The sequence below is a fragment of the Bacillus sp. FSL L8-0099 genome, from assembly GCF_038006385.1.
GTDB classification, from domain to species: domain Bacteria; phylum Bacillota; class Bacilli; order Bacillales; family Bacillaceae_G; genus Bacillus_A; species Bacillus_A toyonensis.
This window is the reverse complement of record NZ_JBBOVC010000001.1, coordinates 3,966,631-4,022,797: the sequence shown is the minus strand read 5'-3', so window position 1 is coordinate 4,022,797 and position 56,167 is coordinate 3,966,631. Positions and strand designations below refer to the sequence as shown.

The 56,167-nt window shown below is 34.6% G+C and carries 63 protein-coding genes, 2 pseudogenes and 1 riboswitch (2 of these 66 running past the window's edge); of the genes and pseudogenes, 42 read left to right on the top strand and 23 right to left on the bottom strand.

What is annotated here, in order from left to right; all coding sequences use genetic code 11:
* Both malD and malR read left to right on the top strand, forming a co-directional pair.
* Positions 1 to 257, top strand: partial view of a maltosaccharide ABC transporter permease MalD gene (gene malD / locus MHH42_RS20250; protein ID WP_001022595.1) — the end only. The gene continues 586 nt to the left of window position 1, outside the view; the window shows 257 of its 843 coding nt (coding positions 587-843); its start codon lies beyond the left edge, outside the window; the stop codon is at positions 255 to 257.
* Positions 258 to 546: 289 nt separating this feature from the next.
* The gene (gene malR / locus MHH42_RS20245; RefSeq protein ID WP_000219032.1) at positions 547 to 1,569 is read left to right on the top strand and encodes a maltose operon transcriptional repressor MalR; all 1,023 of its coding nucleotides are present in this window, start codon (positions 547 to 549) and stop codon (positions 1,567 to 1,569) included.
* Positions 1,570 to 1,583: 14 nt separating this feature from the next.
* Here the strand turns inward: malR and MHH42_RS20240 are convergent, their stop codons facing one another.
* A complete protein-coding gene (locus MHH42_RS20240; protein WP_000434560.1) occupies positions 1,584 to 2,747 on the bottom strand; it encodes an aminotransferase A in 1,164 nt (387 codons plus the stop codon).
* A gap of 118 nt (positions 2,748 to 2,865) precedes the next feature.
* Positions 2,866 to 3,066, bottom strand: coding sequence for a hypothetical protein (locus MHH42_RS20235; RefSeq protein ID WP_340893971.1), 201 nt, complete (start codon positions 3,064 to 3,066; stop codon positions 2,866 to 2,868).
* 311 nt (positions 3,067 to 3,377) lie between these two features.
* Here MHH42_RS20235 and MHH42_RS20230 point away from each other — a divergent pair, with 311 nt between their 5' ends.
* Positions 3,378 to 4,652, top strand: a complete 1,275-nt coding sequence (locus MHH42_RS20230) for a sensor histidine kinase (RefSeq protein WP_000420365.1) — start codon at positions 3,378 to 3,380, stop codon at positions 4,650 to 4,652.
* 38 nt (positions 4,653 to 4,690) lie between these two features.
* Here the strand turns inward: MHH42_RS20230 and MHH42_RS20225 are convergent, their stop codons facing one another.
* A complete protein-coding gene (locus MHH42_RS20225; protein WP_000387496.1) occupies positions 4,691 to 5,440 on the bottom strand; it encodes a DUF3967 domain-containing protein in 750 nt (249 codons plus the stop codon).
* Positions 5,441 to 5,678: 238 nt separating this feature from the next.
* On the opposite strand from MHH42_RS20225, the gene nucA reads away from it, so the two are divergent.
* Both nucA and MHH42_RS20215 read left to right on the top strand, forming a co-directional pair.
* Positions 5,679 to 6,113 (top strand): DNA-entry nuclease, encoded by a 435-nt coding sequence (gene nucA, locus MHH42_RS20220; RefSeq protein ID WP_000811503.1) that lies wholly within the window; start codon positions 5,679 to 5,681, stop codon positions 6,111 to 6,113.
* 35 nt (positions 6,114 to 6,148) lie between these two features.
* On the top strand, positions 6,149 to 6,538 hold the full coding sequence (locus tag MHH42_RS20215; RefSeq protein WP_000424018.1) for a competence protein ComJ: 390 nt from the start codon (positions 6,149 to 6,151) through the stop codon (positions 6,536 to 6,538).
* A 37-nt stretch (positions 6,539 to 6,575) separates the two neighbouring features.
* On the opposite strand, the gene metE is transcribed toward MHH42_RS20215, so the two are convergent.
* From metE to MHH42_RS20200, 3 genes are all read right to left on the bottom strand, one after another.
* A complete protein-coding gene (gene metE / locus MHH42_RS20210) occupies positions 6,576 to 8,864 on the bottom strand; it encodes a 5-methyltetrahydropteroyltriglutamate--homocysteine S-methyltransferase (protein WP_001007623.1) in 2,289 nt (762 codons plus the stop codon).
* 128 nt (positions 8,865 to 8,992) lie between these two features.
* Positions 8,993 to 9,181: riboswitch (cobalamin riboswitch) on the bottom strand.
* Between the two features lie 206 nt (positions 9,182 to 9,387).
* Complete coding sequence (locus MHH42_RS20205) at positions 9,388 to 9,945, bottom strand: PadR family transcriptional regulator (protein WP_000062055.1); 558 nt, start codon at positions 9,943 to 9,945, stop codon at positions 9,388 to 9,390.
* Positions 9,946 to 10,061: 116 nt separating this feature from the next.
* The gene (locus tag MHH42_RS20200; RefSeq protein ID WP_000449889.1) at positions 10,062 to 11,603 is read right to left on the bottom strand and encodes an MDR family MFS transporter; all 1,542 of its coding nucleotides are present in this window, start codon (positions 11,601 to 11,603) and stop codon (positions 10,062 to 10,064) included.
* Between the two features lie 434 nt (positions 11,604 to 12,037).
* Here MHH42_RS20200 and MHH42_RS20195 point away from each other — a divergent pair, with 434 nt between their 5' ends.
* Positions 12,038 to 12,538: a hypothetical protein gene (locus MHH42_RS20195; protein WP_000708174.1), complete on the top strand. Its 501-nt coding sequence runs from the start codon at positions 12,038 to 12,040 to the stop codon at positions 12,536 to 12,538.
* Between the two features lie 31 nt (positions 12,539 to 12,569).
* Here the strand turns inward: MHH42_RS20195 and MHH42_RS20190 are convergent, their stop codons facing one another.
* Positions 12,570 to 12,803, bottom strand: coding sequence for an SPP1 phage holin family protein (locus tag MHH42_RS20190; RefSeq protein ID WP_000939445.1), 234 nt, complete (start codon positions 12,801 to 12,803; stop codon positions 12,570 to 12,572).
* A 164-nt stretch (positions 12,804 to 12,967) separates the two neighbouring features.
* Between MHH42_RS20190 and MHH42_RS20185 the strand changes: the two genes are divergently transcribed.
* Together MHH42_RS20185 and MHH42_RS20180 are read left to right on the top strand one after the other, a co-directional pair.
* Positions 12,968 to 13,621, top strand: a complete 654-nt coding sequence (locus MHH42_RS20185; RefSeq protein WP_000680808.1) for a diguanylate cyclase domain-containing protein — start codon at positions 12,968 to 12,970, stop codon at positions 13,619 to 13,621.
* 645 nt (positions 13,622 to 14,266) lie between these two features.
* Entirely contained in the window at positions 14,267 to 14,929 is a 663-nt protein-coding gene (locus tag MHH42_RS20180) for a YkyA family protein (protein WP_340893966.1), read from the top strand.
* Between the two features lie 31 nt (positions 14,930 to 14,960).
* Here MHH42_RS20180 and MHH42_RS20175 read toward each other — a convergent pair whose 3' ends face one another.
* The gene (locus MHH42_RS20175; protein ID WP_000804859.1) at positions 14,961 to 15,419 is read right to left on the bottom strand and encodes a YkyB family protein; all 459 of its coding nucleotides are present in this window, start codon (positions 15,417 to 15,419) and stop codon (positions 14,961 to 14,963) included.
* A 176-nt stretch (positions 15,420 to 15,595) separates the two neighbouring features.
* On the opposite strand from MHH42_RS20175, the gene MHH42_RS20170 reads away from it, so the two are divergent.
* On the top strand, positions 15,596 to 17,125 hold the full coding sequence (locus MHH42_RS20170; protein WP_340893963.1) for a Ppx/GppA family phosphatase: 1,530 nt from the start codon (positions 15,596 to 15,598) through the stop codon (positions 17,123 to 17,125).
* A gap of 117 nt (positions 17,126 to 17,242) precedes the next feature.
* Positions 17,243 to 19,351, top strand: a complete 2,109-nt coding sequence (locus MHH42_RS20165; protein ID WP_016109045.1) for a polyphosphate kinase — start codon at positions 17,243 to 17,245, stop codon at positions 19,349 to 19,351.
* 168 nt (positions 19,352 to 19,519) lie between these two features.
* Here the strand turns inward: MHH42_RS20165 and MHH42_RS20160 are convergent, their stop codons facing one another.
* Both MHH42_RS20160 and MHH42_RS20155 read right to left on the bottom strand, forming a co-directional pair.
* Positions 19,520 to 19,756, bottom strand: a complete 237-nt coding sequence (locus MHH42_RS20160) for a hypothetical protein (protein WP_000283739.1) — start codon at positions 19,754 to 19,756, stop codon at positions 19,520 to 19,522.
* 97 nt (positions 19,757 to 19,853) lie between these two features.
* Positions 19,854 to 20,711: a metallophosphoesterase gene (locus tag MHH42_RS20155; protein ID WP_033668555.1), complete on the bottom strand. Its 858-nt coding sequence runs from the start codon at positions 20,709 to 20,711 to the stop codon at positions 19,854 to 19,856.
* 241 nt (positions 20,712 to 20,952) lie between these two features.
* Here MHH42_RS20155 and fadH point away from each other — a divergent pair, with 241 nt between their 5' ends.
* From fadH to MHH42_RS20135, 4 genes are all read left to right on the top strand, one after another.
* Positions 20,953 to 21,717 (top strand): 2,4-dienoyl-CoA reductase, encoded by a 765-nt coding sequence (fadH, locus tag MHH42_RS20150; RefSeq protein ID WP_000660910.1) that lies wholly within the window; start codon positions 20,953 to 20,955, stop codon positions 21,715 to 21,717.
* Positions 21,718 to 21,972: 255 nt separating this feature from the next.
* On the top strand, positions 21,973 to 23,190 hold the full coding sequence (locus tag MHH42_RS20145; protein WP_000564311.1) for an EAL domain-containing protein: 1,218 nt from the start codon (positions 21,973 to 21,975) through the stop codon (positions 23,188 to 23,190).
* Positions 23,190 to 23,318 (top strand): hypothetical protein, encoded by a 129-nt coding sequence (locus MHH42_RS20140; RefSeq protein ID WP_000544074.1) that lies wholly within the window; start codon positions 23,190 to 23,192, stop codon positions 23,316 to 23,318. Before MHH42_RS20145 ends, MHH42_RS20140 begins: the two co-directional genes overlap by 1 nt.
* Before the next feature lie 55 nt (positions 23,319 to 23,373).
* Entirely contained in the window at positions 23,374 to 23,862 is a 489-nt protein-coding gene (locus MHH42_RS20135) for a DUF3993 domain-containing protein (protein ID WP_001233803.1), read from the top strand.
* Positions 23,863 to 23,978: 116 nt separating this feature from the next.
* On the opposite strand, the gene MHH42_RS20130 is transcribed toward MHH42_RS20135, so the two are convergent.
* The gene (locus MHH42_RS20130) at positions 23,979 to 24,215 is read right to left on the bottom strand and encodes a glutaredoxin family protein (protein ID WP_000717871.1); all 237 of its coding nucleotides are present in this window, start codon (positions 24,213 to 24,215) and stop codon (positions 23,979 to 23,981) included.
* Positions 24,216 to 24,448: 233 nt separating this feature from the next.
* Between MHH42_RS20130 and MHH42_RS20125 the strand changes: the two genes are divergently transcribed.
* The 10 genes from MHH42_RS20125 to MHH42_RS20080 all read left to right on the top strand — a co-directional run bounded on the left by MHH42_RS20125 (position 24,449) and on the right by MHH42_RS20080 (position 31,481).
* On the top strand, positions 24,449 to 24,685 hold the full coding sequence (locus MHH42_RS20125; protein ID WP_000055152.1) for a YkuJ family protein: 237 nt from the start codon (positions 24,449 to 24,451) through the stop codon (positions 24,683 to 24,685).
* Positions 24,686 to 24,900: 215 nt separating this feature from the next.
* Complete coding sequence (locus MHH42_RS20120) at positions 24,901 to 25,050, top strand: hypothetical protein (protein ID WP_000440536.1); 150 nt, start codon at positions 24,901 to 24,903, stop codon at positions 25,048 to 25,050.
* A gap of 74 nt (positions 25,051 to 25,124) precedes the next feature.
* Positions 25,125 to 25,643 carry a ribonuclease H-like YkuK family protein gene (locus MHH42_RS20115; RefSeq protein WP_000348650.1) on the top strand — a complete coding sequence of 173 codons (519 nt, stop codon included), beginning with the start codon at positions 25,125 to 25,127 and terminating at the stop codon, positions 25,641 to 25,643.
* A gap of 117 nt (positions 25,644 to 25,760) precedes the next feature.
* The gene (gene abbA / locus MHH42_RS20110; RefSeq protein ID WP_001188532.1) at positions 25,761 to 25,952 is read left to right on the top strand and encodes an antirepressor AbbA; all 192 of its coding nucleotides are present in this window, start codon (positions 25,761 to 25,763) and stop codon (positions 25,950 to 25,952) included.
* A 169-nt stretch (positions 25,953 to 26,121) separates the two neighbouring features.
* The gene (cbpB, locus tag MHH42_RS20105) at positions 26,122 to 26,565 is read left to right on the top strand and encodes a cyclic-di-AMP-binding protein CbpB (protein ID WP_000623575.1); all 444 of its coding nucleotides are present in this window, start codon (positions 26,122 to 26,124) and stop codon (positions 26,563 to 26,565) included.
* A gap of 182 nt (positions 26,566 to 26,747) precedes the next feature.
* Positions 26,748 to 27,632, top strand: a complete 885-nt coding sequence (locus tag MHH42_RS20100) for a LysR family transcriptional regulator (protein ID WP_002039481.1) — start codon at positions 26,748 to 26,750, stop codon at positions 27,630 to 27,632.
* A gap of 71 nt (positions 27,633 to 27,703) precedes the next feature.
* Positions 27,704 to 28,426, top strand: a complete 723-nt coding sequence (gene dapD, locus MHH42_RS20095) for a 2,3,4,5-tetrahydropyridine-2,6-dicarboxylate N-acetyltransferase (protein ID WP_000783253.1) — start codon at positions 27,704 to 27,706, stop codon at positions 28,424 to 28,426.
* Between the two features lie 61 nt (positions 28,427 to 28,487).
* On the top strand, positions 28,488 to 29,618 hold the full coding sequence (locus MHH42_RS20090) for an N-acetyldiaminopimelate deacetylase (RefSeq protein WP_016109042.1): 1,131 nt from the start codon (positions 28,488 to 28,490) through the stop codon (positions 29,616 to 29,618).
* A 247-nt stretch (positions 29,619 to 29,865) separates the two neighbouring features.
* On the top strand, positions 29,866 to 30,732 hold the full coding sequence (locus tag MHH42_RS20085; RefSeq protein WP_001167326.1) for a hypothetical protein: 867 nt from the start codon (positions 29,866 to 29,868) through the stop codon (positions 30,730 to 30,732).
* Between the two features lie 83 nt (positions 30,733 to 30,815).
* A complete protein-coding gene (locus MHH42_RS20080) occupies positions 30,816 to 31,481 on the top strand; it encodes a potassium channel family protein (RefSeq protein WP_001290442.1) in 666 nt (221 codons plus the stop codon).
* Positions 31,482 to 31,519: 38 nt separating this feature from the next.
* On the opposite strand, the gene rnjA is transcribed toward MHH42_RS20080, so the two are convergent.
* Together rnjA and MHH42_RS20070 are read right to left on the bottom strand one after the other, a co-directional pair.
* Complete coding sequence (rnjA, locus tag MHH42_RS20075) at positions 31,520 to 33,187, bottom strand: ribonuclease J1 (RefSeq protein ID WP_000670378.1); 1,668 nt, start codon at positions 33,185 to 33,187, stop codon at positions 31,520 to 31,522.
* Positions 33,188 to 33,191: 4 nt separating this feature from the next.
* Positions 33,192 to 33,404 carry a DNA-dependent RNA polymerase subunit epsilon gene (locus tag MHH42_RS20070; RefSeq protein WP_000576438.1) on the bottom strand — a complete coding sequence of 71 codons (213 nt, stop codon included), beginning with the start codon at positions 33,402 to 33,404 and terminating at the stop codon, positions 33,192 to 33,194.
* 546 nt (positions 33,405 to 33,950) lie between these two features.
* On the opposite strand from MHH42_RS20070, the gene MHH42_RS20065 reads away from it, so the two are divergent.
* Positions 33,951 to 34,724, top strand: a complete 774-nt coding sequence (locus MHH42_RS20065; protein WP_016109041.1) for a Cof-type HAD-IIB family hydrolase — start codon at positions 33,951 to 33,953, stop codon at positions 34,722 to 34,724.
* Positions 34,725 to 34,786: 62 nt separating this feature from the next.
* On the opposite strand, the gene def is transcribed toward MHH42_RS20065, so the two are convergent.
* Positions 34,787 to 35,341 carry a peptide deformylase gene (gene def / locus MHH42_RS20060; protein WP_000957068.1) on the bottom strand — a complete coding sequence of 185 codons (555 nt, stop codon included), beginning with the start codon at positions 35,339 to 35,341 and terminating at the stop codon, positions 34,787 to 34,789.
* A 166-nt stretch (positions 35,342 to 35,507) separates the two neighbouring features.
* Positions 35,508 to 35,654, bottom strand: a complete 147-nt coding sequence (locus tag MHH42_RS20055) for a YjcZ family sporulation protein (RefSeq protein WP_000274562.1) — start codon at positions 35,652 to 35,654, stop codon at positions 35,508 to 35,510.
* A 514-nt stretch (positions 35,655 to 36,168) separates the two neighbouring features.
* On the opposite strand from MHH42_RS20055, the gene pdhA reads away from it, so the two are divergent.
* From pdhA to lpdA, 4 genes are all read left to right on the top strand, one after another.
* A complete protein-coding gene (gene pdhA, locus MHH42_RS20050; protein WP_016109040.1) occupies positions 36,169 to 37,284 on the top strand; it encodes a pyruvate dehydrogenase E1 component subunit alpha in 1,116 nt (371 codons plus the stop codon).
* A gap of 3 nt (positions 37,285 to 37,287) precedes the next feature.
* Positions 37,288 to 38,265 carry a pyruvate dehydrogenase complex E1 component subunit beta gene (gene pdhB / locus MHH42_RS20045; protein ID WP_000068166.1) on the top strand — a complete coding sequence of 326 codons (978 nt, stop codon included), beginning with the start codon at positions 37,288 to 37,290 and terminating at the stop codon, positions 38,263 to 38,265.
* A gap of 93 nt (positions 38,266 to 38,358) precedes the next feature.
* A complete protein-coding gene (pdhC, locus tag MHH42_RS20040; protein WP_000863414.1) occupies positions 38,359 to 39,648 on the top strand; it encodes a pyruvate dehydrogenase complex dihydrolipoyllysine-residue acetyltransferase in 1,290 nt (429 codons plus the stop codon).
* A gap of 5 nt (positions 39,649 to 39,653) precedes the next feature.
* Complete coding sequence (gene lpdA, locus MHH42_RS20035; protein WP_000260104.1) at positions 39,654 to 41,066, top strand: dihydrolipoyl dehydrogenase; 1,413 nt, start codon at positions 39,654 to 39,656, stop codon at positions 41,064 to 41,066.
* 98 nt (positions 41,067 to 41,164) lie between these two features.
* Here lpdA and MHH42_RS20030 read toward each other — a convergent pair.
* Together MHH42_RS20030 and MHH42_RS20025 are read right to left on the bottom strand one after the other, a co-directional pair.
* Positions 41,165 to 42,381 (bottom strand): annotated as a pseudogene (locus MHH42_RS20030) (DHHW family protein).
* Positions 42,382 to 42,394: 13 nt separating this feature from the next.
* Positions 42,395 to 43,788: pseudogene (locus MHH42_RS20025) on the bottom strand (MBOAT family O-acyltransferase).
* 268 nt (positions 43,789 to 44,056) lie between these two features.
* On the opposite strand from MHH42_RS20025, the gene MHH42_RS20020 reads away from it, so the two are divergent.
* A complete protein-coding gene (locus MHH42_RS20020; RefSeq protein WP_000705227.1) occupies positions 44,057 to 44,284 on the top strand; it encodes a hypothetical protein in 228 nt (75 codons plus the stop codon).
* 1 nt (position 44,285) lies between these two features.
* Here MHH42_RS20020 and MHH42_RS20015 read toward each other — a convergent pair whose 3' ends face one another.
* A complete protein-coding gene (locus MHH42_RS20015; RefSeq protein WP_001163290.1) occupies positions 44,286 to 44,678 on the bottom strand; it encodes a DUF1885 family protein in 393 nt (130 codons plus the stop codon).
* A 126-nt stretch (positions 44,679 to 44,804) separates the two neighbouring features.
* On the opposite strand from MHH42_RS20015, the gene MHH42_RS20010 reads away from it, so the two are divergent.
* From MHH42_RS20010 to MHH42_RS19995, 4 genes are all read left to right on the top strand, one after another.
* Positions 44,805 to 45,101, top strand: a complete 297-nt coding sequence (locus MHH42_RS20010) for a DUF3055 domain-containing protein (RefSeq protein WP_000462039.1) — start codon at positions 44,805 to 44,807, stop codon at positions 45,099 to 45,101.
* Positions 45,102 to 45,294: 193 nt separating this feature from the next.
* Positions 45,295 to 45,423, top strand: coding sequence for a GapA-binding peptide SR1P (locus MHH42_RS20005; protein WP_000536778.1), 129 nt, complete (start codon positions 45,295 to 45,297; stop codon positions 45,421 to 45,423).
* Between the two features lie 59 nt (positions 45,424 to 45,482).
* A complete protein-coding gene (locus MHH42_RS20000; RefSeq protein WP_000536788.1) occupies positions 45,483 to 45,611 on the top strand; it encodes a GapA-binding peptide SR1P in 129 nt (42 codons plus the stop codon).
* Positions 45,612 to 45,656: 45 nt separating this feature from the next.
* Positions 45,657 to 45,785, top strand: coding sequence for a GapA-binding peptide SR1P (locus tag MHH42_RS19995; protein WP_000536785.1), 129 nt, complete (start codon positions 45,657 to 45,659; stop codon positions 45,783 to 45,785).
* A gap of 36 nt (positions 45,786 to 45,821) precedes the next feature.
* On the opposite strand, the gene MHH42_RS19990 is transcribed toward MHH42_RS19995, so the two are convergent.
* On the bottom strand, positions 45,822 to 46,652 hold the full coding sequence (locus MHH42_RS19990) for a protein-glutamine gamma-glutamyltransferase (RefSeq protein WP_000635336.1): 831 nt from the start codon (positions 46,650 to 46,652) through the stop codon (positions 45,822 to 45,824).
* A 75-nt stretch (positions 46,653 to 46,727) separates the two neighbouring features.
* Positions 46,728 to 48,200: an arginine decarboxylase gene (speA, locus tag MHH42_RS19985; RefSeq protein ID WP_000084886.1), complete on the bottom strand. Its 1,473-nt coding sequence runs from the start codon at positions 48,198 to 48,200 to the stop codon at positions 46,728 to 46,730.
* Positions 48,201 to 48,578: 378 nt separating this feature from the next.
* Between speA and MHH42_RS19980 the strand changes: the two genes are divergently transcribed.
* Positions 48,579 to 48,848 (top strand): UPF0223 family protein, encoded by a 270-nt coding sequence (locus MHH42_RS19980; protein WP_070173719.1) that lies wholly within the window; start codon positions 48,579 to 48,581, stop codon positions 48,846 to 48,848.
* Between the two features lie 80 nt (positions 48,849 to 48,928).
* Here the strand turns inward: MHH42_RS19980 and MHH42_RS19975 are convergent, their stop codons facing one another.
* Positions 48,929 to 49,555 (bottom strand): YktB family protein, encoded by a 627-nt coding sequence (locus tag MHH42_RS19975; protein ID WP_000175079.1) that lies wholly within the window; start codon positions 49,553 to 49,555, stop codon positions 48,929 to 48,931.
* A gap of 206 nt (positions 49,556 to 49,761) precedes the next feature.
* Here MHH42_RS19975 and MHH42_RS19970 point away from each other — a divergent pair, with 206 nt between their 5' ends.
* Together MHH42_RS19970 and MHH42_RS19965 are read left to right on the top strand one after the other, a co-directional pair.
* Entirely contained in the window at positions 49,762 to 49,950 is a 189-nt protein-coding gene (locus MHH42_RS19970; protein WP_001250164.1) for a hypothetical protein, read from the top strand.
* Between the two features lie 88 nt (positions 49,951 to 50,038).
* Complete coding sequence (locus MHH42_RS19965) at positions 50,039 to 50,830, top strand: inositol monophosphatase family protein (protein ID WP_001158712.1); 792 nt, start codon at positions 50,039 to 50,041, stop codon at positions 50,828 to 50,830.
* A gap of 44 nt (positions 50,831 to 50,874) precedes the next feature.
* Here the strand turns inward: MHH42_RS19965 and MHH42_RS19960 are convergent, their stop codons facing one another.
* The gene (locus MHH42_RS19960) at positions 50,875 to 51,054 is read right to left on the bottom strand and encodes a DUF5325 family protein (RefSeq protein WP_000400129.1); all 180 of its coding nucleotides are present in this window, start codon (positions 51,052 to 51,054) and stop codon (positions 50,875 to 50,877) included.
* Between the two features lie 140 nt (positions 51,055 to 51,194).
* Between MHH42_RS19960 and typA the strand changes: the two genes are divergently transcribed.
* The 3 genes from typA (at position 51,195) to MHH42_RS19945 (ending at position 53,791) form a co-directional block, all read left to right on the top strand.
* Positions 51,195 to 53,039, top strand: a complete 1,845-nt coding sequence (gene typA, locus MHH42_RS19955) for a translational GTPase TypA (protein ID WP_000914753.1) — start codon at positions 51,195 to 51,197, stop codon at positions 53,037 to 53,039.
* A gap of 158 nt (positions 53,040 to 53,197) precedes the next feature.
* Positions 53,198 to 53,500 (top strand): YlaH-like family protein, encoded by a 303-nt coding sequence (locus MHH42_RS19950; RefSeq protein WP_000893661.1) that lies wholly within the window; start codon positions 53,198 to 53,200, stop codon positions 53,498 to 53,500.
* Between the two features lie 15 nt (positions 53,501 to 53,515).
* On the top strand, positions 53,516 to 53,791 hold the full coding sequence (locus tag MHH42_RS19945) for a hypothetical protein (protein WP_016109037.1): 276 nt from the start codon (positions 53,516 to 53,518) through the stop codon (positions 53,789 to 53,791).
* Between the two features lie 35 nt (positions 53,792 to 53,826).
* Here the strand turns inward: MHH42_RS19945 and MHH42_RS19940 are convergent, their stop codons facing one another.
* The gene (locus MHH42_RS19940) at positions 53,827 to 54,027 is read right to left on the bottom strand and encodes a YlaI family protein (protein WP_002093346.1); all 201 of its coding nucleotides are present in this window, start codon (positions 54,025 to 54,027) and stop codon (positions 53,827 to 53,829) included.
* 145 nt (positions 54,028 to 54,172) lie between these two features.
* On the opposite strand from MHH42_RS19940, the gene MHH42_RS19935 reads away from it, so the two are divergent.
* Positions 54,173 to 54,628 (top strand): pyridoxamine 5'-phosphate oxidase family protein, encoded by a 456-nt coding sequence (locus MHH42_RS19935; protein WP_000024575.1) that lies wholly within the window; start codon positions 54,173 to 54,175, stop codon positions 54,626 to 54,628.
* A gap of 246 nt (positions 54,629 to 54,874) precedes the next feature.
* A protein-coding gene (locus MHH42_RS19930; RefSeq protein ID WP_000358079.1) for a PhoH family protein crosses the window boundary here: on the top strand, positions 54,875 to 56,167 show its 5' portion. It continues 36 nt past the right edge of the window; only the first 1,293 of its 1,329 coding nucleotides appear in the window; its start codon is at positions 54,875 to 54,877; the stop codon falls past the right edge of the window.

The window sequence follows — 56,167 nt, the reverse complement described above, 5'->3', positions numbered from 1 at the left end:
CAATCGTAGCGGTTGTAGCGTTATTCACTTTCATCGGTCCATTTACAGATTTCATTTTAGCGAGTATCATTTTGCGCACACCAGAAAATTATACTTTAGCAGTTGGATTATATGAAATGGTAGCGAAGAAATTTGGTAATGAATTTACGACGTTTGCAGCGGGTTCAGTATTAATTGCAATCCCAATTTCAATTTTATTCCTATCACTACAAAAATACTTTATCTCTGGTTTAACAGCTGGAGGTACGAAAGGATGAAAAATGGGACATTACGTCCCATTTTTCTTTTCATCTCCCTATAAAAAGCTTTATAGGGAGATGAAAAGAGATTTGACATCACATGTGAAAATAAGTGAAATAAATAGTATATTATAGTATAGGAAAAAAGAGCTATATCCCTTACAATACATGGAGAGGGAGAATATGATAAGTTTTGCAAGATAAAATAAATAAATGAATGAAAGTTTATGACTTCTCTTATGACTTGCAACGAGTGCAAGATAAAATATATGAAAAATGGCAGAGAAGTGAGAGGAGGGGATTTTTTATGACAGTTACAATTAAAGATGTGGCGAAGAAGGCGAACGTAGCACCATCAACTGTTTCTCGTGTAATTGCTGATAATCCAAGTATAAGTGAAAAGACAAAGCGCCGTGTTCGAAAAGTAATGAGTGAATTAGGATATCATCCAAATTTAAATGCAAGAAACCTTGCGAACCAAACGACGAAGACACTTGGTCTTGTTATGCCAAGCTCTGCAAGTAAAGCTTTTCAAAATCCGTTTTTCCCGGAAGTTATAAGAGGAATTAGTTCATTTGCACATGTGGAAGGGTATGCACTTTATATGTCGACAGGTGAAACGGAAGATGAAATTTTTAATGGTGTTGTAAAAATGGTACAAGGGCGTCAAATTGGTGGTATTATTCTTTTATATTCAAGAGAGAACGATCGGATTATTCAATACTTGCATGACCAAAACTTCCCGTTTGTTTTAATTGGAAAACCATATGATCGAAAAGATGAAATCACATATGTAGATAATGACAATTATACAGCTGCAAGAGAAGTGGCAGAATATTTAATTTCACTAGGACATAAACAGGTCGCGTTCATTGGTGGTGGCTCAGATTTACTTGTAACAAGAGATCGTTTAGCAGGTATGAGTGATGCTTTAAAATTAGCAGACATTGTATTACCGAAAGAGTATATTTTACATTTTGATTTTTCAAGGGAAAGTGGTCAACAAGCTGTTGAAGAGTTAATGGGACTAAAACAACCACCGACAGCAATTATAGCTACGGATGATTTAATTGGACTTGGTGTGTTAAGTGCGCTTTCTAAAAAAGGATTCGTTGTACCGAAAGACGTTTCAATTGTAAGCTTTAATAATGCTTTATTATCAGAAATTGCGAGTCCGCCGCTTTCAACAGTTGATGTGAATATATATCAGTTAGGATACGAAGCAGCAAAAGCTTTAGTTGATAAAGTGGAGAATGCTGAATCTACTGCCAAGTGTATCATTATTCCGCATAAATTATTGAAGCGTCAAACATGTGATCATTATGCATAAAAAAAGCTAGGAGTTTAACTCTTAGCTTTTTTTTGTAGAAAGGCTTCTAAACGATCACAGCCTTCTTTTAAAGTTTCGATACTATATGCATAGGAAAGGCGAAGATAACCTTCACCATACTCAGAAAATGCTGTTCCAGGAACGATGGCTAGTCCAGCTTCTTTTACTAGATCAAGTGCAAAATCAAATGATGAAGATGTTAAATGGCCAACATATGGGAATAAGTAAAATGCACCTGTTGGTTTTTCAACTGTTAGCCCCATTTGAGTGAGTCTATTATATACGTAATCACGGCGTTTTTTGTATTGGTGGCGCATCATCTTCGGTGCGTCTTTAGCGGCAGTTAATGCTTCGATTGCGGCATATTGGGCGATTGAAGTAGCACATGTTACATTGTATTGATGAACTTTTAAAATATGTCCTGCTAAATAGTTTGGTGCGAATAAAAGTCCAACACGCCAGCCAGTCATAGAATGTGATTTAGATAAACCGTTAATGACGATCGTCTTTTCACGCATTTCTGGGAAATGGGCGATAGATGTGTGTTTTTCTTCGTATACAAGTTCGCTGTAAATTTCATCTGAAAGAACAAAAATATTTTTATCTTTTAAGACTGATACAATATCTTTTAATTCTTCTTTTGATAAAGTTACACCAGTTGGATTAGAAGGATATGGCAGTACGACGCATCTCGTTTTTTCTGTAATAGCATTTTCTAGTGCTGCAGCAGTTAAACGAAATCCAGTTTCACGAACATCTACAAAAATTGGCGTTGCGCCGCATAGTCGAATAATAGGCTCGTAACCTGGATAAATAGGAGCAGGCAAAATTACTTCTGTCCCGGGCTCTAAAATCGTTCGGAATGCAACGTCAATTGCTTCACTAGCACCGATTGTAACGATGGTTTCGTTTTCAGCTGAATAATGTAAATCGTAGTTATCTTTTACAAAGTTACAAGCGGCCTTTCGTAATTCTAGTAAACCAGCGTTATGTGTGTAGCTTGTATAATTTTCTGTAATGGCCCGTTTTGCCGCTTCTTTTACGAGAGAAGGTGTAGGGAAATCGGGTTGCCCAATTGTTAAAGAGATAAGATTATCATAGTTTTGAATCATATTAGAGAATTGGCGGATTCCAGAAATTTGGATGTCCTTTACTCTAGGATTAATGAATTGTTCCATTGTATCTCCCTTTCTTCCGTTTGAAAATTAAGTTCATTTTATCATACTTTCTATGATTGCGCTTTGTATATGAAATTTAGAAAGAGAGAACAGAAAAAAAGCCGCTATAAGCGACTTTTTAGTATCCGTATTCCCAATCTATTTCATCTTCATTCCAAAGTACAGAGGATACTTTGCCAAGGTGAACAACTGATTCGTTCACAGCACATGTGCAATCTGCTTCTCCTGCTTTATGCTGTAATTCCTCATACACTGATTTTTCAACATTTTCTAGAACTACCAAATTTTCTTCTTTTAAAACAAGCGTAGTACCTGCCATATTTATCTTCCTCCTACTAAAGTAATGATCACTTATTTGTAAACATAGATAGTATGGATTATATGCTGTATTTTACTATAGTTGTCCGTCTAGTGAAGTATTTTTTATATTTTCTTTGTAATCCGTATTCATTGTATACTGCATGAAGGAAATTTGGTACAGGGTTTACAATCATTTCGAAAATCTGTAACAATTAATATGTGTTGTTAACAAAGAATTAACAAATATGTTAAGAAAAATCAAAATTTTAAAACAAATACACTAATAAAATGATATAATCATATCAAAATACATATAGGGGATGAGAGGCTATGGAGCTTATCCGTGATTTATTGATCCAAATTGCCATCATTATTTTGCCATTATTTTTATATGAAGCGATTCGTTTAAATCGCTATCAAGAAATGCCTCCGAAGCCGAATCGTTACTTTATTATGTTTTTATCTAGCGTTACGCTCGTTCTCTCCATGACATATTCTATTTGTTTTGACAATGTTTGCGGGTATAACTTTCACCCAATCCCAATTGTCAGTGGTTTTTTATATGGTGGGATTGTCGGTTTAATCCCAGCAGTTATTTTTGTTACATATGAATGGGCACTAAAAGGAATGAGCATTCTTCCAGTTGTAGAAGTAATATTTCTATTGATAGTTCCATTGTTCTTATCAAAGAAATGGTCTCTTTTTTCAAGGGGTAAGAAGCTAATTTTAGCATTTATGATTTCGTCATTTTATGTGTTGGTTTTTCTAGTATTTGGTATAATTAATGTGCTGTTAGAAACAGGTTTTACACCGTATATTTCGCAAATATATAGCGGATTTATATTTGCCTCGCTTATTATGGTTATGACTATGGTATTTCAGGTGTATTTAACGGAATATTTAAATGAAAACGCATTACTACGTACTGAGATGCAAAAATCAGAAAAACTTAATATCGTAAGTGAATTAGCAGCAAGTGTTGCACATGAGGTTCGAAATCCGCTCACTGTTGTTCGTGGATTTATCCAATTGCTAGAAAGTACGGAAGAAATGAAGAATAAGGACTATATGCGTCTCGTATTAGCTGAATTAGATCGGGCGGAACAAATTATTTCAGATTATTTAAATTTAGCAAGACCGCAAATTGAGAAAAAAGAACACATTTGTTTATCCGCGCAACTTATAGAAATGACTACTTTAATGTCATCATTTGCAGCGATGCAAGGTGTATATTTGCAAGTTGAGATTTCTGAGAGCCTTTATACGATTGGTGATAAGACGAAATTGAAGCAAGCTATTATGAATGTTGTTAAAAATGGTATTGAAGCAATTCAAGGAAATAAAGGATATTTAAAAGTAACGGCTGTTCAAAAAGACGAAACAATCGTAATAAGAGTTAAAGATAGTGGCGTTGGTATGACAAAAGAACAGTTAGCAAGGCTTGGACAACCGTATTATTCTTTAAAAGAAAAAGGGACAGGATTAGGACTTATGGTGACATTTAGTATTTTACAAGCGCATAATGGTACACTGGAATATAAAAGCGAAAGCGGAAAAGGTACTGAAGCGATTATTATATTACCAGCTGTAAGAAATAAGGAATAAAAGTTACCGATGGAAGGTAACTTTTTATTGTATATTGTTTATTCGTTTGTTCTTTCTTGTTTTGTTCGGCTAAATAAACTTTTAAATGAATGGAAGAAACCTTGTTCTTTTGAGGCGGCGACCATTCTTTTTGTTTCTTGAATTTCGCGAATAACTTGCATAAGTTGTGTATCACGGTTACTGTCTTTATTATAAATTTGATTAACGAGTTTATTCATTTTTTCTTCTTGCTTGGATTCTCGTTTATACATATGATTCATTAATAAGTCCATCTTTTCTTTTTGCAAGGCATCTGTTTGAGCGGCGTGATCAACTAACTCTTGTAGCATTTTTTCTTGAGAGCCTTCTTTTACATAAACTTGTTGCATCAATTCATCTAATTTTTCATCTTTCAAACGATTTTGTGTAATTAGAGTAGAATTTTGATGAATAATTGCTTCATTTAATTGAGCGAGCATTTCGAGTTTTAACATGAACTCCTCAAAGTTACGCCCATCTTCTTTTTCTTTCGTTTGTATTTCTTGCTTATCTTGTATAGCGGGTACAGGCGGGGCCTCTTTTTCTTTTAAAATAATAGGTATCGTTTCTGAAATATCTTCTTGCAGTTTAGCAGCTCTTTCATGTATAGATTTCAATAGTTTTAAATCATCCAGTTTATAAATACGAGCATCAGCTGTTTTTGAAATGATATACCCATGTTCCTCTAACAGTTGACTATATTTACGGACTATATGTTTTGGGATGCCTGTTTTATTCGTGACATCTTTTGTTTTATAGATAGCTTCCATGTTATTTCCTCCCCAAAAAGTATCGTATATATCATTTCAATCTTTTTATGAGGACTTCCTTTGAAAAAGAATGTCGGAAGGTTATTAGTTTTCTACAGCATTAGTGAAAAGATGAAGAAAAATGAGAGATTTTTGGCGGAATGGCGAAGAAGAGCTAAAATAATGTCTGAAAACATATACAGGAGAAGTTTGTTATAATAACGGAGGAAAAGAAACTGGTAGAATCATGGAGGTATACATGAAGCAATTAAAAGGTATTATCATTTCAATTATTGCAATTCTTTCTATTGTAGTAGCGGTGTATGAAGTACTTGTTCCAGAGGAAACAAGTATCAAAAAAACGAATGCGTATGATCAAGTTCTAGAATTTCCGAAAGAGCGATATCCAGAGACAGGGAAACATATTACGGATGCTATAAAAGAAGGACATTCAGAAGTTTGTACAATTGATCGTGGTGGTGCTGGAGATAGAAGGAAATTATCGTTAGCTCCATATCCATCAAAAAAAGGCTATGATCGTGATGAATGGCCAATGGCGATGTGTAAAGAAGGCGGAAAAGGGGCGCATATTGAATATATAAGTCCAGCGGATAATCGCGGAGCAGGTTCTTGGGTAGGAAATAAGTTAGATAAATATCCAGATGGTACGCGTGTGAAATTTGAAGTGAAGTAGTGTTACATATTTTATAATGAAGGAGAAGGGGAACGATGGAGTTAACAATTTCTTATTCACAATTAATGTTGATGAACTATGACGGTGAACAGCCTTACGTAGACTGGACGGATGAAGATTTTGATAGAGGTTATGCTAAGGCGGATGGAACTGTTATTTTTGAAGCACTTTCTGATTATACTTGTGAAATAAAAGTGACTTGTGGAAAACATATTGAGAAAGAAGAAGTAATTAGAACAGTTACGGTTCCTTTTACAATTAAAAATGAATGTATCGTTGTAACGAGTATTCTTTCAAATAAATTTCAAATTCCTATTCCAAATGGTGAGTATACAGTTGTATTGCAGGTAATTCCTCTTGAAGAACCAACGGATGATGAGTTATATAAACTACAATACGAATTCTTTTTTGAAAGTAAAGAATAAAAAATGGGTTATCCTAAGGAAGGATAACCCATTTTTGTTATGCATTTGTTTTTAAAAGGGAACGAGCATCTTTTGCTGCTTGCACCATGTGTTCTAAAGCTGGAATAACTTCTTCCGTTTTTCTTGTTTTTAAACCACAGTCAGGATTAATCCAGAAATATTTAGGATCACATACTTGTAAAGATTGTTCTACGATTTCAAACATTTCATCTTTACTCGGTACACGTGGGCTATGAATATCGTATACCCCTAGACCGATCCCTTTTTCATATGTTGTATGTTTTAATGTATCAATAAATTCTCCGTGACTACGTGATGTTTCGATAGAAATGACATCCGCATCTAATGCACGAATAGCATCTACAATATCTTCGAAGTTACTGTAACACATGTGCGTATGAATTTGCGTTTCATTGGCTACAGAAGATGTTGCTAAAAGGAAGGATTGAACTGCCCATGTAATATATGCATCCCAATCTTTTTCTTTTAGTGGCATTCCTTCACGAAGCGCTGGCTCATCGACTTGGATTACTCTAATTCCAGACGATTCAAGTAATTCAATTTCATGACGAAGTGCTAATGCAATTTGATAGGAAACTTCTTTTCTTGAAATATCATTTCGAACGAATGACCAATTTAAAATAGTGACAGGTCCAGTTAGCATACCTTTTACTACTTTTTCTGTTAAGCTTTGTGCGTATACAGTTTCTTTAATAGTCATTCCATTTATAAAGGCAACATCACCATAAATAACAGGTGGTTTCACGCAACGGGAACCATACGATTGTACCCAACCGTTTTTAGTGAAGGAGAAACCAGCAAGACGTTCACCGAAGTATTCGACCATGTCAGTTCTTTCAAATTCACCATGAACAAGAACATCAAGACCGATTTCTTCTTGGTAACGAATCCATTTTTCTGTTTCTTTTTCAATAAATTGCTCATATTGTTCATTTGAGATAACGCCGTTACGCCATTCTTTTCGCGTTTGACGAACTTCAGTTGTTTGCGGGAAGCTACCGATAGTTGTTGTTGGTAACAACGGTAACTGCAGAGCAACTTGTTGTAATTCGTATCGTTTTTCAAATGGAAGAGGGCGTGAAAAATCTTCTTCTTTTAGTGCTGTTCGTGCTGCTTTGACATCTTCTCGGTTACGTGCAGCAGATGAACGTATTGTATGGTGCGCATTGCGATATGTTTCAAGTTCGTTACTAATGCTTTCTGTACCTTGAGTCAAAGCAGAATGAATAAGAACTAGTTCTTCTAATTTTTGGTTTGCAAATGCTAGCGCATCAAATAGTTCAGTCGATAAGTGAGTTTCTTCGGTTTTATCAATTGGTGAATGCATTAAACTACAAGAAGGCTGAACGATGAAATCTTTTGTTTGGACTTGTTTTTGTAACGTTGTAAATAACGTAAGAATTTCATCAAGGTCCGCTCTCCAAATGTTACGGCCATCTATACAACCGACTGCTAAAGTTTTGTCAGCTGGGAATCCGTATTTCGCAATAGCATTTAAATTACCTTCTTTACCGTGGACGAAATCTAAACCAACACTAGATACAGGGAATGTAATAATTTCTTCATAGTTTTCTTCTACACTATCAAAATATGTTTGTAAAAGAAGATTCGCGTTTGGAACTTCTTTACGAATAGTTTCATAAATTTCTTTCGCATGCTGAATTTCTTCTTTAGTTAAAGAAGCGAAAATCGGTTCATCAACTTGAATGATTTGTGCACCAGCCGCATGTAGTTCTGAAAGTAGTTGTACGTAAGGTGTAACTAACTGTTTTAAAATAGTAGCAAATTGATCTTGTTTATAGCCTTTTGCTAATTTTAAGAAAGTATATGGTCCTAAAATAACAGGCTTTCCATCTACGCCTAATTCTTGTTTTGCCTCTTCGTATAAGCGAAGTGGACGATTATCTTTTAAAGAGATTTGTAATCCCTCTTCATATTCAGGAACAATATAATGATAGTTTGTGTTAAACCATTTAGTCATTTCGGAAGCTACGTGATCTTTAGAGCCACGCGCCATTGCAAAATATACATCAAGGTAAGATGTAAACTCAGAAAAACGTGACGGGATAAAACCTAACATATAAGCAGTATCCAGAACGTGATCATAATATGTAAAATCGCCGACTGGAATGAGTTCAATTCCTTTTTCTTGCTGTACTTTTACGTGTTGAAGGCGAATTTCTTTCATCGTTGTTAAAAATTGTTCTTCATCAATTTTATTGGACCAAAAAGCTTCCAATGTTTTTTTCCATTCTCGTTGTAGTCCGATACGTGGATAACCTAAGTTACTTGTTTGAATTGCCATTTTAAATTCCTCCCTAATTGAAAGTAAGCATTTCCGTTTACTAGGAAATACTTATAACAAAAAGTACAAAGACATAGAAAATAAGCCTTCCTTTTTGTTTTAACACCTCATCATCATCCGTGAATCTATCAGTGTTGTTAAAACAGGCAGGTCTCCTGACTTATGCTTCATATAATTTCTTTCACCTTCCCGTTCTCACAGTGGCACTAACAAAGAAATCTCAGCATTTACAGTGGCGGGACCGTGTTGGAGTTTCACCAAGCTTCCCTTTTAAACACGAAACGAAATTTTCGTGTACCTATTTTCCTTTTGAAAGGAATTTAACAAGCGATATGATATTGAAACAAATTCTAACACAATTTTTGGAATTTTGTCTACTGTTTTAAAATAAGAAAATTCTAAAGGTTTTATTTCTTAATATTCTGAATAATTTAGGTGTTTTTCAGATTAATGATATATAATGGAATGTGAAAATATAGAAAAATTGAGCGAGTAAAGAAGAGGGAACGTCTTCTTTACTCGCTCAATTTTCATCTACATCAAATTTTGAAAGTCGTCCTGCTATGGCATCGTTAAGGAGGGTGCTTAACCATTGTAATTCAACGGTAATATGCTCAATAACACTTTGTAAAATATATAGTTGTGCACGTGGAATTTTTCCTTTACTGCAATCATATATAGTTTGCATTTTATGTAAATATTGAACGGTATCATGTTTCTTTTTTTCTAAAATTGGAACCAATTCTTGATCATCACCAAAATGAGTGAAAGAAAGTGCTGAATAAATTGGTTTATATATTTGGTTTTTTGCTTCGAACTGTTTTAAGAGTAACGTGTGAAATAGTTGTTTACCTTCCTCTGTTATATGAAAGATTGTTTTATCTGGTCTATTCGTATCACGAACAATAGTTGTAATGCGAATTGCACCTTGCTTTTCTAATTGCTCGAAGGCGTAATAAAGTGATCCTTTTGCATATTTAATATAATAATCCATCTGTCTGTCTTTCATTATGTGCTGCACTTCATATGGATGTTTATCTCCTTCGAGTAGCAAGCCGAGAATGACTAATTTCATGCTCATTCTGTCTCAACTCCTGTACATAAAAACTGTATCCCTACTAATTAAAGTTTGATTTTATACATATTATAAACGGCATATCCTTTTTCATAAAGGGATATGCCGTTCCTTTTTTTATACTAACTTACTTGTTTTTGCTTTTGTTTCGCTTTCGGTCCTGTAAATAGGCGTTCATTTCCCATAAGTAAAATACAAATAATACTTAGTACAGCTGGGATCAGTGCCCAGAAGAATGTGTTGGCAATAGATGTAGCGAGAGCTTCTTTAATACCAGTTAATATTTCTGCTGGAATCTTCTCGGTAGCACCTGGTGATAATAAGAAACTTGTGTCTCCACCTTTTGGAGCTAATTTTGCAAGTTCAGGAGGGAACACAGTGTTTAATTTATTAATAAAAATATGATTTTGAATTGTACCGAAAATCGTTACACCAAGAGTCATACCGAGTGAACGGAAGAATGAGTTTGTTGATGTAGCAGAACCACGGTCTCTCATTTCTAATTTATGGATAGAAGACATACTTAAAACTGAGAATGAGAAACCAACCCCAAGTCCAGCGAGAACCATAAATAGCGTTACGAGCATACGAGGTGTGTCCATTGTTAAGGTGCTTAGTAAATAAATACCAAGAACGAAGAAAACGCCAGATACCATCATAATGTTACGATAGCTTGTTCGTGAAGCTAACTGTCCACCTGTTTGACTTCCGATTACAGAGCCGACCATCATTGGTGTTAAAATTAATCCAGCATTTGAGGCTGAACCTCCGAGAACACCTTGAACGAAGATTGGGATATAAACTGTACAGATGATAAAAGCAGCACCATAGAAAAAGGCAACGCCTTGGCTAGCTGCAAATAAAGGTTTTTTAAATAGATGGAAAGAAATGATAGGCTCAGTTGCTTTTCGTTCTACGAAGAAGAAAATAATAAGCATAATAACAACAGTTGCAAATAAACCGATAATTACATTAGAGTCCCATGCATACGTTTTACCACCAAGTTCTAGTGCGAACATTAAGCAAATAATACTAATGACAAGTGTAATAGCACCAGCCCAATCAATTTTTTGTTTTCTGAATTCTAGAGATTCACTGTAGTATTTAGTAATGAAGAAGAAGGAGATAAGCCCTAATGGAATATTAATATAGAAGACCCAATGCCAGCTTATATAGTCCGTAATATAGGCACCTAATAAAGGTCCAAATACACTTGATGTCCCGAAAACTGCACCGAATAGCCCTGTCATTTTCCCACGTTTTTCTGGCGGGAATATGTCATACATAATTGTGAAGGCGATAGGCATAAGGGCGCCACCACCAATACCTTGAATTGCTCTATAAATACTTAATTGTTCAATACTAGATGCTGTCCCGCAAAGTGCAGAACCGAATAAGAAAAGAATGAGTCCACCAATATAAAAACGTTTCCGTCCGTACATATCAGAAAGTTTTCCGAAAATAGGCATCCCTGCCATTGTTGCTACCATATATGCCGATGTGACCCAAACAAACTTGTCAAATCCTCCTAAGTCTCCGACTATCGTCGCCATTGCGGTTGCAACAATTGTATTATCCATTGCTGCCATTAAAATACCAAGTAGTAAACCAGCAACAACAAACTTTGTATTGTTGGAGTCTTTTTTTGATAGTTGAGTTTCCAAATATGCCCCTCCTTTAATAATAAGTAAACTATATTAAGTTTTAAATGCAACGCATAAAAATCTAAAGCATAGTTCCTCTTAAATTCTCTTACATAAGTGCACTGACATGCCATAAAGAATATTATAGTCAAATTTGACTAAAAGGCAAACTTTTTCTTTCACCAAAATATCCTTTTGTATGGAAAGAAAAAGAGTGAGCAATACTGAATATTGTTATAAAGTCAATGAAGTAAATTGTAAAAAATATTTCAGTAAGAATACTTCCTGTTAACAGTTGAAAAATGGTTTTTTCTTTATATTGTCGAATAGGATAAAAGGAAGGGAACTATTAAATATCGTTTGTAACAAGCGTTCATCATTTTTGTAGTTTATTGTGTAAAGCGAAAGAATAGAATTGTATGGATGGTACATCTGAAATGAGGTGAATATATATTATGAAAATATGGAAGCGAATTTCGGATCAAGGAAGGGATACAATACCGTTACAGCCGGTATTGTGGATTGATGGCTCAAAAAAGGAAGGCGAACTTCCTAATGTAGCAGTTACATTACAAATCCGTAGTATGTATGAAGAAAAATTTTCATATGAACTAATCTATGATGTAAACGACATACTTATTATGCGAATTGAAGTTGAAAATAAAGGAATTGAAGTGATTTCACGAGTCGTTGTAAGTCATATGATTAGAGATTACTTTTCGTATATTCCGAATTCTCTGCAGGTTAATAAGGGGATGAGCGAGTTTTTATTCCAGCTTGTAAGGTGGAGAATCGATAATTTATTGCCGAACGAGAAGGTGGAACTAAGTTGTAAATTAAAAGCAAATAAAGATAAAGCGGTTAAAACTGCATTGTTTAAGGCTACATACACATTTCAACATAAAGCAGTCTCATATGGCCCATTGCAAACAAATGAAGTTGTGGTGCGGCAATGATAAAAAGGAACCTGTGCGAAAGGTTCCTTTTTTAATGGAGGTTGTGCTTCTTGAGTATTTTCTTTTGTTCGATTCCTTTTTTTCCTACATAGTTATTTTTATAACCAAAATATAGAATGAATAGAAATGAAATAACATTTACAATAGCGTCGATTTGATCGTTCGTAATAAAGTTTATTCCGAAAGAGGTAAATAGTAGCTTTAATGATAACAAAAAACCAGCTAGTAAACGTATAGCATCTGATAGATTTTCTTTTTGTAGCATATAGGTCACTCCTTTCTATAAACGATATATAGTATATATATGAAATAGAATAAAAAAGGAATACAAGCTCTAGCGGAAATGTACATAGAATATGTACATTTTTTATTTGGTAGAAAAACATTATTGTTATAGAAACATATATTGGTATAGAAAGGAGAGGAAGTATGAAACATAAAGGGAAGATTAGTGGATTATTACTAGGGAATACTGTTGCTGTTACGGAATGGATTGCGCTTCAGGATGTAATTGCAAAATTAGATTCGCGATCATTTTATACTGTCTTTATTATTTATATTTTGCAATTGTTGCTAAGTTGTTACTTTGGCCATTGGTACGATAAAAGAGAAAACGGACGTATGAATATGGAAGTAGGGGGAATGGCAAGTAATGATTTTGTTGTTGATTTTTTTGAAAAAGTAGCTGCTTTATCTGAACGAGATTCTCGCAATATTACAGTGTACATTCTTTCCGTTAAAGAATGGGAGGGATTAAAGGAAACAGTGCAAGAAAAAAAGTTGGAAGCGTTAGTACAGAGAGTGGAGTCTACTATTGTAAAGACGATTCGAAAAGGTGATGTCGTTACAAAATGGGATGAAAATAAATATGTTATTGTAGCGATTGATAATGGTCATGAAAAATCAACAATAACACGACGATTAATGAAAAATATTGAAAGTGAAATAGAAAGTGGTTTATTAAGTGTGACGCTATTATTTGGGGCTGCTAGTTATCCAGTAGAAGGGAAAACTTTTGAAGAATTGTTAAGAAAGGCACAGAATCAATTGTACCAGTATAGAAATTTGAAAGACAATGAGTAAAACTTTGAGTTGAAGAAATATGATATGAAGAAATTCGGATTGTAACATTTTTTTGACTTTTATTACAAAAACAACTTTTATTGTAATAAAAGTCTTTAAAAATATATGAAATAGGCATATAATTATGATGGATGTGTCAATGCATTTGCACAATGTGTTTCATTTTAAAAGTGTAGAGGAAAACATGCTCTACACTTTTCCTTTTTAGGAAAGGAAAAGAATATTTGTAAGTTGTTGCGAGGTAGTATTTGTACTGTGTAAAATGAACAAAGAGATTATTTGATAGAAAGCGGAAAGGGAATGATAGATGTGAGAGATCGACAATCATCTTTTATCAGGTGAATTATTATAGTTGTTCTTCTAATTATTATGGCTCTGGTGAATTCCATTGTATTTTAAGGTAATACATAGTGTGAGTAGAGAATGAAAAGTGCAAAGTGAAATATACTTAGTAGATGGACATGAAACTGCTACATAATTCAAAGAGAATAACGTGAAAAATAATTTCAAGTAATAAATGTGTACAAGCATGATAAACAATACTGATGATCTTCGTAAAAAAGATGCGAGTGTGAAGTGTATAGAAGGATTATATGATTTTTATAGCTTTTTTACACAAGGATCGTTTATAAGTAGGAGGAAAAGATGTTGAAATATAGTAAATTAGCAATTGTAGCCACATTATCAATGGTTTTATTAGCGGGTTGTTTCGGGCCAAAAGCAGAAGAGGAATTATATGTAGCATTTGAAAATGCTGCCAAGCAAGAAAAAACAATGTTTGAAGATGCAAAGAAACTTGAAACTTTAGAAAAAGAGGGACAAGAATTATATAACCAGATTGTTCAAGAAGGAAAAGATAATAATCAAACTGTTAAGGAAAAACTGAACCAAGCAGTGAAAAATACAGATGAACGAGAAAAAGTGCTTAAAAAAGAAAAAGAATCTTTAAATAAGGCGCAAGAAGAAGTGAAATCAGCAGATAAATATGTGAAGAAAATTGAAGATAAGAAATTGAAAGAGCAAGCGGATAAAGTGAAAAGCACATATGAGAAACGACATGATTCATTTAACAAAATGTATGACAGCTATAATAAATCGTTAAAACAAGAAAAAGAATTATATACAATGTTACAAGATAAAGGTACAAAATTAAAAGATATTAGTGAGAAAGTTAAAGTAGTAAATCAATCGTATAAGGATATTGAGTCAGAAAAAGATAAGTTTAATGAATTCACGAAATCTTATAATACAGAAAAAGTTGCATTTTACAAGCAAGCCAATATTAAAATTAAAGAAGAGAAAAAATAAAACAGTTTGGCCTAACATAGGCCAAACTGTTTTATTTTTTTGTATAAGTGCGGCTATACCATGGAACAGGTTCACTTAATTTTTTTTCTTGTTTCAGTGCTTCAGGACCAATATAATCTTGAAGTGTTTTTTTGGAAACTGTTAAAGACAAGGTTGTTTTCGGGTTTCGGTAGGAGGATTCAAGATGACCAAGATGTGGTAGGTTTCGAAAATCTTCTTTCGTAGGAGGGATGTGGAAATAATAATCGCCTAACCGTATAAGAACATCAGATTGTTGTTGGCTAAAACGTGGATTTCTAGAGAAATGTAATCCTTCTTTAATTGCTTTTTTTTCGGCGATTAAACGCTCTAAAGCTGTCTTTTTTAACCAGTATAAATATTTAGGGTTAGTTGCAGCTTTGGCATGACGATTCACAACGAAAATAGATTGAGCTAGTCGATTAATAGGATGTTGGTTTTGTAATTGAGATTGTGGTTGTGAAGGTTTCATATTGAATCTCCTTTCAATTTTTCATTATTATAACATAAATAAAAGAGGTTTTTATTATATGCAAAAAGTGATTGTATACATTTTCAATATTAAAGCAATATTGTTACAAAAAACAACTATTTTGTATAATAGTAATAGAATGTGTTTTGAAATTTGATAATGAAAGAGTGAGAAGTTTGAAAGAACTATTAAAACAACAATATGCCATTATAGATATTGGATCTAATACAATGCGTTTAGTTATTTATGAAAAGCAAAATGGAAGTTTTTATAAAGAAATTGAAAATACGAAAGTGGTTGCTCGGTTAAGAAATTATTTAATCGATGGTGTTTTGAATGAAGAAGGTAAGGAAGTATTGTTACAAACATTATTTCAATTTCAAGAAAGTACAAAATTCCATCAGCTGCATCATGTACTTTGTGTTGCAACGGCAACAATTAGACAGGCTGAGAATCAAGAGGAGATTAAAAAACTTGTTGAAGGACAAACAGACTTTACTCTTAGAGTGTTATCAGAATATGAGGAAGCACGTTACGGCTATTTAGCAGTTATGAATTCTACTTCGTTTTCGGAAGGAATAACAGTAGATATTGGTGGCGGAAGTACGGAAGTTACATATATTAAAAATAGAGAGATTTTAGAGTACCATAGTTTTCCTTTTGGTGCGCTTTCTTTAAAACATCTATTTATTAAAGGTGATATTCCTACTAAAGATGAATTAGAGGAAATTCGAGAGTATTTAGAGTGTCAATTTCGAACGTTACCATGGTTAATTGATAAGAAATTGCCTCTTATTGCAATTGGTGGTAGTGCGAGAAACTTAGCAAAAATCCACCAAAATTTAATAAACTATCCTATAGCGGGAGTACATTTATACAAAATGAAAGAAGAAGATATTGAAAATGTAAAAGGTACATTAGAAAAACAATCGTTTATCGAACTTCAGAAAATGGAAGGATTGGCAAAAGATCGAGCTGATACAATTATTCCAGCGGTTGAAGTATTTCATAAACTTGTAAATATTATAGAAGCAACGGCATTTGTATTAAGCAAAAAAGGATTAAGAGAAGGTGTTTTCTATGAAGAGTTGACGAAAGATTTAGGGATTTCATATTATCCGAATGTAGTTGAAGAAAGCTTACATTTGTTATCACACGAATATGAAATGGATATGGAATTTGTCATTCAACTTATTAAACATGGAAGATTGATTTGTAAACAACTCGAAGAAATGGGACTGATTTCTGTTTCGATAAAAGACTGGGAAGCATTCCATCAAGCAGCGAAAGTATTTAACATTGGAAAATATATAGACGAAGAAGCGAGTCGTTTACACACGTTTTATTTATTGGCGAATAAAACAATTGATGGCATGATGCATAAAGATCGAGTGAGGTTAGCGCTTATTGCATCTTATAAATCAAAAATGCTATTTAAACAACATTTATCTCCATTTGAAGGTTGGTTTGATAAAAGCGAACAAAAAAAAATCCGCCTATTAGGGGCTGTTTTACAATTTTCAGCTGCTTTAAATGTAAGACAAAGATCGCTTGTCGATACGATATCCATAACAGAAAATAAAGAAGGATTAACGTTTAGAATTTTATGTGAGCAATCGGCATTAGCAGAAAAAGTACAAGCTGAAAAACAAAAAAAGCAGCTAGAAAGAGTGTTAAAAACGAATATTAACTTGTCATTTGAATGAAAATGTTAGGTTGTACGGATGTCTTTACAAAAAATTTACACTTTATAATATTGTAATTTGCTAAAATAAAAGTAACTAAATTATAGTAAAAAAGTTTCAAGGGGAAGTGTGAAGAGAATGGAATTGTTGAAGGGGAACATCGTAAATTTAAATGATACAGCATATTATAATAACCGAGAGCTAAGTTGGTTAGCATTTAATGAACGTGTACTACAAGAAGCGCAAGATGAAAATAATCCACTCTTGGAAAGATTAAAGTTTATTAGTATTTTTAGCTCGAATTTAGATGAATTCTTTATGGTACGTGTAGCGGGTTTGAAAGATCAAGTGAGTGCTGGGTTTAATCAACCAGAAAATAAAGCTGGCTTAACACCAAAAAAACAATTAAATAAAATTGCGATAAAAGCCCATGAATTAATGACCGTACAATATGATACTTTTAAAAATTATGTATTGCCAGCGCTTGAATTAGAGGGGATTGAGCGTTTAACATTCCATGATTTGACGAAAGAACAGAGAGAATTTATAGAAGATTATTTTGATGAGCAAATTTTTCCGGTTTTAACGCCTGTAGCTATCGATGCATACCGTCCATTTCCGATGTTATTAAATAAAAGTTTGAACTTAGCTACTCTTTTATATGATGAGAAGCAAGTGGAGGAAGAAAACCGTACGAAGTTAGGAATTGTGCAAGTTCCTTCATTACTTGAACGCTTCATATTTTTACCGAGTGAAGGGCAAAAGCATAAATTTATTTTATTAGAAGACGTAATTAGTAGTTTTACTCATAAATTATTCACAGGATATAAAGTATCATCTGTTACTCGTTTCCGTATTACACGTAATGCGGATTTAACAATTCATGAAGAGGGTGCGAGGGATTTATTAAAGGTAATTGAAAAAGAGTTGAAAAAGCGTAAGTGGGGAGCTGCTGTACGTTTAGAAGTTGGCAAAGAACACATTGATGAAAGAGTATTAACATTATTATACGAGGTGTTGGAAGTAAAAGATGAAGATGTATATATAATGGATGGACCGTTAGATTTAACATGTTTATTCTCTTTATATAAAAAATTAGCACCATTATATGAACATCTCATTTATCCAGCCCTTATTCCGCAACCACCTCAAGACTTAGGTGATGAGGAAGATGTATTTGAAAAGGCGATTGAGCATGATATTTTATTACATCATCCTTTTGAATCGTTTCAGCCAGTAGTTGATTTTGTCCGTGATGCGGCAGACGATCCGAATGTACTTGCGATTAAACAAACATTATATCGAGTAAGTGGTGATTCTCCGATTATTCAGGCACTAAAAGTAGCAGCTGAAAAAGGAAAACAAGTCACAGTGTTGGTGGAGTTAAAAGCAAGGTTTGATGAAGAGAATAATGTTCATTGGGCTAAAGAATTAGAACAGGCTGGGTGTCACGTTATTTACGGTGTAAGTCACTTGAAAACGCATAGTAAAATTACGCTAGTTGTAAGAAGAAAAAACGGAAAAATCGAAAGGTTCGTACATCTTGGAACCGGAAATTATAATGATGCAACAGCAAAGCTATATACCGATTTTGGCTATATTACATCACGAAAAGACTTTGGGGTCGATGCAACAAATTTCTTTAATTATTTAAGTGGTTATACAACGAAACCGCATTTTCACCATTTATCAGTTGCACCATTTGATATAAGAAAGCAATTTATGGATTTAATAGATGAAGAAATTCGTTATCATAGGCAATATGGAAATGGCTATATTATCGCTAAGATGAATTCACTAACGGATAAACCATTAATAAAAAAAATGTATGAAGCATCACAAGCGGGAGTAAAGGTAGAGCTCATCGTTCGAGGAACATGTTGTTTAAGACCTGGTATTCCAAATGTAAGTGAAAATATTCGTGTAGTTAGTGTTGTAGGAAGGTATCTAGAACATAGCCGTATTTATTATTTCCATCATAATGGAGAGGAGAAAATATATTTATCTTCAGCTGATTGGATGACGCGAAATATGGAGAAACGAGTAGAAATATCCTTCCCAATTCTAGATATTGAAATGAAAGCAAGAATAAAGGCGATTTTACAGCTTACTTTAGCAGATAATGTGAAAACACGCGAACAAAATAAAGACGGTGACTACTATTATGTTATTAATAGTGGTGCAGAGGAGATTGATAGCCAAGTGAAGTTGTTTAAGATGGCGTATCAAAATACAGATGCTGAATAGCAAGAACAAAGTAAAAAACCTCTTATTAATAAGAGGTTTTTTACTTTGTTCTCTACTTATTATACGTTCTCAAAATAGAAGAATGTGTAGAGAGAATAGTTTTTATTGTAAGCATATTAATCGATGGTCTAATAGAGAGAATAGCGTTGGTAGAATTGTTGGCATACATTAATAATAGTATGGTTGTTGACAAGGTCCACCATAACAAGGATAAGGTGCTGGTGGCGGGTAAGGTGGTGGATAAGGTGGATAAAATGGTCTAGGGCCGAAAGCTAATGCTCCGCCGAGCAATCCACCAGCAATTCCAGCTAGAAATGGAACGCCAAAAAACGGAAAGAATCGTGAGTCGCCTACTGGGCCAATAGGTGCTGAACGAACTGGGATTGGTTGATAATATGGATACATGAACAAACCTCCTTTATTGGACTCACTTTTATCATATGGTAAACGAAACGTGGATGAGCGCGTACAAGAAAGGATATGTAAGAAAATAGGCGAATTATTACGAATGTTGTAGGGTGAAGAGTGTAATTTCAGGTTTTGACATAAACCGGAATGGGACACGTGTTCTTCCAAGTCCGCGATTGACATAGAGAGATAAGTCTTGAATGGAATAGAAGCCTTCAATGTAGTGTTTGGCAAGTGATGGGGTAACGATAGCACCTAAAAAAGGGATTTTTACTTGTCCGCCGTGGCTATGACCAGAAAGTTGCAAGTTGATTGGATATGTAGCAATTTGTGGCGCAATATCTGGCTCGTGAACAAGAACAATGTTATAAGTATTTTGCCGCGCTTGTTGTAGTGTTTCCGCTATTTTTGGTTTGCCAAGTAGTATATCATCGAGTCCGAAAATAGAAATTTCACTATTATCCAGTAGACGAATTCGTTTTTCGCTATTTAGTAATAGTTCAAATCCAGATTCACGCATGATGTGATCATAGTATTCAGTTCCATATCCGCCGTGATCATGGTTACCATAAATAGCAAATTTACCGAAGGGTGCTTGTATATTCTTTAAAATGGATGCAACGAAAGGAGTATCAGTATATGTTTGGTAATTATCAATGAGATCACCAGTAAAAAGGACAATATCTGGGTTTGCAGCATTAATCTTAGAAATGATTTGAGATAAATGTTGGAGTGAGAAATAGTATCCGAGATGTAAATCGCTAAATTGAAGAATCTTCATACCATGAAAACTTTTTGGTATGAGCTGTGATTTTAGTGTGTGCTCTGTAAAAGAGATCATATGCGGCTCTATGTATTTAGCGTAATAGTAACCGATACTAGTGGTTATAAATGAATATAGACAAGTGCGTATTCCATTTTTCAAAAAATTTCTTCGTGTAATTTGCTTCATAAAAGTATGAGTATACCTATTTGATTTATATCATGTGTTTTCGTTCCATATACAGGCTACTCAAATCTCCTTTCAGTTTTTTTTAATATATTTAAAATAATAAAGAAGTAGTATAGCTTACGGAAAAATGAATGAAAAGAAGTCTCTTTAAGTTAAAATATCAGAAAAGTTTAAAAATATAAAGATTTCTATCAAATAAAATGATAAAATGAATGTGTATTCATTTTTGGGAGGGATATATATGAAAGAGAAGGTAGTAATTATAACAGGTGGATCGAGTGGAATGGGAAAAGGAATGGCAACTCGTTTTGCAAAAGAAGGGGCACGAGTTGTTATTACAGGGCGTACAAAAGAAAAACTGGAGGAAACAAAGTTAGAGATTGAACAGTTTCCAGGGCAAATATTGCCTGTACAAATGGATGTACGAAATACTGAAGATATTCAGAAAATGATTGAACATATTGATGAAAAGTTCGGACGAATTGATATTTTAATAAATAATGCAGCTGGCAACTTTATTTGTCCAGCAGAAGATTTATCTGTGAATGGCTGGAATTCGGTCATTAATATTGTGTTAAATGGTACATTTTATTGCAGTCAAGCTGTCGGGAAGTATTGGATTGAGAAAGGTATAAAAGGAAATATCATTAATATGGTAGCGACATATGCATGGGATGCAGGTCCAGGAGTTATTCATTCGGCTGCAGCAAAAGCTGGCGTATTAGCAATGACTAAAACGCTTGCTGTTGAGTGGGGACGTAAATATGGAATACGAGTTAACGCTATCGCACCAGGGCCGATTGAACGTACGGGCGGTGCCGATAAATTATGGATTTCAGAAGAAATGGCTAAGCGTACACTACAAAGTGTACCACTTGGAAGACTAGGTACGCCAGAAGAAATTGCGGGTCTAGCTTATTATATATGTTCAGATGAAGCTGCATACATAAATGGAACATGCATGACAATGGATGGAGGACAACACTTGCATCAATATCCATTTTAAGAGGGATGACCAAATGAATGTTTGATTCATTTTTTTGTGGTAAAATGTGACGGAATTGTGACATGTGAAAGAAAGGTATTTACAAGAGGTCATATATACGGTATATTTAAGACCTCTTTTTTCTTCATAGTAGAATTGCTAATTCCCCTTAGCATTTTACCCCTCTAATCCCTTCAGGAAAACTGAAGGGATTTTTTATTATTTTTCCGTAAATATCGTGTTATAATTTTTGAAAAGTAAAGGGAGGGAAGCACGTTGATAGATGCATTAGATGTAATGAGTAACTTGGATAAAGTCCTTCCTTATTATCAAGCTATTTTTAGTGCTGATGAACATACAGTAATTGGATATGAAGTAGTAGGACGTATTCAAACAGAAGAGGGCATACAAAGTTTAGCTTCGTTCTTTCATGATGATTCTATTCCAAGTGAGTTTCAACTGGAAGCGGATAATATTATAGTAGAAAAAGCTTTAAACCGTTATTTAGAAAGCAATCAAAAATTGTTATTATTTATACATCGAAATGCTAACGTATTAATGAATGACGAAGATGAAAGTTTACTTCAACTTTTATTGATGTATGAAAAACAAGGTTTAAATTTGAACCACATTGTTTTAGAGATAACAGAGCATGAATGTAAAGAAGATATTGAGCAATTTAATCATTTGCTTATGTATTATCGTACATATGGTATTCAGATTTCGATTAATAAAGTTGGAACGGGTACAAGTAATTTAGAACGTATTAGCGTGTTAGCACCTGATATTTTAAAAGTAGATTTAACAAACTTAAGGCAAACTGCACTTATACAATCTTATCAAGATATTTTATATTCCTTATCTTTACTTGCAAGAAGAATTGGTGCAACGTTGTTATATGAAGAAATTGATGCTTTTTATCAACTACAATATGCTTGGAAAAACGGTGGTAGATACTATCAAGGTAATTATTTAAAAGAATGTTTACCTGATTTTATTGAAACGAATGTTTTAAAAGAGAGACTTGGTAATGAATGTCATCAATTTATTCAGCATGAGAAAAAGAAGTTGCAAAAAATTTATCATTTAACAGAGATGTTACGTGATCGAATTGGTGATGTTCTGTCAAAACAAAAAAAGAATGAAGATATAAATGATTGGTTATTACAATTTAGCCAAAGTATATCACAATGTAGTTTTCGCATATTTATTTGCAATGAAGATGGTTTTCAACAATCAGGTAATGTTATGAAAAAAGATGGGGAATGGATTGTTATGCCGGAGTATTATATGAAGAACTGGAGTTGGCGTCCGTATTTTCTTGAGAATATTATGAAAATGCGTTTTGAAAATAAGGCGAGACTTTCAGATTTATATGCCGATATTGAAACTGGTGAAATGGTACGAACATTTTCTTTCCCGATTGATGATGAAAACTTTTTATTTATAGATTTATCTTATGAATATTTATATGAAGAAGATGTTTTATTTTAATGCACGAAGAGATTCGTGCATTTTTTTGTTTGTTTTTATCAGAAATTGGTAATAGTGAAAATGGTGATGAAAATGCTGTCTATCGTTGTAAAGATTTTACGAACGAAACCATCCCTTTCTTTGCATAATCATTGTTACAATGAATACTACAAAGACAAGTTCTTTTAAAAGGAAGGTGAAAAAATGAGGAAATATGGAATATGGCTTGTTCTATTTGTATGTGTTGCCTTTCTAGTTGGTTATAGTGTTACAACTGTTTTAGGAAAAGAGGAATTGAAAGTCGATCGGAAAGACGTGTTTACAACGATACAAAAAGGCTATGAAACCCAATTTTCAATTCGCGGGAAGCATTTGCCGATGAATAAGATGATAGAGACGTTATCACCGTATTTTACAGATAATTTCCTTCAAGTATTTACAGATGAAAATAGTAGAAGTGATAAACAAAGTGGTGAATATTTACTTCCAGCAAAAGAAGCACCGTTTTCTTTTAATTCGGAAACGAAAATGGCGTATGATGAAGAGCATAAAAATTTATATGTATATGAGCGGGCGAAAAGTGGACAATATCAAATTGTAACATTGAAAAGGGATCAAGATAAATGGAAATTAGCAGGGTATCATGAAAGCCAAGAACTTTTAACTGAAATAAAAAGGTTACAACAATTATAAAGTGCAACTTTAATCAGTGGGGGCTTTATATCCCACTGATTATTAGCTTTCATCAATCGGGAGTTTTACTGCCCATAAATAGCGGGATAAAAATAGGAATAGGTATTTACCTATTCCTATTCTATATTGAGTAGCTGTTGTAATTTTTCGATTTGAAAACCTGCAACCACTTCACCGTCGATTACAACTGTTGGAGTTGAATAGGAATCATAGTCGTATAAAAGACGATCGCGAGCAGCAGCGTCTTTTTTTACGTCAAATTCTTCATATGCAACGTTATTATGCTTTAAAAATTCTTTCACAATGACACATGGCGGACAATCAGGTTGTGTGTAAACCTCAATTTTTTTCATTGTAATTCCTCCTTTTTTCTGTTTTTTATTATATTATTCCAGTATGAAAATCGCAATAAAGAAGGAAAAAGATGTTCTTTCTGTGTTTTCCTTCGCATTTCGACAAATTTTTAGTTGAGTTTCTGGCCAATAACCTTTATCCTAGACTGTGGAACATTTTTTCTGTTATGACGGATAGAATGAGTATAGCTGTAAAACCTATTGGTAGGAAGATTAGAGAAAGGAGAGATTTCATGTCTCTACTCCAAGGAATTTTAACACGACTTGTTAGTCTACAAGAACAAGCTGTAAGCGGTGAAGTAGCACAACGCTATTTTGAAGTGAACGGTGAGCGCAAATGTAGCGTGAAATTTTTCGATAAAAGTGAAATGTATGAATTAGAAGTGTATCAACAAGGTGAAAAACCTCAAGTGTATCAATTCGATAATATCGATATGGTTGCAATTGAGATTTACGATATCATTTCTTGATACATATAAAAAAGGTACTGCCTATGGCAGTACCTTTTTTAGTTCTTTTACTTTCCAGTATATATGTATAGGAATTTTTCGTTTTTCCTACAATGGTAATAAAGTGAGACTTTAATCAGTGGAAGTGCTTATTATCGACTGATGATTGGACTACATCAATCAGGAGTTTTACTGCTCGAAAATAGCGTGATAAAAATAAATAGGAGGTGTGTTATGTGGAACGTTTACCAGTTGTGATCTGTCCTAATTGCCACAATTCTGCAGAGATTATTCATGTATTAACGGCTCAATCGAATCAAAATGTAATTTATACTTGCCAAGTTTGTCATTTTGTAATGCGAAATATTGAGACGAATAAAGGATAGTAAGTTATAATTTTTGTTTTTGTCCCATACAATGAGAATACGAAAAGTCTGTCTAATGGAAAGGACGTGACTATGTGGACGGTGGGCATAAATTCTATAATGTTTCAGAGAGACATTTGAATTTTGATACGGTCTTTAACCGCATTTGTAGTTTCATTGAAAAGGATCCACGAAATTTATATCGATTATCTATTGGGACAGACTCACAAGCACATCAAAAAGATACGAGATTTATTACGGCAATCCATATTCACCGTGTTGGAAAAGGGGCTTGGGGATGTTTACACCATAGGTCAGTAAAAGATAAGCCGGCAACATTACGGGAGAAAATATATTTAGAAACACAGTTTAGTCAAGAAATCGCTTGCCTATTTACTCCTAACCATATACAAACCATATGGGATTTATTGCATCCATATGCTCAAGATGGGGCTGGGTTCATAATGGAAATTCATTTGGACATAGGGAATGATGGTTTAACAAAAGAATTTATTTTAGATATGACAGCGAAAATTCAAGCGATGGGATTAACTGCAAAAATTAAGCCGGATGCTTATGCGGCATTTAGCTATGCAAATCGATATACGAAATAATTTTTATAAGGTTACAATTGTTACATGTTTTTATTAAAAACTGAATATTACATCTACTAAATAAGTTGGAAATTTTATATAATGAGAGTAACGATGGGATTATAAGGAGAGGGGTATATGCAAAGGGAATTTGTTTTAACGAAAGAAGAAGAAAGTTTGTTACTAGATATTTTATTTCAACAAAATTATGCGAGTGAAATTTTAGCTGTAGAACTTACAGATATTGAGAATGGTTTGAAACAGACAGATGTGACGCAATATAAAAAAATCACAAGGTTATTTTACAGATTAAAAAATAAAGGGTATTAAGTGCTACCGTAATGGTAGTCTTTTTTTTGTGTTGTATGCTAAAATAGCTGTGTAATTGTATTTTTATTGAAATAAAGTTAGGACAAAATAATAATATGAAAACGCTGTCATAAAATAAGGATAGAATCGGTGAATATAAGCAGGAAAAAGGGAAAATGGGGGATGTAACATGATTAGTATTCCAAAAGACGAGTTTCAGCAAATTCTTGTGAAAGATTTAATGATTTCATCAGAAAAAGTAGCACATGTCCAAATTGGGAATGGATTAGAGCATGCTTTACTCGTTCTTGTGAAATCTGGATATTCGGCAATACCTGTTTTAGACCCAATGTATAAATTACATGGGTTGATTAGTACTGCTATGATTTTAGATGGTATGTTAGGGTTAGAGCGCATTGAGTTTGAAAGACTTGATGATATGAAAGTAGAACAAGTGATGAAGGAAGATATTCCGGTTCTTAAGTTAGAAGATTCATTTGCAAAAGCTTTAGAAATGACAATTGATCATCCTTTTATTTGTGCTGTAAATGAAGAAGGGTATTTCGAGGGGATTTTAACACGTAGAGCTATTTTAAAATTATTGAATAAAAAAGTACGGCAGCATAATCGATAGACAATAGGAGGAAAGTGACTTCATAGAAACGGAGAAGTCACTTTTTTTCGTGCATATCAGTTGTGTATGTATTATATTTAAAAAGACATAAAACATAAGGAAAGTTCGAACTGAAAAATTGTATTTTTTGTATAAAAGTATTCAGTTAAATTCAGGATGAAAAGCTTATTGAAATAAGGTGTATGGAAGCTAAGGAAAGAGGGAGAAAGTTGCAAATTGATGATTTTCAAATGATGGTTGTGTTAGCCCAGGAATCAAATATGAGAAAAGCGGCGGAACGTTTATTTGTTTCCCAACCTGCGCTTAGTCAACGATTACAATCTATGGAGAAACAATGGGGAATGAAATTTTTTATTCGTTCACAAAAAGGATTGACAATTACACCTGAAGGGGAAAAAGTCGCAAATTATGCAAAAGAAATGTTACAAAGAGAAGAGAATATTAAGAGCGAACTGGCAGTTTTTAGAACGGAAACATATGGAACGTTAAAAATAGCTGTTGCATCGGTTATTGGTCAATATTGGCTCCCTCCTGTGTTGAAAAAGTTTGTACAAAAGTATCCTTCTGTGAAGATATCGCTGTTTACTGGCTGGAGTAGTGAAGTGCAAAAGCAATTTTATGAGGGCGATGTTCATGTAGCTATATTAAGGGGATCACAGGAATATAAAGGACAAAAGCAACAATTATTTGAAGATGAATTATATTTAGTCGATAAAGAAATAAAAGATATTTCGATGTTAAAAGAAACAAATAGACCATTTATTCAATTTAAAAGTGATTCGACTTATTATGGTCAAATACAAAATTGGTGGTATGGGTTATTCTCTAACCCACCTAAGCGAACAATTGTAGTTGATCAAATTGAGACGTGCAAACAACTTGTTCTAAATGGTATAGGTTATGCATTATTGCCTTCTACAGTATTAAAAGAAGTGCAGGAAAATATGTATAAAACACCTGTTCAATTAACGAGAGAAACATGGTTGTTAACGAGTGAATCAGCAAGACAATTGAAGCAAGTACAAGCGTTTTTAGAAATTATAGAAGAAATTCAAAGGGAAAAATAAGATTATTGTCTTGCTACTCGCTCTATCGTTTGGTAGAGTAACAATATAAATGGATTTAGGAGGCAACAAGAATGAAAATGATGGACGCTAACGAAATTATTTCGTTTATTCAAAAAAGTGAAAAGAAAACTCCTGTAAAGGTATACATAAAAGGGGATTTAAAAGAAGTAACGTTCCCTGAAACAGTACAAGCATTTGTAAATAAAAAATCTGGTGTAGTATTCGGAGAATGGTCTGAAATTAAGACAATTCTTGATGAAAATAGCAAGCACATTGTTGACTATGTAGTTGAGAACGATCGTCGTAATTCTGCAATCCCAATGCTTGATTTAAAAGGTATTAAAGCTCGTATTGAGCCAGGCGCAATTATTCGTGACCACGTTGAAATTGGTGACAACGCTGTTATCATGATGAATGCAACAATTAACATCGGTGCTGTAATTGGCGAAGGTACTATGATCGACATGAACGCAGTGCTTGGTGGACGTGCAACGGTTGGGAAAAACTGTCACGTAGGTGCAGGTGCTGTACTTGCGGGTGTTATTGAGCCACCTTCTGCAAAACCAGTTATCGTTGAAGACGATGTTGTAATTGGTGCAAATGTAGTTGTTTTAGAGGGCGTTACAGTAGGTAAAGGTGCAGTTGTAGCAGCAGGAGCTGTTGTAACAGAAGATGTGCCTCCATATACAGTTGTTGCGGGAACTCCAGCACGTGTAATTAAAGAAATTGATGAGAAGACAAAAGCGAAAACTGAAATCAAACAAGAGCTTCGTCAATTAAACCCAGAGAAATAAAAAACAAAAAGCGTAAGAGCATAAATAGGCTCTTGCGCTTTTTATAGATAGAGGTGCAAAAATGACAGTAAGTAAATTTGTCCAAGTTCGTAGAGATTTACACAAAATCCCGGAAATTGGATTTAAAGAGTGGAAAACACAACAGTACATTTTAGAGTATATAGAAACACTTCCTAACGAATATTTGGAAGTGAGAACATGGAAAACAGGTGTAATTGTTAAAGTAAATGGGAAAAGCCCAGAGAAAACAATAGGTTATCGTGCAGATATAGATGGTTTGCCAATAACAGAGGAAACTGGATACGAATTTGCTTCTGTACATAAAGGAATGATGCATGCATGTGGACATGATTTGCATACAACAATTGGTCTAGGCCTCCTAACAGCAGCTGTGAGTGAAAGAATAGATGATGACCTTGTGTTTCTATTCCAGCCGGCAGAAGAAGGTCCAGGTGGCGCTCTTCCTATGTTAGAAAGTGAAGAGCTAAAAGGATGGAAGCCTAATATAATTCTTGGTCTTCATATTGCACCAGAATACGCTGTAGGAACAATTGCGACAAAAGAAGGTCTGTTATTTGCGAATACATCAGAATTATATGTTGATTTAAAAGGAAAAGGTGGACATGCGGCTTATCCACATACTGCGAATGATATGATTGTTGCAGCCAGTCACCTTGTTACACAACTTCAATCCGTTATTAGTCGTAATGTGAATCCTCTTGACAGTGCGGTAATTACAATTGGAAAAATAACAGGTGGTACAGTTCAAAATATTATCGCAGAAAAATCTCGTTTAGAAGGAACGATTCGAACATTATCAGTGGAATCAATGAAGCGTGTGAAAAGCAGAATTGAGGCAATTGTTGCAGGTATCGAAGCTTCTTTCCAGTGTGAGGCGATTATAGATTACGGAGCAATGTATCATCAAGTATATAACCACGAAGAGTTAACGAGAGAGTTTATGCAATTTGTACATAAACAAACTGATATGAATGTTATTACATGTACTGAGGCAATGACAGGTGAAGATTTTGGTTATATGCTTCGAGAAATCCCTGGATTTATGTTTTGGCTTGGAGTAAATTCAGAATATGGTTTACATCATGCGAAATTAAAACCAGACGAAGAAGTGATTGAAAAGGCAATTACATTTTTAAGCCAATATGTAAAGTGGAAAGGAAATAGAAAATAAAACTTCCGCTTTCTTGAAGGTTCCAAAAAACTTTTTGTTCTGAGGTGTAAGTAACGCTCGTATAGATTGATTTTAGACATTTACATACAAATGAAAGAATTAAAGTTAATTGTACTGTTTTAATAATGAGCAGGGGGTTTTAGCCACTGCTCATTATTAATTATTTGACTAACTTATATATGTTTACTTTTAGTATGAAAAGTGTGTAAAATCAATGTGAAACATAGAAAAAAGGGTGGGGAATTACGTGCAAATTAGCAGTGCGATTTTATGTTTTGTCTTATATGCGTATGTTATTATTGCGGCGGTTTATTTTGGAATAAGTTTTTATGCCTATCGTCTAGTAGATAATAATGAATATGACGAAACATACAAATGGGTGAAGAGGTATTTATCACCTGTACTAGAAATTATGAATGGGTTTGTGCTCTTTTTATTTATTGGATTAATTGCTTTCTCAACGAGTTTAGTAGGGAATAAAACTACATTATTTGTACTAGGTATCATTATTTTTATGCTGCTAGGTATACGAATTGGTAATACGGTCTTTTGGAATGAAAGAAAAGTAGATGGTTGGACGGGAATGTTAATCCCGTGTATGCTAGCTGCAATCGTGACAAATATAGAGCATGAATATTATCAATTACACTTTTGGCTTATTATCGTTTTAACGATTCTTTCTGTTTTGTATATAAGTACAGTAGTACTAACATACATTGCATATGAAAAAGGAGATGTTCAAGGTACCCGCTTCTTTAGAGGGCGAGCACTATTCTGGAGTGTGCCAACAATGGCGGTTATCGGGATTATTGCGATATTAGTGAATGGATACCAATTTTCTAATTGGCAACTGTTGTTAGAAAATTGGTGGATTTTCATCGTTTCATTTATTGCTTTTTTAGGCGCAACGCATTATTTATTCCATCAACATCATTACATATGGGCGCTTGTATTTGCTTTTACGCAGCTTCTATTTGCTTTTTTCGGCCAAGAAACGTTATTGTTCGTTTTTGAAACATTTAGTTCGTTTGGAAATATATTTGTATTTGGTATGTTACTTGTTGGTATCGCCTTTTATTTACAACAATATTTTTATATACAGAAACAAAAATAAGTATGATTTACACGTTTTTGTGACGTATATAAAGTATGTTACAATGAAAATACATAGTACTTGAAGTTATTGGAGGAATTCCTGTGAGTGAGAAAGAAAAAGAATTTGCTGTCATCGGGCTTGGGCGTTTCGGTGGAAGTATTTGCCGAGAACTAGCTCAATTAGGTATGGAAGTAATGGCAATTGATTCAGATGAGGATAAAATTAATGAGTTTGCAAATATAGCTTCACATGCTGTAATTGCAGATTCAACAGATGAGATGGTATTGAAAAGTCTCGGCATTCGTAATTTTGATCATGTAGTCGTTGCTATTGGAGATAATTTAAATTCAAGTATTTTAACAACGTTAATTTTGAAAGAGTTAGGTGTAAAAAATATTACTGTAAAAGCTCAAAATGACTATCATGAAAAAGTATTAAGTAAGATAGGTGCAGATCACATTGTACATCCAGAGCGTGATATGGGAAAACGGATTGCTAATAATATTGCATCAAGTAATGTATTAGACTATCTTGAGCTTTCAGATGAGCATAGTATTGTAGAGATTATTGCAAATAAAAAAATTGATGGGCACTCTTTAATTGAATTAGATATTCGTGCGAAGTTTGGATTGAATATTGTAGCAATTAAACGTGGTAAAGAAGTTATCGTCTCTCCTCGAGCTACGGAAAATATTCAAGCGGGGGATATATTAATTGTAATTGGTCATGATGACGAAGTAGATCGTTTTAAACACTTTTTAAGATAAGAGAAAAGGACAATGCCATGAAGGCATTGTCCTTTTTCTTATATTTCCATAATGATTGGTAAAATCATTGGGCGACGTTTCGTTTTTTCGTATAGGAATGGTGCTAATGTGTCTGTAATCTCATTTTTAATTTCAGACCATTGTGTTGTTTTACGTTCCATTACTTTTTCTAAATGTGTTGTAATCAATGTTTGAGCATCGTTAATTAAATCGCTGCTTTCACGCATATAAACGAAACCACGCGAGATGATATCAGGTCCTGCTGCAACTTTAAATTCTTTCATATCAATGCTTACAACTACAATTACAAGCCCTTCTTCAGAAAGGATGCGACGATCGCGTAATACGATATTACCGATATCTCCAATACCATTTCCATCAATATAGACAGAACCAGATGGAATTTTTCCAGCTACACTTGCTTCATCTGAACGCAAGGCAAGAACATCTCCGTTATCCATGATGAAACAGTTCTCTTCTGGAATACCGCAATCATTCGCTAATTTCATATGCATACGTTGCATACGATATTCACCATGAATTGGCATGAAATACTTTGGTTTAATTAGACGTAGCATTAGTTTTTGCTCTTCTTGTCCGCCATGTCCACTCGTATGAATGTTTGACAGCTTGCCATGGACTACATTAGCACCAGCACGATACAACATATTAATTGTACGGCTTACACTAATTGTGTTACCAGGGATTGGTGAAGACGAGAAAACAACTGTGTCGCCAGGAATAATTTGAATTTGACGATGAGTACCATTCGCAATACGGGAAAGTGCTGCCATTGGTTCACCTTGACTACCAGTACATAAAATAACCACTTTATTAGCTGGTAGGCGGTTTAGTTGAGATGTGTCTATGAATGTATCTTTTGGACATCGGATATACCCAAGGTTTTGTCCAATCTCGATAGCTGCTTCCATACTTCGACCAAATACAGCTACTTTACGATTATTTTCAACAGCAGCCTCAACAACTTGTTGTAAGCGATGGATATTCGATGCAAAGGTTGCGAAGATAATACGACCTTCTACTTTGCGGAATATATCTTGAATACTATCGCCAACACGGCGCTCAGACATCGTAAAGTTTGGAACTTCACTGTTTGTACTGTCAGATAAGAGACAAAGTACACCGTCTTTTCCGATTTCAGCCATTTTTGTTAAATCTGCTGGCTCACCGACTGGTGTGAAATCGAATTTGAAATCACCTGTATGAACGACTTGTCCTTGAGGTGTTTTCACAACAACTCCGTATGAATCCGGAATACTGTGAGTTGTACGGAAGAAGGAAACAGATGTCTTTTTAAATTTAATAACATCATCTTCTTGAATTTCATAAAGCTTCGCTTTACGAAGTAATCCGTGCTCTTCTAATTTGTTTTTTATTAGTGCAATTGCTAATTTTCCACCGTAAATTGGAATGTTTACTTGACGTAATAGATAAGGGATTCCACCGATATGATCTTCGTGACCATGTGTAATGAATAAGCCTTTAATTTTATCTTCGTTTCGCACAAAATAAGTGTAATCAGGTATTACATAATCGATCCCGAGGAGTTCGTCTTCTGGAAATTTAATTCCAGCGTCAATTATAATAATTTCATCTTGAAATTGAACAGCATATGTATTTTTACCGATTTCACCAAGACCACCGAGAGCAAAAACGGCAACTTGATCATTTTTTAGAAATTTCATATGGCTATACAATCTCCGCTAATACTAAATCAGCGTTTTGTTTTTCATATTCAAGATGAGCGCCAGTAACAGACTGAACAAACTCGATATTATATGCGAACTTATTTAATTTTTTACGAACATCCTTTTCAGACGTAGCCTCTAAATATACAACTTTTGTATTTTCACGTACTGGGACCTCAGTTAATTTTTCTTGATAAAATACTTTAAAAATCATTTGGAAAACCTCTCCTTGTCTATGTTTTGCATTATCTGTTACTTATTATAAAGCAAACAGTCACGATTTTCATGTTTTTTCGAATGAGAATGAAGAAAAAGCCCGAAATGGGCATAATTTAAGCGATTGTCTTCTTCCGGACTAAATCGTTTAAATAACGCTTAAGCTTTTTCTTCAGCTTCTTCAGCATGATTACTCCTTCCTTTCCTTATTCTAAACATGCATATTACTAGTGAAAACTCTATCTCTGACATAAGAAAGAGGGGAAAGTGAATGGAAAACCTTGTCCTTTCTCATACAGTGAAAGTTATTCTATAGTAACGATTAGTAGCCGTTAGTTATAGATATAGTATGAGGAAGAATGGACAAGAAAATTCATTAGAACAAGTATTCACCCTTTTTACTAATATATATATGCATGTTTCATAAATAAGGTCAGAAAGTGAACGCTTTCTTCACAGATGTTTAATATGTTATACTTTTTTTTAGAATTTGAAAAGCGATTATCAAAATAGGAGTAAAGAGTGCCAGAAAGGGTTTTGACAAATGAATGATAAAATTGTCTTTTTTGATATTGATGGAACATTATTAGATCACGATAAAAAAATTCCGCAATCTACACGAGATGCAGTAAGACATTTGCAGGAAAAAGGGGTGCATGTAGCAATTGCGACAGGACGCGCACCGTTTATGTTTGAAGATATTCGTAAGGAACTCAATATACATAATTATGTTAGTTTTAATGGACAGTATGTTGTCTTTGAAGATGAAGTAGTATTTAATAATCCGTTACACCCAGCTGCCTTGCATAAGTTTACTCAGTTTGCAAAACAAGAAGGATATCCACTTGTATATCTTGACCATCAAGAAATGAGAGCGACAGTGGAATATCATGATTATGTGAAAGAAGGTTTTGGAAGCTTGCAGTTCGAGCATCCGGCATATGAACCTGATTTTTACGAAAAACGCGATATTTATCAAACGCTTCTTTTTTGTGAAGTAAATGAAGAGGAAAAGTTTATTAATCAATATCCAGATTTTCATTTTATTCGTTGGCATGCGTATTCAATGGATATCATTCCTAATGGTGGTTCTAAGGCAAAAGGGATTGAGAAGTTCATTGGAAAATTAGGATTTAGCCGTGAACAAGTGTATGCATTTGGGGATGGTTTAAACGATTTAGAAATGATTGAAGCAGTTGGGACGGGCATTGTGATGGGGAATGGTCATGAAGATTTGAAAAAACTTGCAAATCATGTGACAAAGGATGTAAGTGAAGACGGTATATATCATGGATTAAAATGGGCTGGCCTGTTATAAGTAAATATGGAACCCATTTCATAAAATAAAAAGGCGGGAGATTAATTCCCGCCTTTTTATTATTAGCGCTCTAAAGGTTTTGAATCATCAGGAGCGGTAAATGGATTTTCTTTATTAATATGGTCATAGAACATAACACCATTTAAATGATCAATCTCATGTTGGAATACAATTGCCGGTAAGCCTTTTAAGCGTAATTTTACTTCTTCTCCATTAATAGATGTTGCTTTCACTGTAATTCTTGTGTAACGAGGGACATAGCCAGGTACTTCGCGGTCTACAGATAGACAACCTTCACCGCTTTGTAAATATGTACGTTCAACAGAATGACTAATGATTTTTGGATTGAATAATGCATGGCTATATAACGTACCGTTCGTATCAGTTACATGAACCGCGATCATTTTCTTTGAAATACCGATTTGTGGAGCTGCTAATCCGATTCCAGGGCGTAAACTGTATTTTTCAGCCAGTTCAGGATCCTGGCTATTTATTACAAAATCAATCATTTCTTTAAGGGTATTTGTATCTTCTTCACTCGCTGGTAACGACACCTCTTCTGCAACATCTCGCAAAATAGGATCTCCTTCGCGAATTACATCGTTCATTGTAAGCATATGTAATCTCTCCTTTCCTCTTTAGTCTACCAAAGGAGATGAGAAAAGTCATCGGCAAGTAAGGGTAACTATTTGCAAATCGTTCTTCTATAGAGGAGTTATGTATGAGATAAAAAGAAAAGACGGCAAAGCCGTCTGTTTCTTTCCATAGTTGTTTCATTTTACATTAGCGAATGCAAGCAGCACCAACGATAATTAAAAGGATAAACAACACAACGATTAAGGCAAAGCCGCGTCCAGATCCGCCACAAGAACCGCCATAACCGTAGGAAGGATATGAACAAGTTGGATAGCAATATGAGTATCCGTACATGAGATGACCTCCTTTTTCATTTCCCGCTAATACTGCGGTTACTATAATGTATGGAAGAGAGTGTGGTGATGTATAGGTATTTACCTAAAAAAGGAAGAAGAGTTTGTATATTTTTGTTACGAAGAGAGAAAAACTAAAGAGAATTAAATCGTTTACATATTATTCTAAGAGAAAAAATAAGTGAAAAAGGGAATAATATAACAGTGGGTCAATGCTTACTAATACAGATGTGAAAAATAAAAACACGTTTGTGTAATAGAAACCTGCATATTATTTATAAAAAAACGTATTCAAAGTAATTGACATCGTAATTAGAATAGTTGTAAACTAAAAAACGTGATCAAGATTGTATTAATATGTTTCTGAAAAAACATTAGTACAGATTGTTAGGTACACAAAATTATTCTCAACCGACAGACAAACATGTTGGTTTACATCGTTGCGCTTTTTAAACTGGAAAATAGCCAGTGAAAGCGTTTCAGAATATGGTTCAAGAGAGGAAGAGGTGAACGGAATGGGTACTAAAACAAAAAAGACCCTATTTAATGTTGATGAGCAAATGAAAGCTATCGCAGCTCAATTTGAAACATTACAAATTTTAAATGAAAATGGCGAAGTTGTGAATGAAGCAGCTATGCCTGAATTATCTGATGATCAATTAAAAGAATTAATGCGTCGTATGGTGTATACTCGCGTACTAGATCAACGTTCTATTTCTTTAAACCGTCAAGGACGTTTAGGTTTCTACGCACCTACAGCTGGACAAGAAGCTTCTCAATTAGCAAGTCATTTCGCACTTGAAGCAGAAGACTTTATCTTACCAGGATACCGTGATGTACCACAATTAGTATGGCACGGATTACCATTATATCAAGCATTCTTATTCTCTCGTGGACACTTCATGGGTAACCAAATGCCTGAGAATGTAAATGCACTAGCTCCACAAATCATTATCGGTGCGCAAATCATCCAAACTGCTGGTGTTGCGTTAGGTATGAAACTACGTGGTAAAAAATCTGTTGCAATTACTTACACTGGTGACGGTGGTGCTTCACAAGGTGACTTCTACGAAGGTATGAACTTTGCAGGTGCATTCAAAGCTCCAGCAATCTTCGTTGTTCAAAACAACCGTTATGCAATCTCTACTCCAGTAGAAAAGCAATCTGCAGCTAAAACTGTAGCACAAAAAGCAGTAGCAGCAGGTATTTACGGAATTCAAGTAGACGGTATGGATCCATTAGCTGTATACGCAGCAACTGCTTTCGCTCGTGAGCGCGCAGTAAATGGTGAAGGCCCTACTTTAATCGAGACTTTAACATTCCGTTATGGTCCACATACAATGGCTGGTGATGATCCAACTCGTTACCGTACAAAAGATATCGAAAACGAATGGGAACAAAAAGATCCAATCGTACGCTTCCGTAAGTTCTTAGAAGCTAAAGGCCTATGGTCTCAAGAAGTTGAAGAGAAAGTAATTGAAGAAGCAAAAGAAGATATCAAACAAGCAATTGCTAAGGCTGACCAAGCTCCAAAACAAAAAGTTACTGATTTAATGGAAATCATGTACGAAAAAATGCCTTACAACTTAGCTGAACAATATGAAATTTACAAAGAAAAGGAGTCGAAGTAAGCCATGGCTCAAATGACAATGATTCAAGCAATCACTGATGCTTTACGCGTTGAAATGAAAAATGACCCTAACGTACTTGTGTTTGGTGAAGACGTTGGTGTAAACGGCGGTGTATTCCGTGCTACTGAAGGTTTACAAGCTGAATTCGGTGAAGATCGTGTAATGGATACTCCACTTGCAGAGTCTGGTATTGGTGGACTTGCAGTTGGACTTGCACTTGAAGGATTCCGTCCAGTTCCAGAAATCCAATTCTTCGGTTTCGTTTATGAAGTAATGGATTCAATTTCTGGTCAATTAGCTCGTATGCGTTACCGTTCTGGCGGACGTTGGACTGCTCCAGTAACAGTTCGTTCTCCATTCGGTGGCGGTGTTCATACTCCTGAACTACATGCTGATAGCTTAGAAGGATTAGTGGCTCAACAACCTGGTCTAAAAGTTGTTATTCCATCTACTCCATACGATGCAAAAGGTCTTTTAATCTCTGCGATTCGTGACAACGATCCAGTTATCTACTTAGAGCATATGAAATTGTACCGTTCATTCCGTCAAGATGTACCAGAAGGTGAATACACAATTGATTTAGGTAAAGCTGATATCAAACGTGAAGGTACAGATGTATCTGTTATCGCTTATGGTGCTATGGTTCATGCTGCATTAAAAGCTGCTGAAGAACTTGAAAAAGAAGGTATCTCTTTAGAGGTTGTTGACTTACGTACAGTTCAACCATTAGATATCGAAACAATCATCGCTTCTGTTGAAAAAACAGGCCGCGTAGTTGTAGTTCAAGAAGCTCAAAAACAAGCTGGTATTGCAGCTAACGTTGTAGCGGAAATTAACGACCGTGCAATCTTAAACTTAGAAGCTCCAGTTGTACGTGTTGCAGCTGCTGATACAGTATTCCCATTCTCTCAAGCTGAGAGCGTATGGTTACCAAACCATAAAGATATTGTTGAAGCTGTTAACAAAGTAATGAACTTCTAATTTTTAGTTTTTCATGTGCAAAAGAAATCAGCACATGCTGGTTTCTTTTGTACATATTCCATAATAATGAAATGAATCAGGGGGCTGAATTCCGTGGCATTTGAATTTAAACTACCAGATATCGGTGAAGGTATCCACGAAGGTGAAATCGTAAAATGGTTTATTAAACCAGGCGATGAAGTAAATGAAGACGATGTACTTCTTGAAGTACAAAATGATAAAGCAGTAGTAGAAATCCCTTCTCCTGTTAAAGGTAAAGTACTTGAAGTACTTGTAGAAGAAGGAACAGTTGCAATTGTAGGAGATACATTAATTAAATTTGATGCTCCTGGATACGAAAACCTTAAATTTAAAGGTGACGATCATGATGAAGCTCCAAAAGCTGAAGAAGCAGCAGTAGAAGCTCCAGCAGCGGAAGCTACTCCAGCAGCAACTGCAGAAGTAGTAAATGAGCGCGTTATCGCTATGCCATCTGTTCGTAAATATGCTCGTGAAAAAGGTGTAGATATTCATAAAGTAGCTGGATCTGGTAAGAACGGTCGCGTTGTGAAAGCTGACATCGATGCATTTGCAAATGGTGGACAAACTGTAGCAGCAACTGAGGCTCCAGCAGCAGTAGAAGCTACTCCAGCAGCAGCGAAAGAAGAAGCACCAAAAGCACAACCAATCCCAGCTGGTGAATATCCAGAAACTCGTGAGAAAATGAGTGGTATCCGTAAAGCGATTGCGAAAGCAATGGTTAACTCTAAGCATACAGCTCCTCACGTAACATTAATGGATGAAGTTGATGTAACTGAGCTTGTTGCTCACCGTAAGAAGTTCAAAGCTGTTGCAGCTGACAAAGGTATTAAATTAACTTACCTTCCGTACGTTGTTAAAGCTTTAACATCTGCATTACGTGAATACCCAATGTTAAACACTTCTTTAGACGATGCATCTCAAGAAGTAGTTCACAAACATTACTTCAACATCGGTATCGCAGCTGATACAGACAAAGGTCTATTAGTACCAGTTGTTAAAGATACAGATCGCAAGTCTATCTTCACTATTTCTAACGAGATCAATGATCTTGCTGGTAAAGCACGTGAAGGTCGTTTAGCTCCAACTGAAATGAAAGGTGCTTCTTGCACAATTACAAACATTGGTTCTGCAGGTGGACAATGGTTCACTCCAGTTATCAATCACCCAGAAGTAGCAATCCTTGGTATCGGCCGTATCGCTGAGAAGCCAGTTGTGAAAAATGGTGAGATCGTTGCAGCTCCAGTATTAGCATTATCTCTAAGCTTTGACCATCGTTTAATTGACGGCGCAACTGCTCAAAAAGCATTAAACCAAATTAAACGTCTATTGAATGACCCACAATTATTAGTAATGGAGGCGTAATAACAATGGTAGTAGGAGATTTCCCAATTGAATTAGATACAGTCGTTGTTGGTGCAGGTCCTGGTGGATACGTTGCGGCAATTCGTGCAGCACAATTAGGTCAAAAGGTAGCAATCATTGAAAAAGCTAACCTTGGTGGCGTATGCTTAAACGTTGGATGTATTCCTTCAAAAGCGTTAATCAATGCAGGTCATCGTTATGAGAATGCAATGCATTCTGATGACATGGGTATCACTGCAGAGAACGTAAAAGTTGACTTTACAAAAGTTCAAGAATGGAAAAACGGCGTAGTTAAGAAATTAACTGGCGGTGTTGAAGGCCTTCTTAAAGGTAATAAAGTTGAAATCATTCGCGGTGAAGCTTACTTCGTAGATGCTAACACATTACGCGTAATGACTGAAGATGCAGCTCAAACGTATACGTTTAAAAATGCTGTTCTTGCAACTGGTTCTACACCAATCGAAATTCCTGGATTCAAATACTCTAAACGTGTTATCAACTCTACAGGTGCTTTAAGCTTACCTGAAATTCCTAAAAAACTTGTTGTAATCGGCGGCGGTTACATCGGTATGGAATTAGGTACTGCATATGCTAACTTCGGTACAGAAGTTACTGTAGTAGAAGCTGGCGACGAAATCTTAGCTGGTTTTGAAAAAGCAATGAGCTCTGTTGTTAAACGTGCTCTTCAAAAGAAAGGTAACGTAAATATCCATACAAAAGCTATGGCTAAAGGCGTTGAAGAAACAGAAACTGGCGTAAAAGTTAGCTTCGAAGTTAAAGGTGAAATCCAAACTGTAGAAGCAGATTACGTATTAGTAACTGTAGGTCGTCGTCCAAACACTCAAGAAATCGGTCTTGAGCAAGTTGGAGTTAAAATGACTGACCGCGGTATCATCGAAATCGATGAGCAATGCCGTACAAACGTACCAAACATCTATGCAATCGGTGATATCGTTCCTGGACCACCATTAGCTCACAAAGCTTCTTACGAAGGTAAAGTAGCTGTTGAAGCAATTAGTGGCCATGCATCAGCTATCGATTACATCGGAATTCCTGCAGTATGCTTCACTGATCCAGAATTAGCATCTGTTGGTTACACTAAGAAACAAGCTGAAGAAGCAGGAATGACTGTAACTGTATCTAAGTTCCCATTCGCTGCAAACGGTCGTGCGTTATCATTAAACAGCACTGACGGTTTCCTACAACTTGTAACACGTAAAGAAGATGGTCTTCTTGTAGGTGCTCAAGTTGCAGGCGCAGGTGCTTCTGATATTATCTCTGAGATTGGTTTAGCTATCGAAGCTGGAATGACAGCTGAAGATATCGCTCAAACAATCCACGCTCACCCAACATTAGGTGAAATCACAATGGAAGCAGCTGAAGTTGCTCTTGGAATGCCAATTCACATTGTAAAATAATAAAAAAACGTCTTCTAAATTTAGAAGACGTTTTTTTATGTATGTGTTATATGAATAGAAAAACAAGAGGTGAATCGGAATGATTCACCTCTTGTTTTTTATTCTTTATTTTCAAATTGATACATTTGTTTACTTGTACTAGTGTCATTATAAAGAAATAAGACGATATCAGCATTTAGTTTTTCAAGATCTTGTTTAATATTTTTACTTGCCCCAAATCGTGGATCAATAAAAGTTGTTTGTTCGAATTCTTGTGCGAATAAAGGATAAGTTGCATCTGCATAAGAATCTTTAATAATGACAGCATGCAATTTACTTTTTGCATTTGGATTTAAGATGTTAATCTGTGAATAGTCTGTTTGATAAACCGATGCATAGTCTGGTGAAAGCTTCTTTTTGTTCACTGCAAAGAATTCTTTCATCGGTATTTTACTTGTTTCTTCTGATTTTGGACCGAGATAGACAGTATAATTATCCCACACATTTGGGTTTTCTTTTAATTGTACATATGGAATTGTTTCAGGTGTTTTTATTAATTTGTATAATTGTCTATTCCAACTACCGATAAATTGCCCATTAGGTTCTTCTATAGTGGTTTTATAATCATCTCGATTAACAACATTTCCTGTAAATACTTTAGAGTGATTAGCAATGTAATTCATTGTTTGTTCGTATGCATAAAACGCACCTTTCATATTCCAATGGTGATCCGTTTTAAAGTATAGTTCTTCTAATTGTTCGTGAGTAAATTCTTTTTGAATAGCAGGTAGAACATCAATAAATGGAAAATTTATTGATGTAATTCTTGTACAAAATAATCACGATGTTTTTGATCATACCCACGATCTACATATGGTGGGTACTTATACGAAAATGTCGTTAGTTTACTTGGAGCTAACAGGAAATAAAATTCTGTTTTTGTAAATTGATTTCTTAAGTTGTCTAGTTCACTTACAGATTGTTTTATTTGATCACGCATATCAATATTTGTAGGTGCAGACAAAATGAAACCGTCATCTGTGACGAAATTATTATTTACAAAAGTGCGATTGAATTTTAATTGCAACTTTGTGTAAGTTTCAATAAATTTATCTCGTGCGGCAATATGATCTGTAAAGTGTAATTCAGTATCTTTGAAATATTTTCCGGATTTTATAGTATCCATAGTTAGGACTGGATCTAAAGCTAATTCTCTGTTTTCAAAATCAGAAAAACTTTTTTTATCCCAATATATTATTTTGGCTGTCCATATACACATCCCGAAAATAATAGCGAGAAATCCAGTGATTAATATACGATTAGTTAAATTTTTCATAGTTAGCCCTCCTTTAGAAGCGGAAGTAAATAAATGGATTGTAAGTTGCATTCGTTAAGTACATCATAGTAATGATTAAAACACTCAAATAGTAAAGTGGAGATAAAAGTACTATCTTTTTATTTACAAATAGAGTCTTGATCCAAGAGAAAATTGGAGCTGATGTCACTATTGCAAGTATAAAGATTCCCCAATAATTCATCACATAGAAATAACTAGTAATGTCAGTCAACGATCCATTTAATCCGAACATTGCTTGTAAAAATTTAGAACAGTAGCTAAAGTTGTCAGCTCTGAAGAAAACCCAACCGATAATCACTAAAAACAGCACGTATACATGTTGAATTGGCCACCATAATTTTTGCAAGATTTTCTCAAAACCGGATTTTTCCAAAGCAATTAAACATCCGTAATAGATACCCCAAATCATAAATGTCCAACTAGCCCCATGCCAAAAACCTGTTAGCGCCCATACTATAAAGAGATTACGATAGATTTTCCAGCTAGATACTCGATTGCCACCTAGTGGGATATAGACATAATCACGGAACCATGAACCAAGGGAAATATGCCAGCGACGCCAAAATTCAGAAATCGATTTTGATATATACGGATAATTGAAGTTTTCTAAGAAATCAAACCCGAACATTTTTCCTAATCCAATGGCCATATCACTGTAGCCTGAAAAATCGAAATAAATTTGTAATGTATAAGCGATCGCACCAATCCAAGCAGTAGATACGCTCATTGTTGCTGGGTCCATTGCAAATATTTCATCGGCAATAGCTCCCAATTGATTTGCAATCAAAACTTTTTTTCCTAATCCAAGGATAAAACGACGAATGCCTTCTGAAAACATATCAGCATTAACGGTTCTAACATGTAATTGATGAGCTATTGTGTTATACCGAACAATTGGTCCCGCAACTAATTGAGGGAAAATAGTAAAGTATAGCGCCAAATCAAACAGATTTCGCTGAGCCTCTACTTTTCTTTTGTAAATATCAATAATATAACTCATTGCATGGAAAGTGAAAAATGAAATCCCGATTGGTAATGGGATTTTTTCGAGTACAATGTTTGTATGAAAAATCCCGTTTATATTATCTACTAAGAAATTAGCATATTTAAAATATCCTAGTATAGCAATATTGACGACGATTGCTATAGTAAGAATGAGTTTTCTATTTGTATTAGATATTTGTCCTGTATTAAGCCATAACCCGAACCAATAGTTAATGAAAATAGAAAAAAGCATAAGGAAGACATATATAGGCTCTCCCCAGGCATAAAATAATAAACTAAATAACAAAAGAACGATGTTTTGTTATTCTTTACGTACTGAATAGTACACTAGAAGAATTGCAGGTAAAAAAAGACATAAAAAAATAGGTTACTAAATACCATGTATCATTGATTCCTTTCTATAGTTAATCCAAAGGAATTATACCACGCTACTAATGGAATAATCTATATTGTAAGGAAAGAAAGAGAATCTAACGTAAAAAACGAGGAAGTTTTGGCATATAAAATAGTTAAGAGCTTACATAAATGGTAGAAGATAAATCATAGAGTAAGTAGAAGCTTCAAATATTTTATACACGTAGAAGTTTGTTTTTAAAATAAGGAGAGGGATGGGCTGCACAATATAATAGAAGAAATAGGAGGTAACGCTATGAAAATTACGCTAGTTTCATTTTTACATCTAGTTTTATGGAGTGGATTTTCAGCAGTGTTATTATTGTCAAGTCGTGATAAACTTCATTATAAAATTTTTCTTTTTCTCATATTCTTTTATTTAGCGTATGTGATAGCGTATGTCATACTAAGTGCAAGGAGAAAAGCAATGCTTCTCACTTGCACGAATAGTATGATTTTTCTAATCGTTTATTTTTGTTTTTAAACTAACGTTTATAGAAATACATTATCCTTCCATTAAATAATTGTAATTCTCCTTCTAATTTCTTCGCTAGAAAACGGCAAAATTCATTTGCTTTCCCTTTATCACCAAATGTTGCATTAGAGGGTAAAGAAATTTGAATGAAAGATTGTTCATTTTCTATTCCAACACCGACATAAATTGAGTCATATCGATCATGACTGGATTGAAGCTTTAATGTTGTTGCTGATGTATCTAAAATTTCATAAGGAAAAGCGGTATTTGTATAAGCGTAATTAATTTGAACTCCGGTTTGGGAAGTAACTGTTTTATAGTACTGAAAAAGTTGTTTTATATCATCTGTTGAAACAGAGTGTTGATTGGATTTAGGTACAAGCGTAATAAAGGCATGCTGCATATAAGTTCCCCCTAACTTAGTAGAATACTATCATATTACATCCTACTGAATTTTTTGACAATTGAAAGGAGTATTCCTTTTTTTGTTTAATATACTAATGAAAGTGATGTAGAAAGGTGGAAACCGATGTTTGAAAAATTGTATGATGAACATGAAAGTGTGAAGGTACGATTTTTGGGGTTTATGACACACGATACTCGGTATGATTTTGGTGTTATTTATACAAATATGTTTTTTGGAAAGCCACTCATTGTTTGCATGCAAACAGGGAGGTCTACTTTACTTGGACGAGATGATGTGGAGAATGTTCAATATTTGCAGGAAATTTTCAAGTTAGGATCTCAAGAGGAAGCAGCGGAGTTAGCTCAGTTTTTTAAATTTCTCGTTCCATCTACTTCATTGCATGCAGAATATGAAGAATAATTAATTTGAAACAGTCGTACGTATAAATATGGCTGTTTTTTGTGTTAATATCGCATACTAATTTAAAATTAAAATATTTAATGTGTTATACTAAAAACCTATTGACGTAAAAAGTATAACATATTAAAATAAAGACAGAAAGTTAAGCGGTTACAAAAGTTTTTGGGATTATAAACTTAGGGGGAAATGAAAAATGGGAACAATCGTATGTCAAGATTGTGAAGGTACAATTGCACACTTCGAGGATGAGAAAGTAACGGTACTTTACGGGAAATGTGGATCTTGCGGATGTGATCACACAGAGCATACAAAAGCCCAATAATTGATAGGACATGGACAACTGAAAGTTTTTAGGACCATAAACTTAGGGGGAAATGAAAAATGGGAACAATCGTATGTCAAGTATGCGAAGGAACAATCGCACATTTTGAAGATGAGAAAACGACAGTACTTTACGGGAAATGTGGTACAAATTGTGATTGTGCTAATAGAGATAATGCGAAAGCTTAATGATAAATAAGTAGATTACTATTAAAAATCAGGGGGAAATGAAAAATGGGAACAATCGTATGCCAAGTATGTGAAGGAACAATCGCACATTTTGAAGATGAAAAATCAACAGTATTATATGGGAAATGTGGATCTCATTGCGAATGTGACCATAAAGAACATACAAAAGCTTAATTATTAAAAAAAGCGCCTACATGTGTAGGCGCTTTTTTAATAAATTGTAGTTGTATGGCCAACTGTAGCAACGATTGCATCATCTCTAATCGGAATAAACCCTATGGCTGTTTGTGGTGTGTTTGGAGAGGCGTATTGACTCATTATACGGCTATCAATACGAGTAATAGTATCGGTCAAAAAAGCTGAAATAAAAGCGTAAGGGACGCGTCGTTCATTTAATGAGTAGATAATTTCTTCTTTTGTTTTTACACCTACGCCATGTCCGTAAAAAAAGAAATTTCCTAGATAGATTGTGTTTTCTCCTTGCCACTCAATCGTAGCTGGATTCACTTGTGGGTTTTTAAAGTAAACGAGATCGCCAGGAACAAGGTCGCCACCTGTTTTTGTTATGAGTTTTAAATCTTGATCGTAGTCCCAAGTATAAAGTAAAAGATTTGCAAAGAGGCGATTGAAGGTTTCTTCCTCATACAATGATAGTAAAGCTTTGTAAAAAATAATTATCATAGCGGTTGCGCATTCAGTCCCATATAGTTTCCCGTTTTTGAAAATATCTTGTATGGCAATAGAAGGTGGTATATTTGGAAGTAGTTGGAATCCCCCTAAAGATGTTCTTTTCCAAAACTGGGGGTTGCAAAAGGATTGTTGAAACGTACGAAACTGAAATCCACTTTGAAAAAGTTCTAATGCAGAAATAATAATATTAACTCGCAAATTTAAATCAAAGCTGAGTTCGTCAGCAGTTCGGAAGGAATAAACTTCTTGATTTCCTGCCATTATGGATAAAATTTGTTGCTTCTCAGCTGCAAATGGCTCATATTCATTTGTGATATAAGGGTGTACAATAGAACGACCTATTACAATCATAATGGTATCCCCACCTATACGTTACATTCTTTAGTAGCGTATGAAGAAAGGGAAAAAAGGTGAAAGAAAAGCCTATCAACTGATAGGCTTGTACTCTTTAATAACACGTAATGTTTGTAATGTCATATCTTCAGGACCTTGTACAGGTAAACCTGCTTCTAAATTTTTACGAATATACTCTAAGTTATCTTGTGTAATAATTTCCCCCGGAGTAAAGATTGGAATCCCTGGTGGATAAACCATAACAAAATCAGCTATAATACGACCTGCCGCATTTTCAAATGGAATGACTTCTGTTTCTGAATAAAAAGCATCTCGTGGAGAAAGTGCTAGCACCGGTATTTCTGGAATTTCTACTTGTACTTGAACACCTTTATCTGCCCTATTTCTAAATGTTTCCGCTAAATCTTGTAATGCTGCAATAAGCGTATTTGTATCGCTTTCTGTATCTCCAAAAGTGATAAGACATAGTATGTTGTATAAATCGGAGAGTTCTACTTCAATGTTATATTGCTCTCTAAGCCATACTTCAGCCTGATGGCCGGTAATACCTAAATCTTTCACAGACACAATTATCTTTGTAGGATCATAGTTAAAAGTAGCGTCTGTACCTAACATTTCTTTTCCAGGACAGTAAAGGTGCTCAATAGCATTTATAGCATCACGAACATGTTCAGCTAATTGTATTGTTTGTTCTATGAGCGCTGTTCCTTCTGTAGCAAGACGTTTTCTTGCTACATCAAGAGATGCTAATAAGATGTAAGAAGTTGATGTAGTCGTAAGCATGCTAATAATAGATTGAACATGTTTTACGTTCACAAGACCTTCTTTCACATTAAGAATAGAACTTTGAGTTAAAGAGCCTCCTAATTTGTGAACACTTGTTGCTGCCATATCTGCACCAGCTTGCATCGCTGACATCGGTAATTCATCGTGAAAATGAATATGAACACCATGAGCCTCATCGACTAGTACAGGGATATCGTACGAATGTGCTAATTGTACAATCTGTTCTAAGTCTGCAGCAAAGCCAAAGTAGGTTGGATTAATAACAAGTAAGCCTTTGGCATCTGAGTGTTCTTCAAGTGCTTTTTTGACAGATTGAATTGTAATTCCATGAGAAATACCAAGTTTTGGATCGATTTCAGGATGCATGAAAATAGGTTTTGCACCTGAGAAAATAATAGCTGACATTACTGATTTATGCACGTTTCGTGGTACTAGGATTTTGTCACCAGGACCGCAAACGCTCATCACCATTGTCATAATAGCGCCACTTGTACCTTGAATAGAAAAGAAAGTATGATCTGCACCAAATGCAGCAGCAGCTAAATCCTGTGCTTCTTTAATCATACCCTTTGGATGATGTAAATCATCGAGTGGCGCAATATTAATTAAATCAATTGCTAATGCGTTATGCCCAATAAATTCGCGAAATTCAGGATCCATGCCCTGTCCTTTTTTATGACCAGGAATATGGAATTGGATTGGATTTCGCTTACTGTGCTCAACTAAAGCGGTAAACAATGGTGTTTCGTATTGGGACAATCTATACACCCCTTCTTTTTTGTAATATTTATTAGAATTTGTTTTATATGATTTCATCTCATTCTAAAAGGAAAGTAAGGTAATTAACTTTTAAAACGAGACTTGTTTTCCTGCCATTCACAAAATCCTTTTGGATGGTAGTCACACTTTATTTTCTATAAAACAAAAGCATTATATCACCAATAATTATAGATGTATATAAAAAAATATTTTTATGGTGAGTATGTGTAATAGTTATTTCCAAGTCAACTCATAGAGGAAGACAATTCCATTAAAATGAATAAATAGTGTATAATGCAGAGTGGCTATAATGAAGAATAAAAAATTCTCTTTAAGATAGCATAATGAAACACGTAGAAATGATAAATGAGGTGCAAAATGGAATATCAATATCCGTTAGATTACGATTGGTCAAATGAAGAAATGGTTGCCATTGTGAAGTTTTATGAAGCAATTGAGAAGGCATATGAAAAAGGAATTAGAAGAGAAGAATTAATGGGATTATATCGTCGTTTTAAAGAGATTGTTCCATCAAAAGCAGAAGAAAAGAAAATTGATAAAGAGTTTCAAGAAGTAAGTGGATATTCTATATATCGTACTATTCAAAGGGCGAAAGAAGTCGAAGAACAAAAGCTTGTAAAAGTGTAAAAATATTTTGAAAAATAAAAACTGAAGTGATATAATGTGATAACAACTAAAAACGGACAATATAAATTGTCCGTTTTCTACTATCGATTACAAAGTGCATATAAAGGAAGGAGTGATTGCATCGTAGATTCAATCTTAGCAAGGAATTGTTCGTTGGTCATTGCTGAAAACTCCTCTGGTGATATATGAATACCAACTAATAGTTCTGCTTTTTTCACAGTAGCTAAACGTTCAATCATCTTTTGTAAGTCTTCTGTTTCAAGCGTTTTATGCAATTTTACACTTGGTTTAGTATGGTCAATGGACCAAACGAAGTCATTTGGAATATTTGTTTTTAAATCATTTAAATGTTCTAAGAAGGCGTGAGCCGTCTCCACTTTTTGTGGACACTCATAGATTAAACCAAAGTATATGAAGGCGTGAGTACCCCATAAACCAATTTGAAAATGTGGTAGCATTTTATATCCTCGTTTATTTGTTGAAAAAGCAACCCAAGTATCGTTTGGTGGATTGACTTTGCGGCGTGCATGTTTTGCAACATGATAAAAAAAGTTCTCATCAGTTTGTTTGGATAAATACTCTGCAAACTGTTCCCCTAAAGCTTCTAGCTTAGGATGAATGTTCGTTTTAATTGCACTCATTCGTTCTTCGAGACCATCAACTGTAAAGACATCAAAATCAGTTGATTTGAATGTTTGTAGTGTCATGATTGTTCCTCCAACTCCTATTTTGTTTTTATTTTAGCATAGCTTGTACTATTCATAAAAAAAACAGCACAAAAAAATTTAAATAAAAAAATATAATTTTGTTGCATAGATGATTTATCCAACATAGTATAGTATAAAACAAAAAATCAGAAAATTGAATTAATTCTAGTCCGAGGGCAGACGAATATTGGGAGGAGGCAAATAATATGAGACAGGTGATTAATGCGTTAAAGAGAACAGATGCTGAAAAGAGAATACCGGTGCTACGTTTGGAGTTAGATTATGAATTAGCAACTTTATATGATGCAATGATGGAGGATGACAAACAGAAAAAAGAAGAGTGCGTACAAAAATTAGAAGTGTTGAGACTTGAAATGATTCGTTTAGAAGCGTAATAATAGTATATGTATAAAAAATTAGTTGGTGCGAACCTTATAAAGGGTTCGTTTTTTCTGTGAACAGTATAGATCGGAGTGTTTAAACATGCAAGAGGTATGGAAAGATATCGATGCACACGCCAAACGGTGGATTCGAGATGCAGGAGAGCGTTTAATGGCATCACTGAAACAAGCACTTATTATAGAAACGAAATCAAATGCAGCTGATTTAGTAACAAACATGGACCGGGAAATAGAACAGTATTTAATTGGGAAAATTAAAGAAACATTCCCAACCCATAATATTTTAGGAGAAGAAGGCTATGGAGATGAGATAACTTCTTCTGACGGGGTTGTTTGGTTAATTGATCCAATTGATGGTACAATGAATTTTGTACATCAAAAAAGAAATTTCGCAATTTCAATTGGAATTTATGAGAACGGTATCGGAAAAATTGGTCTTATTTATGATCCTGTTCATGATGAATTATATCATGCGGTAAAGGGAGTTGGAGCGTTTTGTAATGATACGCCAATTCCTCTATTGGAAAAAGGAACAGTAGAGAATGGTATTATAGCTTTAAATGCGATATGGCTTACCGACAATCCATTGCTTAATATGGAAAGTATGATGGCACTTGTTAAGAAAGCAAGGGGTACGAGATCATATGGCTGTGCAGCATTAGAAATGGTATACGTTGCAACGGGAAGAATAGATGCATATGTAACGCCGAGATTATCACCATGGGATTTTGGTGGGGGGCAGATCATAGTTGAGGAAGTTGGAGGAAAGGTGACAACATTCTCCGGAGCTCCGCTGTCTATTATAGAGAAAAGCAGTGTATTAGTTGCAAAACCGGGAGTATATGAGGAAGTATTATCATTTATATCGCAGTAACAAAAAAAGTAAGAGGCTATATACAAGCTTCTTACTTTTTAACATTATTGCGATTTACGCATTTTTCTTTTTGTTACAAAACCATATCCAACTGTAACAAATGTGCCGATAATGCAAATAATAATACCAATGGGACTATTTTCAGCAACCATAATGCCGATACCGATTAAGAAAATAACACCGATAATTGCAGTTAATAAAAAGCGATATTGAATGTGTTCCATTTCTTCACCCTCCAATCTCATTTTACTTTCACAAAAGTAAGAATACAACTATATTTTCATTCTTGATTTTATTTTGATTGCCATTGTATCCCCTTCGCTCTTATAATAGAGAAGGATTAAAAAGACATTAGGAGTTGGACATGTTGAAAAAACGACAAGATTTACGAAATATAGCAATTATTGCCCACGTTGACCATGGTAAAACAACACTTGTTGACCAGTTATTACGTCAAGCGGGGACGTTCCGTGCGAATGAACATATTGAAGAACGCGCAATGGACTCAAATGATCTAGAAAGAGAACGCGGTATTACAATTTTAGCGAAAAATACTGCGATTCACTATGAAGATAAAAGAATTAACATTTTAGATACACCTGGTCATGCGGACTTCGGTGGAGAAGTAGAACGTATCATGAAAATGGTTGATGGTGTTCTACTTGTTGTTGATGCATATGAAGGTTGTATGCCACAAACACGATTTGTTTTAAAGAAAGCTCTTGAGCAAAACTTAACACCAATCGTAGTTGTAAACAAAATTGACCGTGACTTTGCTCGCCCTGACGAAGTAGTTGATGAAGTTGTTGACTTATTCATCGAGCTTGGTGCAAACGAAGATCAATTAGAGTTCCCAGTTGTATTTGCATCAGCAATGAACGGAACAGCAAGCTTAGATTCAAATCCAGCAAATCAAGAAGAGAATATGAAATCATTGTTTGACACAATTATTGAACATATTCCAGCACCAGTGGATAACAGTGAAGAGCCACTTCAATTCCAAGTAGCACTTCTTGATTACAATGACTACGTTGGTCGTATCGGAGTTGGACGCGTATTCCGCGGTACTATGAAAGTAGGACAACAAGTTGCATTAATGAAGGTTGACGGAAGTGTAAAACAATTCCGTGTAACGAAATTATTTGGTTACATTGGATTAAAACGTCAAGAAATTGAAGAAGCAAAAGCTGGAGATTTAGTAGCTGTTTCAGGTATGGAAGACATTAACGTTGGTGAAACAGTATGCCCAGTTGAGCATGAAGAGGCTTTACCATTATTACGTATTGATGAGCCAACACTACAAATGACATTCCTTGTAAATAACAGCCCATTTGCAGGTCGTGAAGGTAAATACATTACATCTCGTAAAATTGAAGAGCGTCTTCGTTCACAATTAGAAACAGATGTAAGTTTACGTGTAGATAATACAGATTCTCCTGATGCGTGGATCGTATCTGGACGTGGTGAGTTACATTTATCTATCCTAATTGAAAACATGCGTCGTGAAGGTTATGAACTACAAGTATCTAAACCTGAAGTAATTATTAAAGATGTTGATGGCGTAAGATGTGAGCCTGTAGAGCGCGTACAAATCGATGTGCCTGAAGAATACACTGGTTCTATTATGGAATCAATGGGTGCACGTAAAGGTGAAATGTTAGATATGGTGAATAACGGAAACGGTCAAGTTCGCCTTACTTTCATGGTTCCAGCACGTGGTTTAATTGGTTACACAACAGAATTCTTAACATTAACTCGTGGTTACGGTATTTTAAACCATACATTCGATTGCTACCAACCAGTACACGCTGGACAAGTAGGTGGACGTCGTCAAGGTGTTCTAGTTTCACTTGAAACAGGAAAAGCATCACAATACGGTATTATGCAAGTTGAAGATCGCGGTGTAATCTTCGTTGAACCAGGTACAGAAGTATATGCTGGTATGATTGTTGGAGAACATACACGTGAAAATGATTTAACAGTTAACGTTGTAAAAATGAAACAACAAACTAACATTCGTTCTGCAACGAAAGACCAAACTTCAACAATGAAAAAACCACGCTTAATGACTTTAGAAGAGTCATTAGAGTACTTAAACGATGACGAGTTCTGTGAAGTGACTCCGGAATCAATCCGTCTACGTAAAAAGATTCTTGATAAGAGCGAGCGCGAAAGAGCTGCTAAGAAAAAGAAATCTGTAGAAGCGTAAAAACAAAAAAACAACTACCTTTCCAAAAGGTAGTTGTTTTTTTGTTTTTATTTATTTTTAGAATATTTATTCTTTTTTGTGGACAGTATTTTTTTTGCGAGTTACTCTTGTATTAAGTGTATAAAGAAAACTTGTTTTTATAGCTAGGGGGGAAGAGTGTGTTAGAAAGGATGTCTTTTTTTGCTAAATTATGTAAGGTGGATGAAAATCCAGAGTTAGGAATGTGGTTACTTTATGGAACGATTATTATATTAAGTGCTCTCGTTTATAATTTAGGATTTGCTAGAAAATTATCTGTACTAAAAAATATCGTGATATATATTTCTTTAGCAATTGGATGTACAGTGTTAACCTTTTTTGCTGTATTTTTACCTGTTGGGGAGGGGCTTGTTGTAGCAGCAATTGTACTAGGAATTTATAGATTGCGCTTACGTCAAGCAAAACAAGAAAAAGTAGGATGAGGGGGAATTAATGACATGCATTCAGTACAAGATGCACTATATAATTGGTTAACGATTAAAACAGTTGCGGAAGCACGCCCCGATGATAGTGCTGCGAAAGAAACGTATTTGTTATTTCAAAATATGATATATGAAGAACATAAATTAAGGGATGTGGAAGTTAAAAAGAATGAGGAAATGTATTTGATTACATATGAAATTGATGGGGAAAGAAAATCTGTGAGATTTCCATTAGAAGCTATTGATTGTTTTTTGGATCAGATGAATCGTGAACCTGAAAAATATAAATAAGTCCTTATCGATATGATTAAGGACTTATTTATATTTTACCAATCGTCTTCAACTTTTTTATCACGGTATAATCGGAAATTACCACTTGCATGACGTTCCATCGTACGCTCTGCAATTCGTTCCGAACATTCCATGCACATATATGTATGAATAGGGCGATTACGCAGTTTTTTTGCCGTAGGATTTTCGTCATCTAACATATCTTTTTTATCACAGATCATACATTTGACTCTCATTTCGTCACCTCAATACGAATTCTATCGGTATAAGTATATCATGGAAGTATGATGTTTTTGAATAATAGGAGGAAAAAATAATATTTTCGCAATTCGAAAAATAAGTTATGATAAGGATATATTAAGTATATTTGGAGGTGGAAATATGGCGAATGTAGTAGAGCCTACATTAACAGATGATTTAGTACAAACGTTCCGTAAAGAATGTATTGTTATGGTAGCAACAACAGATTTCGAAAAACAAGTTCCTAACGTAAGTGCTATTTCTTGGGTGTATGCAGTGAGTGAAACTAGTATTCGATTTGCGGTAGATCAACGTTCACGTATTGTGGAAAATATAAGGCGCAATCCGGGAGTGGTATTGACTATAATGGCGAATGGATCCGTATTTTCCATAAGTGGTGCAGGTGAAATTTTGACAGATAGAATGGAAGGCATTCCTCTAAAATTAGCTGTAATAGAAGTAAGTGTGCAAGAAGTACGTGATGTTATGTTTTATGGAGCAAAACTTGCAATTGAACCAAAATATGAAAAAACATACGATCTTCGGGCAGCAAAAAAACTGGATAACCAAGTGTTGGTAGGGATAAAAGAATTATAAGTGAGATGAATAAGAAAATTGTTCATTAACTTTTGGAATCAGTTATTGTGGTTTAACGTTAATAATTAAAATTAAAAGTAATATATTGAATAGAAATGAATAAAAAATAAAGAAAAGGTTTAATTGCTATAATTTTCGATTCTACCTCGTTTATACGGTACATATAATTATAACAATGGTTCGTCCATATTTTATGGATGAAACCCTTGTTCTACAAATTTAAAAGTGGAGTCAGGGGGTAACAGGTTGGATAAAATTTATGTGTTAGATACGAATGTACTTTTGCAGGATCCTTTATCTATTTTTTCATTTGAAACCAATGAAGTAGTGATTCCGGCAGTTGTATTAGAAGAGGTTGATTCGAAGAAACGTTATATGGACGAAGTAGGACGAAATGCTCGTTATGTATCTAAGTTAATAGATAAATTTCGTGAAATAGGAAAGCTGCATGAAAGTATTCCGCTAGAAAACGGCGGTACATTTCGTATTGAATTAAATCATCGTTCATTTGTTCAACTACAAGATATTTTTGTAGAAAAAACAAATGATAATCGAATTTTAGCAGTAGCAAAAAATCTATCTTTAGAAGAACAAGAAAAAGAGGACGGGAAGTCTGTTATTTTAGTAAGTAAAGACGTGCTCGTAAGGGTAAAAGCTGATGCAATTGGATTGAAGGCTGAAGATTATTTAAGTGATCGCGTAATTGAAGTAGATAATATATATTCAGGTTTTTTAGAAGGGTATATATCAAAAGAACAATTGGATTATTTTTATGAAAAAGGTGAATTACCTTTATCTGAAATTGCAAATCATCCTTTTTATCCAAATCAGTTTGTGGTAATGAAGGATGCACTTGGGGGTTCTAGTTCTGCACTTGGCATTGTAGATCACTTAGGTAAGAAGGTGAAGAAACTTATTTTTCACAATGAGCAAGTGTGGGGGATACGACCACGAAACGTGCAGCAAATAATGGGATTAGAATTGTTGCTTCGCGAAGATATTCCGCTTGTAACGTTAACGGGGAAAGCTGGTACAGGAAAAACGTTACTTGCGTTAGCTTCGGGATTAATGCAAACGGAAGATTTAGGGTTATATAAAAAATTACTTGTTGCAAGACCAATTGTTCCAGTCGGAAAAGATATCGGTTATTTACCAGGAGAAAAAGAAGAAAAGTTAAGACCATGGATGCAGCCGATTTTTGATAATCTAGAGTATTTATTTAATACGAAAAAGCCAGGGGAATTAGATGCTATTTTAGCTGGAATGGGTTCGATTGAAGTAGAGGCTCTTACTTATATACGTGGCAGAAGTATTCCAGACCAATTCATTATTATTGATGAGGCACAAAATTTAACGAAGCATGAAGTGAAGACGATATTAACGAGAGTAGGAGAGAAAAGTAAGATTGTATTAATGGGAGATCCTCAGCAAATCGATCATCCATATTTAGATGAATATAATAACGGTTTAACATACGTTGTCGAGAAATTTAAAGAGCAACGTATTAGTGGTCATGTAAAGTTTGTTAAAGGGGAGCGC

What these genes read in the sequence shown, in the direction of transcription:
- malR (WP_000219032.1), top strand. Translation starts at nt 547, where the DNA reads ATGACAGTTACAATTAAAGATGTGGCGAAGAAGGCGAACGTAGCACCA.
- MHH42_RS20090 (WP_016109042.1), top strand. Translation starts at nt 28,488, where the DNA reads ATGACAGTAAGTAAATTTGTCCAAGTTCGTAGAGATTTACACAAAATC.
- MHH42_RS20215 (WP_000424018.1), top strand. Translation starts at nt 6,149, where the DNA reads ATGGAGTTAACAATTTCTTATTCACAATTAATGTTGATGAACTATGAC.
- MHH42_RS20175 (WP_000804859.1), bottom strand. Translation starts at nt 15,419, where the DNA reads ATGAAACCTTCACAACCACAATCTCAATTACAAAACCAACATCCTATT.
- abbA (WP_001188532.1), top strand. Translation starts at nt 25,761, where the DNA reads ATGCAAAGGGAATTTGTTTTAACGAAAGAAGAAGAAAGTTTGTTACTA.
- MHH42_RS19975 (WP_000175079.1), bottom strand. Translation starts at nt 49,555, where the DNA reads ATGACACTACAAACATTCAAATCAACTGATTTTGATGTCTTTACAGTT.
- rnjA (WP_000670378.1), bottom strand. Translation starts at nt 33,187, where the DNA reads ATGAAATTTCTAAAAAATGATCAAGTTGCCGTTTTTGCTCTCGGTGGT.
- MHH42_RS20010 (WP_000462039.1), top strand. Translation starts at nt 44,805, where the DNA reads ATGTTTGAAAAATTGTATGATGAACATGAAAGTGTGAAGGTACGATTT.
- MHH42_RS20195 (WP_000708174.1), top strand. Translation starts at nt 12,038, where the DNA reads ATGAAAATATGGAAGCGAATTTCGGATCAAGGAAGGGATACAATACCG.
- MHH42_RS20165 (WP_016109045.1), top strand. Translation starts at nt 17,243, where the DNA reads ATGGAATTGTTGAAGGGGAACATCGTAAATTTAAATGATACAGCATAT.
- MHH42_RS19965 (WP_001158712.1), top strand. Translation starts at nt 50,039, where the DNA reads ATGCAAGAGGTATGGAAAGATATCGATGCACACGCCAAACGGTGGATT.
- typA (WP_000914753.1), top strand. Translation starts at nt 51,195, where the DNA reads ATGTTGAAAAAACGACAAGATTTACGAAATATAGCAATTATTGCCCAC.
- MHH42_RS20190 (WP_000939445.1), bottom strand. Translation starts at nt 12,803, where the DNA reads ATGCTACAAAAAGAAAATCTATCAGATGCTATACGTTTACTAGCTGGT.
- MHH42_RS20135 (WP_001233803.1), top strand. Translation starts at nt 23,374, where the DNA reads ATGAGGAAATATGGAATATGGCTTGTTCTATTTGTATGTGTTGCCTTT.
- MHH42_RS20225 (WP_000387496.1), bottom strand. Translation starts at nt 5,440, where the DNA reads ATGGAAGCTATCTATAAAACAAAAGATGTCACGAATAAAACAGGCATC.
- MHH42_RS20230 (WP_000420365.1), top strand. Translation starts at nt 3,378, where the DNA reads ATGGAGCTTATCCGTGATTTATTGATCCAAATTGCCATCATTATTTTG.
- MHH42_RS20100 (WP_002039481.1), top strand. Translation starts at nt 26,748, where the DNA reads ATGGAAGCTAAGGAAAGAGGGAGAAAGTTGCAAATTGATGATTTTCAA.
- MHH42_RS20015 (WP_001163290.1), bottom strand. Translation starts at nt 44,678, where the DNA reads ATGCAGCATGCCTTTATTACGCTTGTACCTAAATCCAATCAACACTCT.
- MHH42_RS20140 (WP_000544074.1), top strand. Translation starts at nt 23,190, where the DNA reads ATGCACGAAGAGATTCGTGCATTTTTTTGTTTGTTTTTATCAGAAATT.
- metE (WP_001007623.1), bottom strand. Translation starts at nt 8,864, where the DNA reads ATGGCAATTCAAACAAGTAACTTAGGTTATCCACGTATCGGACTACAA.
- MHH42_RS19940 (WP_002093346.1), bottom strand. Translation starts at nt 54,027, where the DNA reads ATGAGAGTCAAATGTATGATCTGTGATAAAAAAGATATGTTAGATGAC.
- MHH42_RS20005 (WP_000536778.1), top strand. Translation starts at nt 45,295, where the DNA reads ATGGGAACAATCGTATGTCAAGATTGTGAAGGTACAATTGCACACTTC.
- MHH42_RS20055 (WP_000274562.1), bottom strand. Translation starts at nt 35,654, where the DNA reads ATGTACGGATACTCATATTGCTATCCAACTTGTTCATATCCTTCCTAC.
- MHH42_RS20185 (WP_000680808.1), top strand. Translation starts at nt 12,968, where the DNA reads ATGAAACATAAAGGGAAGATTAGTGGATTATTACTAGGGAATACTGTT.
- fadH (WP_000660910.1), top strand. Translation starts at nt 20,953, where the DNA reads ATGAAAGAGAAGGTAGTAATTATAACAGGTGGATCGAGTGGAATGGGA.
- MHH42_RS20180 (WP_340893966.1), top strand. Translation starts at nt 14,267, where the DNA reads ATGTTGAAATATAGTAAATTAGCAATTGTAGCCACATTATCAATGGTT.
- MHH42_RS19945 (WP_016109037.1), top strand. Translation starts at nt 53,516, where the DNA reads ATGCATTCAGTACAAGATGCACTATATAATTGGTTAACGATTAAAACA.
- MHH42_RS20125 (WP_000055152.1), top strand. Translation starts at nt 24,449, where the DNA reads ATGTCTCTACTCCAAGGAATTTTAACACGACTTGTTAGTCTACAAGAA.
- lpdA (WP_000260104.1), top strand. Translation starts at nt 39,654, where the DNA reads ATGGTAGTAGGAGATTTCCCAATTGAATTAGATACAGTCGTTGTTGGT.
- MHH42_RS19980 (WP_070173719.1), top strand. Translation starts at nt 48,579, where the DNA reads ATGGAATATCAATATCCGTTAGATTACGATTGGTCAAATGAAGAAATG.
- MHH42_RS20235 (WP_340893971.1), bottom strand. Translation starts at nt 3,066, where the DNA reads ATGGCAGGTACTACGCTTGTTTTAAAAGAAGAAAATTTGGTAGTTCTA.
- MHH42_RS19990 (WP_000635336.1), bottom strand. Translation starts at nt 46,652, where the DNA reads ATGATTGTAATAGGTCGTTCTATTGTACACCCTTATATCACAAATGAA.
- pdhA (WP_016109040.1), top strand. Translation starts at nt 36,169, where the DNA reads ATGGGTACTAAAACAAAAAAGACCCTATTTAATGTTGATGAGCAAATG.
- MHH42_RS20160 (WP_000283739.1), bottom strand. Translation starts at nt 19,756, where the DNA reads ATGTATCCATATTATCAACCAATCCCAGTTCGTTCAGCACCTATTGGC.
- MHH42_RS20240 (WP_000434560.1), bottom strand. Translation starts at nt 2,747, where the DNA reads ATGGAACAATTCATTAATCCTAGAGTAAAGGACATCCAAATTTCTGGA.
- MHH42_RS20000 (WP_000536788.1), top strand. Translation starts at nt 45,483, where the DNA reads ATGGGAACAATCGTATGTCAAGTATGCGAAGGAACAATCGCACATTTT.
- MHH42_RS19970 (WP_001250164.1), top strand. Translation starts at nt 49,762, where the DNA reads ATGAGACAGGTGATTAATGCGTTAAAGAGAACAGATGCTGAAAAGAGA.
- MHH42_RS20130 (WP_000717871.1), bottom strand. Translation starts at nt 24,215, where the DNA reads ATGAAAAAAATTGAGGTTTACACACAACCTGATTGTCCGCCATGTGTC.
- cbpB (WP_000623575.1), top strand. Translation starts at nt 26,122, where the DNA reads ATGATTAGTATTCCAAAAGACGAGTTTCAGCAAATTCTTGTGAAAGAT.
- pdhB (WP_000068166.1), top strand. Translation starts at nt 37,288, where the DNA reads ATGGCTCAAATGACAATGATTCAAGCAATCACTGATGCTTTACGCGTT.
- MHH42_RS20155 (WP_033668555.1), bottom strand. Translation starts at nt 20,711, where the DNA reads ATGAAGCAAATTACACGAAGAAATTTTTTGAAAAATGGAATACGCACT.
- MHH42_RS20205 (WP_000062055.1), bottom strand. Translation starts at nt 9,945, where the DNA reads ATGAGCATGAAATTAGTCATTCTCGGCTTGCTACTCGAAGGAGATAAA.
- MHH42_RS20020 (WP_000705227.1), top strand. Translation starts at nt 44,057, where the DNA reads ATGAAAATTACGCTAGTTTCATTTTTACATCTAGTTTTATGGAGTGGA.
- MHH42_RS20065 (WP_016109041.1), top strand. Translation starts at nt 33,951, where the DNA reads ATGAATGATAAAATTGTCTTTTTTGATATTGATGGAACATTATTAGAT.
- dapD (WP_000783253.1), top strand. Translation starts at nt 27,704, where the DNA reads ATGAAAATGATGGACGCTAACGAAATTATTTCGTTTATTCAAAAAAGT.
- MHH42_RS19960 (WP_000400129.1), bottom strand. Translation starts at nt 51,054, where the DNA reads ATGGAACACATTCAATATCGCTTTTTATTAACTGCAATTATCGGTGTT.
- MHH42_RS20070 (WP_000576438.1), bottom strand. Translation starts at nt 33,404, where the DNA reads ATGATTTTTAAAGTATTTTATCAAGAAAAATTAACTGAGGTCCCAGTA.
- def (WP_000957068.1), bottom strand. Translation starts at nt 35,341, where the DNA reads ATGCTTACAATGAACGATGTAATTCGCGAAGGAGATCCTATTTTGCGA.
- MHH42_RS19935 (WP_000024575.1), top strand. Translation starts at nt 54,173, where the DNA reads ATGGCGAATGTAGTAGAGCCTACATTAACAGATGATTTAGTACAAACG.
- nucA (WP_000811503.1), top strand. Translation starts at nt 5,679, where the DNA reads ATGAAGCAATTAAAAGGTATTATCATTTCAATTATTGCAATTCTTTCT.
- MHH42_RS19995 (WP_000536785.1), top strand. Translation starts at nt 45,657, where the DNA reads ATGGGAACAATCGTATGCCAAGTATGTGAAGGAACAATCGCACATTTT.